At 44.9% G+C, this 43,338-nt stretch carries 41 protein-coding genes and 1 tRNA gene; 5 read left to right on the forward strand and 37 right to left on the reverse strand.

From position 1 onward, the window contains the following. Window positions 1-209: 209 nt before the first annotated feature. The 21 genes from F0220_RS30070 to rpsF all read right to left on the reverse strand — a co-directional run bounded on the left by F0220_RS30070 (window position 210) and on the right by rpsF (window position 22,892). The gene (locus F0220_RS30070; protein ID WP_223199820.1) at window positions 210-1,019 is read right to left on the reverse strand and encodes a class I SAM-dependent methyltransferase; all 810 of its coding nucleotides are present in this window, start codon (window positions 1,017-1,019) and stop codon (window positions 210-212) included. 286 nt (window positions 1,020-1,305) lie between these two features. Further along, the gene (locus F0220_RS30075) at window positions 1,306-2,073 is read right to left on the reverse strand and encodes a hypothetical protein (protein ID WP_149846878.1); all 768 of its coding nucleotides are present in this window, start codon (window positions 2,071-2,073) and stop codon (window positions 1,306-1,308) included. 221 nt (window positions 2,074-2,294) lie between these two features. Next, window positions 2,295-3,581 carry an adenylosuccinate synthase gene (locus tag F0220_RS30080; RefSeq protein WP_091012210.1) on the reverse strand — a complete coding sequence of 429 codons (1,287 nt, stop codon included), beginning with the start codon at window positions 3,579-3,581 and terminating at the stop codon, window positions 2,295-2,297. A 445-nt stretch (window positions 3,582-4,026) separates the two neighbouring features. After that, entirely contained in the window at window positions 4,027-5,388 is a 1,362-nt protein-coding gene (gene dnaB / locus F0220_RS30085) for a replicative DNA helicase (protein ID WP_036611922.1), read from the reverse strand. 1 nt (window position 5,389) lies between these two features. Next, window positions 5,390-5,833, reverse strand: a complete 444-nt coding sequence (gene rplI, locus F0220_RS30090) for a 50S ribosomal protein L9 (protein WP_105600625.1) — start codon at window positions 5,831-5,833, stop codon at window positions 5,390-5,392. Next, the gene (locus F0220_RS30095; protein ID WP_105600627.1) at window positions 5,830-7,821 is read right to left on the reverse strand and encodes a DHH family phosphoesterase; all 1,992 of its coding nucleotides are present in this window, start codon (window positions 7,819-7,821) and stop codon (window positions 5,830-5,832) included. Before F0220_RS30095 ends, rplI begins: the two co-directional genes overlap by 4 nt. Before the next feature lie 11 nt (window positions 7,822-7,832). Further along, on the reverse strand, window positions 7,833-8,744 hold the full coding sequence (locus F0220_RS30100) for a DUF2232 domain-containing protein (protein ID WP_091013184.1): 912 nt from the start codon (window positions 8,742-8,744) through the stop codon (window positions 7,833-7,835). A 5-nt stretch (window positions 8,745-8,749) separates the two neighbouring features. Continuing rightward, the gene (locus F0220_RS30105; RefSeq protein ID WP_017691445.1) at window positions 8,750-9,052 is read right to left on the reverse strand and encodes a MazG-like family protein; all 303 of its coding nucleotides are present in this window, start codon (window positions 9,050-9,052) and stop codon (window positions 8,750-8,752) included. A gap of 265 nt (window positions 9,053-9,317) precedes the next feature. After that, window positions 9,318-9,743 carry a CBS domain-containing protein gene (locus tag F0220_RS30110; RefSeq protein WP_017691444.1) on the reverse strand — a complete coding sequence of 142 codons (426 nt, stop codon included), beginning with the start codon at window positions 9,741-9,743 and terminating at the stop codon, window positions 9,318-9,320. 184 nt (window positions 9,744-9,927) lie between these two features. Continuing rightward, window positions 9,928-10,959 carry an LCP family protein gene (locus F0220_RS30115; protein ID WP_091012208.1) on the reverse strand — a complete coding sequence of 344 codons (1,032 nt, stop codon included), beginning with the start codon at window positions 10,957-10,959 and terminating at the stop codon, window positions 9,928-9,930. 473 nt (window positions 10,960-11,432) lie between these two features. Then, the gene (locus F0220_RS30120; RefSeq protein WP_105600629.1) at window positions 11,433-13,022 is read right to left on the reverse strand and encodes an MFS transporter; all 1,590 of its coding nucleotides are present in this window, start codon (window positions 13,020-13,022) and stop codon (window positions 11,433-11,435) included. 337 nt (window positions 13,023-13,359) lie between these two features. Then, window positions 13,360-14,250, reverse strand: a complete 891-nt coding sequence (locus tag F0220_RS30125) for a D-alanyl-D-alanine carboxypeptidase family protein (protein ID WP_074092891.1) — start codon at window positions 14,248-14,250, stop codon at window positions 13,360-13,362. Between the two features lie 253 nt (window positions 14,251-14,503). Further along, window positions 14,504-16,330: an oligopeptide ABC transporter substrate-binding protein gene (locus tag F0220_RS30130; protein WP_091012205.1), complete on the reverse strand. Its 1,827-nt coding sequence runs from the start codon at window positions 16,328-16,330 to the stop codon at window positions 14,504-14,506. A gap of 19 nt (window positions 16,331-16,349) precedes the next feature. Further along, on the reverse strand, window positions 16,350-17,255 hold the full coding sequence (locus F0220_RS30135; RefSeq protein ID WP_091012204.1) for an ABC transporter permease: 906 nt from the start codon (window positions 17,253-17,255) through the stop codon (window positions 16,350-16,352). Between the two features lie 29 nt (window positions 17,256-17,284). Continuing rightward, window positions 17,285-18,247 carry an oligopeptide ABC transporter permease gene (gene opp4B, locus F0220_RS30140; protein WP_036611942.1) on the reverse strand — a complete coding sequence of 321 codons (963 nt, stop codon included), beginning with the start codon at window positions 18,245-18,247 and terminating at the stop codon, window positions 17,285-17,287. Between the two features lie 7 nt (window positions 18,248-18,254). Next, window positions 18,255-19,187, reverse strand: coding sequence for an ABC transporter ATP-binding protein (locus F0220_RS30145; RefSeq protein WP_017691436.1), 933 nt, complete (start codon window positions 19,185-19,187; stop codon window positions 18,255-18,257). Window positions 19,188-19,201: 14 nt separating this feature from the next. Further along, the gene (locus F0220_RS30150; RefSeq protein WP_091013183.1) at window positions 19,202-20,191 is read right to left on the reverse strand and encodes an ABC transporter ATP-binding protein; all 990 of its coding nucleotides are present in this window, start codon (window positions 20,189-20,191) and stop codon (window positions 19,202-19,204) included. A 729-nt stretch (window positions 20,192-20,920) separates the two neighbouring features. Further along, the gene (locus F0220_RS30155) at window positions 20,921-21,508 is read right to left on the reverse strand and encodes a M15 family metallopeptidase (protein WP_105600631.1); all 588 of its coding nucleotides are present in this window, start codon (window positions 21,506-21,508) and stop codon (window positions 20,921-20,923) included. A 227-nt stretch (window positions 21,509-21,735) separates the two neighbouring features. Beyond that, window positions 21,736-22,008 (reverse strand): 30S ribosomal protein S18, encoded by a 273-nt coding sequence (gene rpsR, locus F0220_RS30160; protein ID WP_017691433.1) that lies wholly within the window; start codon window positions 22,006-22,008, stop codon window positions 21,736-21,738. 56 nt (window positions 22,009-22,064) lie between these two features. After that, complete coding sequence (gene ssb / locus F0220_RS30165) at window positions 22,065-22,550, reverse strand: single-stranded DNA-binding protein (RefSeq protein ID WP_017691432.1); 486 nt, start codon at window positions 22,548-22,550, stop codon at window positions 22,065-22,067. 48 nt (window positions 22,551-22,598) lie between these two features. After that, the gene (gene rpsF, locus F0220_RS30170) at window positions 22,599-22,892 is read right to left on the reverse strand and encodes a 30S ribosomal protein S6 (protein ID WP_036611944.1); all 294 of its coding nucleotides are present in this window, start codon (window positions 22,890-22,892) and stop codon (window positions 22,599-22,601) included. A gap of 202 nt (window positions 22,893-23,094) precedes the next feature. Here rpsF and F0220_RS30175 point away from each other — a divergent pair, with 202 nt between their 5' ends. Continuing rightward, entirely contained in the window at window positions 23,095-23,289 is a 195-nt protein-coding gene (locus F0220_RS30175) for a YjzC family protein (protein WP_149846879.1), read from the forward strand. Window positions 23,290-23,726: 437 nt separating this feature from the next. Here F0220_RS30175 and F0220_RS30180 read toward each other — a convergent pair. The 4 genes from F0220_RS30180 to F0220_RS30195 form a co-directional block, all read right to left on the reverse strand. Then, window positions 23,727-23,817, reverse strand: a tRNA-Ser gene (locus F0220_RS30180). Window positions 23,818-23,920: 103 nt separating this feature from the next. After that, window positions 23,921-24,130: a DUF951 domain-containing protein gene (locus tag F0220_RS30185; RefSeq protein WP_105600632.1), complete on the reverse strand. Its 210-nt coding sequence runs from the start codon at window positions 24,128-24,130 to the stop codon at window positions 23,921-23,923. Further along, complete coding sequence (locus tag F0220_RS30190; RefSeq protein WP_105600634.1) at window positions 24,120-25,061, reverse strand: mechanosensitive ion channel family protein; 942 nt, start codon at window positions 25,059-25,061, stop codon at window positions 24,120-24,122. Before F0220_RS30190 ends, F0220_RS30185 begins: the two co-directional genes overlap by 11 nt. A 14-nt stretch (window positions 25,062-25,075) precedes the next feature. Further along, on the reverse strand, window positions 25,076-25,339 hold the full coding sequence (locus F0220_RS30195; RefSeq protein ID WP_017691427.1) for a putative Se/S carrier protein: 264 nt from the start codon (window positions 25,337-25,339) through the stop codon (window positions 25,076-25,078). Window positions 25,340-25,456: 117 nt separating this feature from the next. Between F0220_RS30195 and yyaC the strand changes: the two genes are divergently transcribed. After that, a complete protein-coding gene (gene yyaC, locus F0220_RS30200; RefSeq protein WP_091012199.1) occupies window positions 25,457-26,062 on the forward strand; it encodes a spore protease YyaC in 606 nt (201 codons plus the stop codon). Here yyaC and F0220_RS30205 read toward each other — a convergent pair. The 12 genes from F0220_RS30205 to rpmH all read right to left on the reverse strand — a co-directional run bounded on the left by F0220_RS30205 (window position 26,037) and on the right by rpmH (window position 38,033). Further along, on the reverse strand, window positions 26,037-26,537 hold the full coding sequence (locus F0220_RS30205) for a DUF4446 family protein (protein ID WP_036671879.1): 501 nt from the start codon (window positions 26,535-26,537) through the stop codon (window positions 26,037-26,039). The genes yyaC and F0220_RS30205 overlap by 26 nt on opposite strands. A 140-nt stretch (window positions 26,538-26,677) precedes the next feature. Beyond that, window positions 26,678-27,832 carry an aminotransferase class V-fold PLP-dependent enzyme gene (locus F0220_RS30210; protein ID WP_105600636.1) on the reverse strand — a complete coding sequence of 385 codons (1,155 nt, stop codon included), beginning with the start codon at window positions 27,830-27,832 and terminating at the stop codon, window positions 26,678-26,680. A gap of 161 nt (window positions 27,833-27,993) precedes the next feature. Next, window positions 27,994-28,839: a ParB/RepB/Spo0J family partition protein gene (locus tag F0220_RS30215; protein ID WP_017691423.1), complete on the reverse strand. Its 846-nt coding sequence runs from the start codon at window positions 28,837-28,839 to the stop codon at window positions 27,994-27,996. Beyond that, a complete protein-coding gene (locus F0220_RS30220) occupies window positions 28,832-29,593 on the reverse strand; it encodes a ParA family protein (protein ID WP_024629525.1) in 762 nt (253 codons plus the stop codon). The genes F0220_RS30215 and F0220_RS30220 overlap by 8 nt, the downstream gene beginning before the upstream one ends. 189 nt (window positions 29,594-29,782) lie before the next feature. Then, on the reverse strand, window positions 29,783-30,601 hold the full coding sequence (noc, locus tag F0220_RS30225) for a nucleoid occlusion protein (RefSeq protein ID WP_091012196.1): 819 nt from the start codon (window positions 30,599-30,601) through the stop codon (window positions 29,783-29,785). A gap of 515 nt (window positions 30,602-31,116) precedes the next feature. Beyond that, the gene (gene rsmG, locus F0220_RS30230) at window positions 31,117-31,839 is read right to left on the reverse strand and encodes a 16S rRNA (guanine(527)-N(7))-methyltransferase RsmG (protein WP_074092898.1); all 723 of its coding nucleotides are present in this window, start codon (window positions 31,837-31,839) and stop codon (window positions 31,117-31,119) included. Further along, entirely contained in the window at window positions 31,839-33,728 is a 1,890-nt protein-coding gene (gene mnmG / locus F0220_RS30235) for a tRNA uridine-5-carboxymethylaminomethyl(34) synthesis enzyme MnmG (protein ID WP_091012194.1), read from the reverse strand. The genes rsmG and mnmG overlap by 1 nt, the downstream gene beginning before the upstream one ends. A gap of 221 nt (window positions 33,729-33,949) precedes the next feature. Beyond that, entirely contained in the window at window positions 33,950-35,326 is a 1,377-nt protein-coding gene (gene mnmE / locus F0220_RS30240) for a tRNA uridine-5-carboxymethylaminomethyl(34) synthesis GTPase MnmE (protein WP_105600637.1), read from the reverse strand. 211 nt (window positions 35,327-35,537) lie between these two features. Further along, window positions 35,538-36,239 carry an RNA-binding cell elongation regulator Jag/EloR gene (jag, locus tag F0220_RS30245; protein ID WP_036611977.1) on the reverse strand — a complete coding sequence of 234 codons (702 nt, stop codon included), beginning with the start codon at window positions 36,237-36,239 and terminating at the stop codon, window positions 35,538-35,540. Then, window positions 36,236-37,114: a YidC/Oxa1 family membrane protein insertase gene (locus tag F0220_RS30250; protein ID WP_036671883.1), complete on the reverse strand. Its 879-nt coding sequence runs from the start codon at window positions 37,112-37,114 to the stop codon at window positions 36,236-36,238. Before F0220_RS30250 ends, jag begins: the two co-directional genes overlap by 4 nt. Window positions 37,115-37,189: 75 nt before the next feature. Beyond that, entirely contained in the window at window positions 37,190-37,540 is a 351-nt protein-coding gene (gene rnpA, locus F0220_RS30255) for a ribonuclease P protein component (RefSeq protein ID WP_091012193.1), read from the reverse strand. 358 nt (window positions 37,541-37,898) lie between these two features. Continuing rightward, entirely contained in the window at window positions 37,899-38,033 is a 135-nt protein-coding gene (gene rpmH / locus F0220_RS30260; RefSeq protein WP_017691413.1) for a 50S ribosomal protein L34, read from the reverse strand. 578 nt (window positions 38,034-38,611) lie between these two features. On the opposite strand from rpmH, the gene F0220_RS30265 reads away from it, so the two are divergent. The 3 genes from F0220_RS30265 (at window position 38,612) to gntK (ending at window position 42,471) form a co-directional block, all read left to right on the forward strand. Then, window positions 38,612-39,286: a GntR family transcriptional regulator gene (locus F0220_RS30265; RefSeq protein ID WP_017691412.1), complete on the forward strand. Its 675-nt coding sequence runs from the start codon at window positions 38,612-38,614 to the stop codon at window positions 39,284-39,286. Between the two features lie 209 nt (window positions 39,287-39,495). Beyond that, a complete protein-coding gene (locus tag F0220_RS30270; protein ID WP_105600639.1) occupies window positions 39,496-40,857 on the forward strand; it encodes a GntT/GntP/DsdX family permease in 1,362 nt (453 codons plus the stop codon). 66 nt (window positions 40,858-40,923) lie between these two features. Continuing rightward, on the forward strand, window positions 40,924-42,471 hold the full coding sequence (gene gntK / locus F0220_RS30275; RefSeq protein WP_105600640.1) for a gluconokinase: 1,548 nt from the start codon (window positions 40,924-40,926) through the stop codon (window positions 42,469-42,471). Window positions 42,472-43,338 lie beyond the last annotated feature (867 nt).

A 43,338-nucleotide genomic window follows, 5' to 3' on the forward strand; every position in this document is an offset into this window, starting at 1 on the left:
TGCCTCAACATCCGCTGTACTATGTACTTTTACTCACAATTTAAGACTAGGTTCTAAGACCCAGTGAAATATGCTTTATTTTTCATAAAAATACAAATAAAATCCCTCACCAGATCAACTCTGATAAGGGATTACGTAAACAACTTGATTGTGGTTTATCTTAAACTGGATTTCATCTCATGCCACAATAGAAATTAACTTTTATGTCTCTATTCTTTGAATGCAAGAATTACAAATCGCTTCTGCTGTACTTCCCAGAATCCATTTTGCTCCATCTCCGTATAAATATCCATTAATGGCTGACGGAACCGTTCCACTTTGAAATCAGGTACTTGCCACGGGATGGTCTTTAGATAATATACCAGTGCGCCTATATCATAGAAACGTTGTGCAGGGGTTGCTTCACGTTGCTCCAGAATCCGGAATCCACACTGCTCCAGCTGAAGAACAGCACGATCCAGTTCCCATCCAGCGTAATCCGCTGGCATAGGAATGCCGAGCCGATCATTGATCTCCCTGCAATCTGACCAACCAACCTGTTGAGTCAGAAACAGTCCTCCTGCGGATAGAATCCTCCTAACTTCCTGCTCATCATACGACTCATGCCGATTAAGAATCAGATCAAATTCTCCGTCTGTGAAAGGAAGTTGCGAATCATCAGTCACCGGAAGTACCTTCACACCTAACGGCTGTAAACGTTCCTCTGCAATCGGTATATTCGGGAGATAGCCTTCGGTCGCACATGTGTATGGAGGAAGTGGAAGGAGTCTGGAAAGCATTTCTCCTCCACCAGTCCCCATGTCGAGCATTCGTTCTGTCTGATTCAACAATCGGCGCGCCATCGTTCCAAAGGACCAAGGCAACATTCCACTCTGAAGTCGCTCACTCCCTGTTACATAGCTAAAATCCCAACCAATAAACGGCTGATTCGCCTCTTGCAACCCTTGCTCGAATCGATCACTCGTCGCCTCGGTGGACTTTTTTACTGACAGTTCTGAATTAGTATGATAAAAGTTCATGTTTAATAAAACCTCCAATTCGTGTATTCATAAACACAAGTCCATCGGTTCTCTTGAATGCACATATGAACGGAGGTCCACGAATTGGACTGGAGGTTTCTGCAATATTGCCTGAACGTTTTTATATGTTGTGTTCTTTACCTTTATATTTCATACACTGTTCCCTCCTACAGGCATTTTCCAGTATTTATTTAAATCGATTATATTCAATCATCCTCGACAAGTCCATTACATTATGAATCAGGCGATACGTCTATAAGTACGCCTGTCTTCCCTGCCTATCATCCTATTCCGTTTGCAGTACTTCCATCAGGTTGTCGTACTCTTCACTGGTCAGGTACTTCGAGATCACCTGTTCAATCTCACGTAGTTCCTGTTCCGTTAGGCCACCTTCCATGGCACCTGAGATCTGCTGCATTTCTTTCTGTGGCAGCTTGTTCATGAGCAGGCTGAAGATTTTTTCCTTCTCCTCTGCTGGCAGCTTGTCTTTCGCTCCTGTAATGTCATCCGGTGATACAACAATGGCATCATTGCCTGAAGAAGCACCGCCGCTGGCCGCTCCGGTTCCATTGCCTGAAGCTGAACCACTACCCTGATCTGTTCCTGAGTCATTACCCATGCCCGTATCCGTCCCATTGCCTGCACTTGTGCCTGAGTTTGATCCTGCGGTCGTATCTGTACCTGAACCTTCCTCTGTGCCCTCGTTTGAGCCGCTCCCTTGGGACGCATTATTGCCCGCATCTACACCAGATTGACCGCTCTCTGTCCCATTCCCCATAACTGAAACAGCATCTTCCGGAACCTGCTCTTCGTCCGCTCCTGTCGGCTGATCTGTCGTCCCATTTCCTGATTTGTTCCCCTCGCTGGTTTTACCGCCCAAGGCACCTTGGAACATGGCGGTTAACCCCATGGGTTGACCTTCCCACTGAATATTGAAACTCGCGAGTAGCGACTTCGCATATGACTGTACAATTAATCCGGTCGTGAGCAGTGTCAGTGAACTGACCAGCAATACGGTTAGCACGATTTTGACAAACCACACAAGCAACTTCATTCCGTTCTCTCCCTCCAATTATCCCACCCGTCTAACATGCACATGTCCGGGTCTGTGACTCTACTGTTAACCAGTATTGACGGAAATCTCGGGATTATATCCGAAAAACATACAAAAAACCTCCAGTCATCGCTATAAAAGCAACAACTGGAGGCTCTACTGCCCGAATCGGCAAAGTATTCTATTTTATAATTCAAGAAACAATCTCTCTATTTCTTCGATTACTCGTAGATTGGAAGAACTTGATTTGTTTGCTCACGGTTACGACCAACGGAGAAGATGGCAATTGGAATGCCTGTCAGTTCGGAAACACGTTTTACATAATTCTGTGTGTTCACTGGCAGGTCTTCGAGTTTCTTCGCTCCAGTGATATCTTCGCTCCAGCCTGGCATCTCTTCGTATACCGCTTCACATTCTGCCAGCATTTTGAGGCTTGCCGGATAGTGTGTGATGACTTCGCCGCGGAATTTGTATCCTGTGCAGATTTTTACGGTCTCCAGACCTGTCATTACGTCCAGAGAGTTCAGGGACAGACCAGTGATTCCACTGACACGACGCGCGTGGCGAACAACAACACTATCAAACCAACCTACACGGCGTGGACGTCCAGTTACCGTACCGTACTCATGTCCAGTCTCACGGATTTGGTCACCGATTGCATCATGCAATTCCGTAGGGAATGGGCCATCTCCTACACGGGTTGTATAAGCTTTCGCTACCCCAATGACTTGCTGAATACGAGCCGGGCCTACGCCAGAACCGATACATACGCCACCTGCGGACGGATTGGATGATGTAACAAATGGATAAGTTCCTTGATCAAGGTCCAACATAACGCCTTGTGCGCCTTCAAACAATACTTTTTTGTCCTCATCAATATATTCGTTCAGAACAACGGATGTATCACGTACGTAAGGACGAAGAATTTCAGCATATCCGAGGTAATCTTGCAGAATCTCCTCAACATCAACAGGCTGGCCGCCGTAGACTTGCTCGATGACACGGTTCTTTTCTTTGACCAGATGACGCAGTTTCAGTTCGAAATCTTCAGCATCCATCAGGTCAACCATCCGAATACCAATACGAGCTGATTTGTCCATGTAACATGGGCCAATTCCTTTGCCAGTCGTACCAATTTTGTTCGGACCTTTGCTCTCTTCTTCCAGTGCATCCAATACCATGTGATATGGCAGGATGATATGTGCACGCTCACTGATGGACAGGTTCTTCGTTGTGAAATCATTGTCATGAATATAGTTAATTTCTTCGATGAGTGCCTTCGGGTTGATAACCATTCCGTTACCAATGACACACGCTTTATCCGTGTAGAAAATCCCTGATGGAATCATCGTCAGTTTATATTTTTTGTTATCAATCAGAATTGTATGACCCGCATTGTTACCACCTTGGTAACGAGCCACCACATCAGCGCTCTCCGCCAAATAATCCGTGATTTTACCTTTTCCTTCGTCTCCCCATTGCGTTCCCACTACAACTACCGTTGACATAGTTAACATTCCTCCGTGGGTGCCTTGCGCACCTTTGTATTGGTCTGTCCGTCCTCTATCCCGGCAGGCATGTTACGCAATAAACCGACTGAGAAGCGTGCTAACGGACAGTAAAAATGTCCTTCCGTTACATTCAAGGGAAGGTTTGTGCTGCTTTAACGCAGCAGTATTAGTGTACCAGTACCCTTTTTCAAAGTCAAATCAAATGGCGAACAATTAGATATAGTACAACCCTAATGTTCGGAATTTACCCGTTATTTCAACACAAAAAACCGGAGACTTCAGTCCAAGCTTGCTTGACTGCTATCACCGGTTCAAGGATACCCATTTCAATGTCAATCTATATCTGGTATTTATAACACATGTTTGAGTTCAGTTGCTCTAATGGTTGATCTTCGGGACAGACGATTTTGGCTTCTTGATCGAAGCCGTCAGCACCTGCCCATTACATCGCGAAGGCATCATTGTGTGCCCTCTCGTAATTGACGAATTTATTAAAGTTTTTCAGGAAGACCAGTTCTACCGTACCTACCGGACCGTTACGCTGTTTAGCGATAATGATCTCAATAATATTTTTCTTCTCGGTCTCCTGGTTATAGTAGTCATCCCGGTACAGGAACGCTACGATGTCGGCATCTTGCTCGATCGAACCCGATTCCCGCAAGTCACTCATCATCGGACGTTTGTCCTGACGTTGCTCTACACCCCGGCTCAGCTGGGACAAGGCAATAACCGGAACTTCCAGTTCCCGGCCAATCTGTTTCAGTGTACGTGAGATCTCGGATACCTCTTGTTGACGGTTCTCCCCTGCTTTACCACGTCCACTAATCAGTTGAAGATAGTCGATCAGGATCATGCCAAGGCCTTTCTCTTTCTTCAGACGACGGCATTTGGCACGAATATCCGCTACGGTAATCCCTGGCGTATCATCTATGAAGATGTTGGCTTCTGACAAAGCTGCAATACCCATCGTCAGCTTCTGCCAATCTTCATCGCCCTTGAAGTCACCCATACGCATCACGCTGGCATCCAGATTGGCTTCCGCACAGATCATACGTTGCACCAGCTGGGCCGCTGACATCTCCAGACTGAAGATGGCTACCGTCTCCTGTGCCCGAATGGCCACGTTCTGAGCGATATTCAGGGCAAAGGCCGTCTTACCTACGGAAGGACGGGCCGCTACAATGATTAAGTCACTGCGCTGGAATCCGGCAGTCATTTTGTCCAAATCGATGAACCCGGACGGAATACCTGTCGTTGTACCCTTATTCTGATGAAGTGTTTCCACACGATCGAATACTTCCATCAGTACGTCCTGAATGGCTATAAAACCACTACTGGAGCGACGGTTGGAGATCTCCAGAATGCGACGTTCAGCTTCTCCAAGCATCGCTGCAACATCTTCGCCACCTGTATATCCTTCGCTCACGATCTGTGTTGCCGTACGAATCAGGCGACGCAGCATCGATTTCTCTTCGATAATCTGAGCATAATAGTCTACGTTTGCGGCTGTAGGTACACCATGGGCTAGCTTAGCCAGATAACTAACGCCCCCGATGTCCTCCAACTCACCTTTATCCTTCAGAAGCGAAGTCAGTGTCACGAGGTCAATCGGTTGATTTCCCTCACCAAGCTGGATCATCGCTTCAAAGATTAATTGATGGGGTTTATCATAGAAATCCTCGGTTTGCACCCGTTCCATCGCTGTAATCAGGGCCTCGCCCTGCAACAGGATTGCACCCAGCACGGCCTGTTCGGCTTCCAGGTTCTGCGGGGGAATCCGGTCGAATAACATTTCTCCGCCCATCTTACTCTTCCGTTACCTGTACCTTCAAGGTTGCCTTCACTTCAGGGTGAACCTTGACAGTTACTTGTGTTACGCCGAGTGTACGAATAGGCTCGTCCAGCTCAATTTTACGTTTGTCTACTTTCAGACCTTTTTTAGACAAAGCTTCTGCGATCTGTTTGCTGGTAATGGCGCCGAACAGACGACCGCCTTCGCCGGACTTCGCATTCAGTTCAGTCACTTCTGCTTCCAGCTTTTTCGCAAGTGCTTCCGCTTCCGCTTTCTCTTCCTGTTTGAGTCTTTCTTCAGCCGCCTTCTGGTTGTCCAGTGTCTTCATGTTGCCGTCTGTTGCCAGACGTGCGATTCCCCGTGGCAATAGGAAGTTCTGTGCGTAACCCTCAGATACTTCTTTCACTTGCCCTTTCTTGCCTTGACCCTTCATATCTTTTATAAAAATGACTTTCATTCGAACAGCCCCTCTTCCTTTTCGATTTCAGCCAGTACGTTCGTCAGCCGTTTTTCTGCCTCTCCAAGCGTTCCTTCAAGCTGTACGGCAGCATTCGTCAAATGACCGCCACCGCCCAGTCGTTCCATGACAACCTGAACATTCATGCGCCCCAGCGATCTCGCGCTGATGCCAATCAGTCCATCCGGACGCTCACTAATTACAAATGAAGCGACCACGTCAGTCATGTTCAGCAATGTGTCCGCCACTTGGGCGATCATCATCTGTGAAATCTTGCTGCCAGGGTCTGTGACCGCCAGCGCAATGTTTCCATATACCATTTTAGCATGCTTTATGATTTCTGCCTTAGCAATATATTCTGACAGATCCTCTTTCATCAACCGCTGGATCATAATGGTGTCCGCACCGCTACGGCGCAAGAAGCCTGCCGCTTCAAACGTTCTGGACCCCGTGTGCAGTGCAAAATGCTTCGTATCTACCGTAATCCCGGCAAGTAGAGCCGTAGCTTCTAGCGGAGTGAATTGTACCTTGTCATGAATGTATTGCAAGAGTTCGGTTACCAATTCGGCAGCAGAAGACGCATAAGGTTCCAGATAGATCAACACTGCGTCATTGATGAACTCTTCACCCCTGCGATGGTGATCCACAACTACGACACGGGTAGCAGACTGTACCAGTTTCGGCTCCATGGTCATGGAGGCCTTATGCGTATCCACCACCACCAGCAACGTGTGCTCGGTCATCATCTGGGTTGCCTGTTCCGGTGATACAAATGCCTTGGACAACTTCTCGTCCTTGTTTACTTGCTCCATCATGCGTTCAATCGATGGATTAATTACATCCAGAACAATCCGTGCTTCCACATTGTACAGACTGGCCGCTTTCCACACTCCGATGGATGCGCCGATCGCGTCCATATCCGGAATTTTGTGCCCCATGATGAGCACCCGATCGCTCTCCTGCATCAGATCACGCAGCGCGTGCGCAATAACGCGGGCTCTTACCCGTGTCCGTTTCTCCACTGCGTTAGACTTACCGCCGTAGAAGGACAGGCGTTGTCCGGACTTCACAGCAGCCTGATCACCACCACGTCCAAGTGCCATGTCCAGACTGGACTGTGCCAGTTCTCCCATCTCGCTGATGCTATCCGATCCAAACGCCAGTCCGACACTGAGTGTCATTGGCACTTTGAGGTCAGCAGTCATCTCCCGAACCTCATCCAAAATGACAAATCGGCTCTGCTCCAGTTCCTGCAAAGACTTATGATTCAGCATCAACAGATAACGATCAGAAGACAAACGGCGCAGGTACACTTCGTACCGCTTGGCCCATGACGTAATTTCGCTAGTCACACGGGCAATCAGCGCTGTACGCTGCTGATCGTCCATACCTTGGGCAGCCTCATCCAGATTATCCAGAACGAGAATCCCCAAGGCAAGGCGTTCATTTTCATATTTATCACGAAGAATGGCTAACTCCGTAATCTCGTATACATATACATACCGCTCCTGCGGGTTATGAATAACTCCATAATGCCGATCATCCAACTGGAATTCGTCATGGAACTCCTTGGATGAATGTTCCTTCGTCCCATCCTTCTTCTCTTTAGGCTGAGGAAGTTTGGGAAACAAATTAAGTAGCGGATTACCCACCATTGTCTTCTCCTGGAACATCTCCGCGACAAAGCGGTTATGCCACTCTACCGTACGATCTTCGCTGTACAGCACAATTCCGAATGGAAGCATGCTGACCGCTTCCCCCTCCATCCGTTTGATCCGAATAGATAGGCCATTAATGTAGTCGTTAAGCTCACGGCGGAACGCGAGCTCCGCCTTAATCATGACGATTCCCAGCGCCGAAGCCAGTATCAGACTAATCAAACCAAGCGTCCAGTTATAAATGGTAACGAACATAACGAGCAACAGCAGCAGTATGAACGCCCATACGGTATAGTAGCCGTGCCAGCGTTTCTTCAGAAATTTAGGCATGACTCATCACCCTATCGTTTTGATTTCGATATTGCCTCACGAAGCGGGAACGCCAGATCGATAATTCCGATAATCCGAAGCGGACCAATGAAGAAGACCGCAGCCGCCAGGAAATATGGTATAACCGGATTCCATTTCTTTGTATGTGAGAGAAAGAAGAAGAAACCGATCGCTTGAATCATGAAGCCCAGATTAATTAACGGGGACAGGTTCATGGCAATCATGGTCCAGTATGTTCCATCACTTTGTCTGGAGATCACTTCGATCAACAATGCGAGGAAATAATACCAGATCAACGCACGCGGCATACGCCATTCTCTCGCTGGTGGAAGTTTCGATACCACCACACCCATCACGTTCAGAATCGGACGAGCAATGGCGTGCGTAATAAAGGCCATTACCATCGACGTGACAACGAGAGCAAACGGAATCATAAGCTGTGTTTGTTTGGCAACATCCTCGGTCATCTCAGGTGTCCATGCAAAACCGTTAATCATCTGATTCGATGTATTGGTTAACGGTTCAATGGTCAATTTGACCACATCTTCAATATAACTGGACAGGTCGAATTGGAAAATGACACTGCCGACCAAGAGCAATAACAAGTATTCTGCCAACATCATGCCACTTCCCGCCATCAGCGCGAACAGGGCTGATTTGCGTGTTTTATACGCGTGACCCATAACGATCGCAGGCAGGGTAAAGACGAGCAATAGTAACAGATAGATGGGGTGGAATACGACCAAAATAACGGCTACGGGCACGAGATGCCATATAAATGATTTTAAAGATAATGAAGCATACAAAATAACTCCCGGAATCATCATAAAAAATATGGCAAGTACCGATAAAGGAGTTAACAGCGAAAGTAGCAAGAGCAGATAGACTGCGCTCCAAACAGCTGATTTAAAGCTAAATTTCAACAAATTCACCTCTTACGCATATGATCTTCTAGCGCGGAAATATCTTGGTACCAGTCTTCAAGCTGGTGACCTTCCTGTTTATGCTTTTTCAACTTCTCAACTAGCAGTGCATCCAGATCCTTGAAAGGAATACCGAGCCTGCGGCCCAATATGTAACTACTCATAATCAAACTGGCAAGACTGTCCCCGATTCGAGTTGTACTGCCTTCCCATAACGCCTTGAATAATCGGGATACCTGATCAAGCACTTCGGTTTTCAGCCATTCAATCACTTTAGCGCGTTTGGCTACATCCAGTTCTTTAGGCATATTGGCGAAAGTCACTCTCCCCCGAAAAAGCTTTATTCTCGATTATAGCATAAAAAGAGGGCCCGCAAAATTACCCCAAAAAACGGAGAAGTTCTCCGAAACTGATGTCAGGTACTTATGCGGAGTCCTCCGTACATCCTATCGACCTATATATTTGTAAAAAACTTCGAATGCGCCCTTGGTTCAGGACTTCTTAAGTTTAACATGATACCGGACGGCTGTGATTATCCATCATGACACAATAATGTTTAAATTCGGTACAGCCTTACTTAGCCTTGATCGATTCTTTGGCTACAATGCCCTCGCAGTACTCAATTATCTGACTCCGTCTGACAATACCAATGAACCGATCCATATCATCGACCACAGGAACAAAGTTCTGAACTTTAGCCAGATTAATCAGGTCCTCCATGTTGGCATTAATGGATACGGGTTTAATATCCAAGCGAAGTGGAACGTCCTTGAGCAAAAACTTTGAAGCGTTTTCAAATGAAATTTTTCCCTCGGCATTCTTCATATACCACAGTAAGTCGCCTTCGGTAACCGTACCAATATATTTGCCCTCTTTATTCAAAATGGGTACCGCCGTAAAACGATGATATTCCATCCGTTCCAACGTTTGCCGCAGCGTAGAATCCGACGTCACGCACGTAACCTCTTGTTTGGGTAGCAAAAAAAATGCGATGTTCATACCCTTGTGTATCCTCCTTGTGAATTTCTTCGTTCAACTTATCTCGCTCAACTTATATTATACGGATCAGAACGCAGGATGTTCCAAAAGGATAATAGTTCTCAATACAAAGAAAAAAAACAGCAGCCCGCGAATAAACGTACTGCTGATTGTGGTCTACAACACATCATTGGTATGGAATTGGTTATTCAATCTTTTGCCGGTCAGGGATCATTACTTCACCGGCTGGGGTCGATTGATCCATCCAGTTGTTAATCAGCTCTTTGGCATATTGGACATCTTTCTCGTCAGCCTGACCATAATAGATACCGTCTTTTTTCATTCCCTCACCCAGGATGGTGAAGCTTGAAATCTGCGGTTTCTCCTGAGTAAGCACTTGTTTGGCCAGATCAATAATGAAAGATGCTCGCATATCCGTCTGGAAACTGTCTCCCATGATCTGAATCAATTCCGGAATTTTGGCGATTTGATTCAAATTCAGCATCTCATTCGCCATCGCGTTCAGGAAAATCTGCTGCCGCTTGGTACGATTAAAATCGCTATCCTCACGGTATCTTACATAATACAGTGCTTCCTGCCCGTCATAGATCGGCTTACCACCTTCAATCGTGAATTGCACATGATCCGGATTCTTGTTCACAATGTCCTCATCAATTGGCAGTTTTACACCACCAAGTGCATCAACCACTTTTTTGATTCCGTCGAAGTTGATCGTTGCATAATAACCCACATCAGCATCAAGAAATTTCTCCACGGTATTGATGGACATATTCTCCCCACCAAAAGCATAGGCATGCGCCAGCTTATCATAATCATCTTCGCCGTCCTTGTTGGCATCCCGTCCTACAATCTGCACATACGTATCACGTGGAATGGATACCAGAAGCACACGGGATTCCTTGGGACGTACTACAGCATAGATGACGGTATCGGAACGTCCACGCGTTTTCTCATAGGCGCGTTTGTCCGAACCGAGCAGTAATACGGAGAAAGGTTCCTTACGGTATACCGTTGGATCAGGCGTGTTGTTGCCTTCTTGCGGTACATAAGAACGGGATAACTGATCTTCTACCGAACCAGCGAGAAACAGGTCAAATGCCGCTACAGCCAGCTGCTGACGGAACAAATAACCTCCGATTAACAAAACAACAAGTGAAACGAGCGTTATATATAGGCCTTTTCTTCTTTTCTTCTTATCTTTAGTTCTGCTTTTCATCCATTGATTCCTTCTTCACTATCAAAATGATACTGCCTGATATATAAGTTTCATCTAATATTTACACTAAAAACGGAGAGGTCAGAAAAAACCTGAAGAAGCGTAGCTAAAAGCTTTCTGAAAGAAAGCTGCATCGAAAGCATACGCTTCGCCTTTATCACCGGATTTTTACCTTTGGAATAAGGAAATCAAAAAAATCTGGGGATAACAGCGATCGGAAGGTTATTCTGAACTCGCAGTGATGAAGTGTAACGATTCGTTCAACTTATATAATACCAATTAAACGTCTGGGATGCCTTGTGACTCGGTGTTCACTGAAGTTTTCTCTCTCTTGAATCAAGACACCGCTTACGCTCGTTCTATTGTAATCATTGCAGGAGCAAGAAAAGTTACAATCCGGTTAAATTGAAAAGAACAGCGCCTCCTTTTTAGTTTCAAAAGGTACACTGTTCTCTTCATTTTTGCATGCGATCCTATCCGTTCGTGGATACACTTTCCACATGTTGGCTCTTCTCTTTTTGACGCAGACGTCCCGTTATAAGCGCAGCTACCAGCGTAAGCACACTGAATACCACCGCAGACCAGAAAAGGCCATTGTAACCCTGCCCTGTCGTTTGATGCACTGCCTGGAGCAACACATCGCGGATACCTTCATCAGGAATCTGGGACAGGCCCTCTGTCAGACTGGAGACATCACTCCCTGATGCCCCTCCCGAGGCATATTGTTGTAGCATCTCGGGCGGCACCTGAATTCCTTTGTCAGCGAATCCTGCCTGAATGTTGGACCCCAGATTAATGAAAGAACGTGCCAGGAATCCGGCAAAAATGGTAGGTGCAATAGCCATCGCCATCTGGCGAAATAACGAGCTGGTCGCTACCGCGATGCCTTTGTTGTTCTCCCCCGCCTGTTCTGTGACAAGTACGTTAACTGGCGCACCAAGCATCATACCGAAGCCAATACCTACGAGCGTACTCGCGATGACAAATTGCCAGATATGCTCCACCCATAGCGGGAACAGCAGGAATCCAATGGCAGATAGCAGTCCAGCAACCGATAACGTCCAGATTGGACCTTTGCGGTCAACGAGGTATCCACCTCCACCTGCCCCGATGCCGGATGCCAGCGCAAGCGGAGTAAACCAGTACCCGGAAGCCGTATTGGATACGCCGAGATATTGTTCAACAAATCCGGGAATAAAGATCACCGAGGCCAGAATGGCTCCCGAGAAAAAGGCAATCAACAGCGTCCAGCGAAAGGACGCAATGCCCAGAAGCTGTGTCGATACAACAGGTTCACGTTCAGATCCTTCCAGCCTTTTTTCCATAAAGTAAAAGAGCACCAGAAGGATTACACCTGCCAAGAAAAAGCCGTAGAACATCGGAGATCCCAGGCTTTGAAGCATGTTCACACCGTCCAGATTGCTGAAGCTATACATTAAACTGAGTACACCCAACGTTAGGACAGCAATGCCGCTCCAGTCCACTGCTGCACGATTAAGCTCCTGCTCTTCCTGAATAAATCGAATACCTGCTATGAATAACAGAATGGCGATAGGTACATTGATCAGGAATAACCAATGCCAGTTGCCCGTAAGGTCCAGTATAAAAGCACCGACATTGGGTCCCAATATAGCGGCAACACCATTCATCCCTCCAAGCAGACCCAGAGCTGTACCCTGACGCTCCGCCGGGAACTTGCTTAATACGTATGAGCTGGCAATGATAAAAATCCCACCACCGCCCAAAGCTTGAATGACACGAGCAATCAGGAAAAAGGTGAATGATGTGCTCAGCGCAACGAGCAGGGACCCGATCCCAAACAACGCCACTTCAATCAAAAATAGCTTCTTGCGACCATAACGGTCCGACAGTTTGCCCGCAATAGGTACACTCACCGCAAGCCCAAGCGTGTAAAGCGTAATCGTCCATGCTCCCCATGTTGGCGACACACCAAATGATGCATTTAAGGTGGTCAGTGAAGAGGTGATGATCCCGTTATCCAGCGCAGCCATAAATACCCCTATGGCAAACAGGACTAGGGGCCATTTCATTTGTTTTTGCATCACATGTTACCTCCCGATCAGATCGTAAATTCAGTATCGTACAGTTGGTTTGGTACATATATATTAAACCGAGTTGAATAACAATGACTCACTGGTCATTTTAAAACAAAAGAAAACCATATGTCAATTTAATAATATGGTTATATGGATCAATTTACCCCCGATTCGATAAAATAGAGCTACCACATGTTCAGTCGAACCTGCGGACAGCCCTCATATCTTATCAAACGTACTAACGCTTGCGTAATGCTTCAATAATCTGGTCTGACTCAGTTTATTTGACAGGTGGATCATTGGCGTCCTGAAGGTCTCTTTGATGATGCCTATGTACGCCCTCTCATTTTGAGCCCGAAAACCCATAGTTGAATAACTTCCGAGTCTCCACAAAACGCCCTTCACGAGTATCTGTTCCAAATACAACTGATATCAGTCTTTTTCCATCACGTTCGGCTGTCCCCACAAAATGATATCCGGAATCCTCATCATACCCGGTCTTTAATCCGTCATTCCCATCGTAAGCATACGGCCCACCAATGGAGGACAACATCCAGTTCGTGTTGCTCATGTACATCCCTTTTTGATGCATTGATACTTGCATTTGACTGGAAATTCTCAAAATCTCGGGATGGTTATTCAGCAGATATCGCGCAAGCTTGCATGCATCTATAGCCGTCATTAAGGTCTGCCCTTGTATATCCATCGGACGGTTAGGACCAAGCAGCTTTTCACTGAGGCCCGTTGAATTCGTGAATTGTGTATCCTCAGACAGTCCAATCTGAGTTGCTTTCTGATTCATCTGTTGCACGAACTTCTGCTCTGTACCACTGATATGTTCAGCAAGAGCAACCGCTGCATCATTGGCTGAATAGACAGCTACGATCTCGAACAACTCCTGAACGGTGAACTGCTCTCCCTGTTTCAGGGTCAGTTGACTGCCCCCCACGGAGCTGGCATACAGACTCACATTAACAAGATCATTCCAGCCTATATCACCATTAATCACGGCCTCCATCACTAACAGTTCTGTCATCAACTTACTGACGCCTGCCGGAGCAATCTCTTCGGAGCCGTTAAAATCCATTAAGATCTGTTCAGAGTTCATATCCATTAATACCGCAGATTCAGCTTTAATCCCCGGTTTGCCTACTAGCATGTCCGGTTTCACACCCAAATATATAATAAGCAAGAGAGCCAGCAGCATACCTGCCCGTTTCCACCATTTTTTCATAAGATGATCACCTCTTACCTATATAGACGAAGTAAAGAGGCATTTTGTCTGCACTTTTTTGAAAAAAAGTTAAATTTTTTTTATTTTTTGGTTACAAAAAAAACATGAACTCGATACACCCATGCCAGAGTGTACAGAATCCATGTTTTTAAAGACACTTTTTATTCATTTTCCCAGGAGAATTCTTCATCATAATCTAGCAACCGACTTCTTAAAGGACCCCAATCCTTACAGTTGCTACTGGAAGAAAGGATTACTCAGCTACAACTGCTTTGTCTGCATTCACTTGCAAGTCGCTCAGGTAAACACCTGTTCCATCACCAATCGCATAGTTCATTACACGTTTGTTAACTGGTGCTACAACTGCGCGATACAGTGTAGGGAATACAGGAACTTCATCTACCATGTATTGCTGCCATTGATTGTAGATCTCTTTACGCTTGTCTACATCGAATGCTTCAGCAGAGATACCTTGTGCCAGCAATTTGTCATTCTCTTCGCTGGAGAATCTGGAGAAGTTGTAGAGTGCATCGCGGCCATACAGACCCGATGGATCTACGTCAATACCAACGCCCCATGCTGCTTGATACACATCAATGTTTGGATCATCTTTACCTGTGTTACCTACACGGTCATAGAAGCTGTTGAACTCAACCATTTCCAGGTTTACTTTCAAACCAATAGCTGCCCATGATTGAACATAATAACGAGCCAATGGTTCAGCTGTGTCTCCACCAGTCATGGATACAAAGTTGATTTCGAGCGGTGTTCCATCTGGATTCGTACGGAATTCACCATCCAGTTTGTAACCAGCTTCGTCGAGCAATGCTTTCGCTGCTTCTGGATCATATGCTACACCCGGATTGTTGGAATCATGGAATTCTGGGTGTGATGGTGGAATCAGGGTTGTTGCATTCCAACGCAGGCCATTATAGAAACGTTTACCAACCTGATCGTTATCTACAGCCATCCACATCGCTTTACGCAAGTTTTTGTCGCCCATTTTTGCTTCAGCATTGCTTTTAACTTTTCCGTTCTCTTCATCCCACGTACCCAGTTTGAAACCGATGTACGTATAAGCACGATCGATGGCGCCAAGGAATTCTACGTTGGACAGGTTTGCATTTTCTTTATATTGATCTGTCGGGAATGCATCCACGAGGTCTACCCCGCCAGATTTCAGTTCTTGAACAACCGTTGTCGGGTTGATAACTTTCAGAGTCACTTTGTCCAGTTTCGGAGCCCCGCGCCAGTAGTCTTCGTTTTTAACATAAGTTACAGACTCACCCGGAGTGATGACATCCACTTTAAATGGACCAAAACCAATTGGTTTTTCACGTACTTCTTTAGAAGAAGACATTTTTGCTACATCCATATCTCCGAAGATATGTTTAGCCAATGGATACGTCCATACGCCACCTGTCAGCAGGGACGGAGTAGATTCTTTATACGTAATGCTGATTTGTTTGTCGCCCAGCACTTTAATACCAGAGATTGTTTTTGCTTTTCCAGCATGATACTCGTCCATACCTACTACACTAGTGAAGTTGGAGTCGTAACGTGGACCATCATACGCTTTGTTACCGATTACTTCATAAGCAAATTGCAGATCTTCAGCCGTTACCGGCTTGCCATCATGCCAGTTCACATTGTCACGAATGGTCAGTGTGAACGTTTTTCCATCTTCAGATGTCTCATACGTTGCTGCACCATCGTTGGTATATACATAGTCTTTATCCCAAGTCAGCAAGCCTTCATCGAACCATTGAAGAACTTGTACATCCGGGTTACCGGAATAGAAATTGTAGTTCAGTGTACCTTCAAAAGCAGTATCCGACACAAGTCCAAATGTAATCGATCCACCTTCGATCGCAGTACCCTCATTTGTTTTAACATTGTTGAAGTCATCAATGGAGTAAACGCCCTCTTCATTAGCAGGTTTTTCCTCCGTTTTTCCCTCTTCTGTGTTGGAAGCTGGAGCTGGAGTAGCCGCTTCCTTCTCAGAGCACGCTGCGAGCACCAATACAAAGACCAACATCATCGTGAAAAATAGTCCCCGTGAAAATAATCCCTTTTTCATGAACCTTTCCTCCCTTTTTTTAACCTCTTCTTTGTCTTGCATCAGTCGCACGCTTTAGGGCTTGACCGACATTATTTATACTCAACATCAATACCAGGATCAGCACCGATGCGGGTAGCCATATCCACCATCTGGATTCCAGGGTTTGCGGATTACGTGCATAACTTACGAGTGTTCCAAGACTAGGCGTACTTTCGGGAAAACCAAATCCCAGGAAAGACAGCCCGGATTCGAGGCCAATGTTGGCAGCGAGATTCAATGTCATCGTTACGATGATAATGGAACTCAGATTCGGAAGAACCTGTGAGAGCATAATCTTCAGATGAGAAGAGCCCAATGTTTTTGAAGCTTTTACATAATCCAGTTCCCGTTCCTGTAATGCTTTGGAACGAATCAATCTGGCAATACCCATCCAGAGAAATGCCGTCATGATTAGAGAAAACGAGATGATATTGTATTTCGGAACTGCCGTAACAAACGCGATAACAATCATCAACATCGGAAGGATCATGAAGAAGTCAACAACACGCATAAACAGGTTGTCTATCATTCCACCGAAATAACCGGATAAAAGGCCAATTAAGATACCTATGAAACCAGTCATTAACGTTACGATAATTCCAATGGTCAGGGAGTTACGTGTACCGATGACCAGTTGGCCAAATACATCACGACCTCCATAGTCCGTTCCAAGCCAATATTGAGCGGATGGTGGTTCATATAAGGCAAACAGATCCACGCGTACGATATCATCCTGATTCAGAATGAGAGACGTGCCATATACCAGCAACATGATCAAGCCCAAGAAAATGAGCGAGATTAGTGCCACCTTATCTCTGACAAGCTCCCTCCATAAAATACTCAAGCTGGAGGGGCTTTTATCAACCTTTTGTGAAGTTACAACTACTTCGTTGGCCTTGCTCATCTTGTTTTCACCCCGAAATCTTCAAGTTCTTACTTGATCCGTATACGTGGATCTACAATTCCTAGAATTATGTCAGACAGCAATGCCCCGAGAATGGAAGCTACGCCATATAACAATACAAGTGCAGTTACAACGCTGAAGTCACGCAATGAGATGGAACTCAGGAACAACTGCCCCATACCTGGATAACTGAATATACTTTCGATAAATACCGTACCACCGATAAGCCCCGTAATCTCATATCCGAAGAATGCGGCGATAGGTAATAGCGAGTTTCTCAAAATATGTCTGTTATAGATCCGGGATTCTGAAGCGCCTTTGGCTCTCGCAGTAATAACGAATTCCTTATGTTTGATATCAATGATTTCACTACGCAAATATTGAACGGTAGATACCGTTGTAATCAGTGCCATGGATAATGCCGGCAATAATAGATGATAGAACTTACTCATCACGTAGCTGAATGTGCCCGGTGTAAGTCCTGGCGCAACACTTCCCCCCGTCGGGAACCAGCCGAAGTGGAATCCGAAGATCCATACCATCACCAGTGCGAAGATGAACAATGGTGCGGCAAAGCCCAGGTAGGTGTATCCCGTGATCAACCGATCAGACCAGGTATCGTTGTAACGACCACTGATGATACCCAGTGGAATAGCGATCAGGTAAGTCAGTACAAGCGTCGCCAGTGCGAGCCAGAATGTATTTGCTACACGCTGACCGATCAGGTCGGTAACCGGCATTTTGAAACGGAAGGATTGTCCAAAATCACCTTGGATGGCGTTTTTGATCCAGTCCCAATATTGCACGTACCAAGGATTATTCAATCCCAGTCTCTCTCGCTGGGCTTCCAATGCTTTTGGATCAACGCTTGGATCAAGCAATCCGGTTAACGCATCGCCCGGCATGGCCTTAGCCATCAGAAAGACCAAAAGACTAAGTAAAAATATCTGAGGGATCATTATGATAATTCTGCGTACTATCGTTTTCCACATATGGCCTTCAACCTTTCTGAGGTAGAGCTACTCGGTGAGTATCGGAAATGGATTTGAGCGAGTATGCAAGCCCTTCCTCATCAAAGAAATTTCGGTATGAATGTTCATACTCGGATTTGACCTGTTGACGGAAGGCTACCATTTCCTCTCGTTTGGTTGGGTCCATATCCGGAATGGCTGCAATAAGACGTTTGGTATAGATGTGTTGCGGATTCTCGAAAATATCATTTGTTGTGCCCTGTTCCACATATCGACCTTTATACATAATTCCTATCTCGTCACACATATGGCGGATGATGCCCAGATCGTGACTGATGAACAGATACGTCAAATTTAATTCTTTTTGAATCTCCTGCATGAAATTAAGTACCTGAGCCTGGACCGAGACATCGAGTGCAGATACAGGTTCATCCGCGATAATTAGCTTCGGCTTCAGTGCAATAGCCCGTGCAATGCCAATCCGTTGACGCTGCCCCCCTGAGAATTCATGCGGATATTTGTAGATTGATTCCGGACTCAGGCCAACCTTCTCAAGTAATTCTCTTACTTGTCTTTTCTCCTCGGTAGCTGTCAGACGCTCATAGTTACGAAACGGCTCAGCGATAATATCGATAACCCGCTTCTTAGGATTCAGTGATGAATATGGATCTTGAAAAATCATTTGTACATCCCGCTGGAGCTGCCTGTTCTTACGTCGCTCCGTAGCCAAGTTTTTCCCGTTAAATAGAATCTTTCCGTCAGTGACATGGTTTAGCCCAATAATGGCTCTGCCTGTTGTTGTCTTACCTGAACCTGATTCGCCAACCAGACCATAGGTCTGTCCTTCTTCAATGGAGAAGCTAACATCATCAACAGCCTTTACACTGCCAATCTCCCGTTTTAGCAATCCACCGCGAATCGGAAAGTGTATCTTGAGCCCTTCTACTTCGAGTAATGCCATTATGTTATTCCTCCTCAGCTTTGGTCAGGGAAATGAAAGTGCTGGTAACAGGTACAACGTACAAAGTGACCTGGTGCAATTTCATGCATCTGTGGGTTCTCTTCATGAGCCGATTCACTAATCCATGGAATTCGGGCTTTGAATCTGCACCCTTTGCGAGGAAGATTTTTGAGTGATGGTACGATGCCTTGGATGACATGCAATTTGGATCTTTCTTCAGACAGTGTGGGAATAGAGTTCAAGAGTGAGCGGGTATATGGATGCTTCGCATTGTTCATCAATGTGAAGATATCTGCGATTTCAACAATTTCGCCTGCATACATAACTGCAACGCGATCAGCCATCTCAGCTACGACACCCAGATCATGTGTAATCAGAATAATGCCTGCGTTAATTTCATTCTTCAGATCACGGATCAGCTCCAGAATCTGTAGTTGAATCGTAACGTCAAGCGCCGTCGTTGGTTCATCAGCTATGAGTAATTCCGGTTTGTTCGCAATCGCAATGGCAATAACAATTCTCTGTCTCATACCACCAGATAGTTCGTGGGGATACTGCTTGTATATTTGTTCGGGACGTGGAATCCCTACTTGATTCAATAAGTGAATGACCTTTTCTCTCTTCTCTCTGGAAGACAGCTTGGACTGATGAAGTGTGAGAATCTCTTCAATCTGTTCACCAATAATCATTAGAGGATTTAGTGCGGACAATGGGTCCTGAAAAATCATGCCCATTTCTTTGCCGCGTAGCTTGTTTAATTTGCTTGGGGAGATGTTGGCAATATCTTGTCCTTTATAGAGGATCTGGCCTTCGATCTTTGCTTTGTTATGCAAACCCATAAGAGAGAATGCAAAAGCACTTTTACCTGACCCGGATTCACCTACAATCGCCAACACTTCATTTTTCTTCACCGTAAGGTTAACGTGATCCACTGCTGCATAATAGTCATCTTCAATTCTGAATGATGTTGTTAGATTTCTGACTTCCAATAGCTCTGTATTCAAATCAATCACCCTAACCCCATAATTTCCGTAGATTGTATTCGTGTGTAGAGGAATGCATCTACTGTATATTTCCAAGTTCTTGAAGATAACGAACAATAGCTTATACAAAATACCAAATTGTTAGGAGAAACAAGTTTCAGAGACTTATATTTAGACCATTGGTCAATTAATGTTGATAATTCCTAGTGGAATTATACAGCAAAATAATTAATGTAATCATACGTGTAATTTTAGCTAACGTCAATGCTTATTTTGAGATTTTTGGTATAAATGTTTTTTATACTACAGATTTGGATATTAGTAATACTATAAAGGCATATAGTAGGGATTTTGAGAGGTGTTATCTTGTTTTTAGCTGTGAGGTGTACATAAGTAATTAGTGAAAATAACATGTACATAACATATCAGTTACATGTAGTGTAGGTATATACTTTAATTTAAGTAGACATTCTTAATTCTGCGTGAGGTAAATGTTATATATATGGGTGATGATTATATCTCGGTTTATAGCTGAATTTTATTCAATCGGAGCCGTTATGCTTACAATTAAAATAGTATGTGCGATCAGAGTAAAAAATCTAGTTAATCTAGTATAGTTTTATTTATTTGCTAATGTAAAGACCAAATTGTCATCTTTTATCATTTATTTTACAAAAGAAAGAAAAAAGCCCTGCAAAATGCAGAGCTTATCTAATATTTATTCATTTAATTGTATATATAACGCCTTTACTAAGAATCAGGAGGTCTTTTACCACGTTTTAACTCATTAATACTCAAGCCAAAATCCATCTGCAAGTGAGGATAGTCCGGAAAGTTTGCCCAGTCTCCACCCCAAGTGAAACCTAACTCTTTGGCGAGATCCACAACTTCCATCCAGTCTGCCTTGCCATTGCCGTTATCATCCCGTTCCATATCCCACACCACATCACCCTCAGGCATCCTCAATGCAAAATCAATTGCTAATCCGTAGTTATGATAAGACTCACCACCACGTGCATTAGTAACGATATTTCCTGCATTTGAGCGTCCTTGGTTGAATAGTGCATCTTGCTCCTCAGAACTTCGGTAGCCGTGGGTGATCACAATCTCTATTCCACGTCTGGCTGCCTTACGTACCAATAACTTCTCATTCTCTGCTACCACAGGATGTAAGCCGATAATTGGCACAGCTTCTTGGATTGTTGTCCCGGGCCACATGTTATCTATATCGCCTTTTTGCTGTAACCACACATATATAATGGAAAGTAAAAGAGTAGCTATAATCCAGTTTTTCAGACTCTTTTTTCTCTGTTTGCCTTTACGTTTTGATGTATTCATATCCACTCCTGGTGTTTATTCTGAAATAAACAGCTATTCCTGCTGCCTGAACCTTTTCAGTAGATTAGACTCTATTATAATTCATTTGAGCCTTGAATGCTTCTATCACCACAGTATTGAATTCTTCCATTTGTTAGAGTGGATCGTTATTTCTAATACTTCTATTGATATATACAAAAAAGCAGCCGGCTATAAGCCGACTGCTTCGTATGCAAGCTGAGTAAAGACTACTCAGTTGTGTATGGCAATAATGCGATTTGACGGGAGCGTTTGATTGCAATCGTCAGCATGCGTTGGTATTTAGCGCTAGTACCTGTTACACGGCGTGGCAAAATTTTTCCACGTTCGCTGATAAATTTACGAAGCAAGTCCGTATCTTTATAATCGATGTGAGTAATTTTGTTAGCTGTGAAGAAGCACACTTTACGACGTTTATTACGGCCGCCACGACGTGCCGGTCTTTTATCGTTGTCTCCGCCTTCTCTTTGCTTGAAGCCCATGCTTTTCAGTCCTTTCCTATCATGTAACCCATATCTCCTAAGAGTATCAGCTCATGTTAAAATGGCAAATCATCATCCGATATATCAATCGGTTTTCCGTCATCGGAAAAAGGATCCTGATTGTTGCTACGCGAATTATTGTTATTGTTCGCGCGTCCGCCGCCTCCATAAGAAGGCTCTTCACGCATTGGTTGCCCACCGCCGCCACCGCTGTTATCACGGTTAGCTGACTCCAAGAAACGGACATTATCGGCAATAACTTCGGTCACGTATACACGTTTTCCTTCGTTATTCTCGTAGTTCCGTACTTGAATGCGTCCTTCGACTGCAGCCAGGCGTCCTTTGCGCAAGTAGTTCGCACAAGTCTCGGCAAGCTGTCTCCAGGTTACGACCGGAATGAAATCGGCTTCCTTTTCTCCCCCTTGGCTTGTAAACGGTCTGTCCACTGCCAAAGTAAATTGCGTAACTGCTACTCCTGCTGGAGTGTAACGCAACTCAGGATCCCGGGTTAACCGTCCGATCAGAATGACACGGTTCAACAATGTAATCCCCTCCTTCAGAGCGTATTGGTGCGTTAATCACGAGTTGTCTTAAGCAGACTTAACGTCATTGGTAATGAGATAACGAATTACTTCGTCAGAAATCTTCATGAGACGCTCAAGTTCAGTTACAACTGCTGGTTCAGCAGTGAAATGTACCAGAACATAAAAACCATCACGGAATTTCTTGATCTCATACGCAAGACGGCGTTTACCCATAACGTCGTGAGCTGTAACTTCACCACCGCCGTTGGAGATGATGCCTTGGAATTTATCGACTGTAGCTTGAACAACTTCTTGCTCAATGTCAGGACGAATAATGTACATCACTTCATATTTGCGCATAATTTTCACCTCCTTATGGACTCTGGCCCTCAATCTAGGTTGAGAGCAAGGAACGAGCACAAACTCGAACTATATTAATATAACAAATACCGAGTCAAAGTGCAAGCAAACGTTCCCTGTACATATTGGCACATGATCAGCCCGGCTATGGAGCACACTACAGAAGTAACAATGCAACATAATTTGCAAAGGAGGTTTTATCATGGGTGAAAAAACCGAGTTTGAACCAGGAGACAAAGCCCCAAACGATGGAGAGTACACGGAAGTTGGGGAAAAAAGCTTTGTCACGGAAATTCAAAACCCGAAGCGGGTAACGCTGCAAAAAAGTGAAGCTTTTCCCGAAACAAGCAATCATAATCGCAAGTGGAAGAAGCTGACCAAAGCCCGCGTCCATTAATCGCAATACTTTTTTACGATTCATGTATATAAAACGGAATAAAGCACATAATACAATCAGGCGGTGCACGAGAGAGGTGTGGTTCCGTTGGACAACGAAGCCGATCATTCGCTGTTGGAGATTCATCACGTAATTTAAGAAGCAAGTGGTTATGTGTAGTAAGGCCCTTCGTCTGAAGCACGCGTATTGCTTCGTGCAGTACACCAAGTGTCTGATTGTTACGACCGATTGTTTCCTAACAAACAAATGCACCGCCGGATAAAGAGCCCTTCGGGGCTCTTTATTTTTCGTTCGAGTCATTAATGATGAATCTGATATGGATACATGTTCAATACATGTTCAATAAAACGTTATACAAAGAAGACTTTCCTAATGGAAAGTCTTCTTATCGATCTTTTTATTAAACTCAATGTGTATTGAGTAAGTTACAATTGAAGTGGCGGAAAGGGTGGGATTCGAACCCACGCACGCTGTGACACGCCTAACTGATTTCGAGTCAGCCCCCTTGGGCCTCTTGGGTACCTTTCCGCAGCATTATTGATTATAGCATGATCATTTACAGAACGCAACACTCATACGAAGCCTGCATGTAAACGTTATTACGCACACTGCATACCGAATTGTTGCAAGCTCAGGATTCAGTGAAATCTTCGGCTGAACGCAGTACCTTCTTCATGTTTTTCTCAAATTTCGCTCTTGGAATCAACACACTGTGTTTACATCCGACACACTTGATCCGAATGTCCATACCCATACGAATGATCTCCATCTCGTTGCTGCCACAGGGATGCTGCTTCTTCATCTGCACGATATCCCCAAGCTGGAAACTTTTACGCTCCACCTGTGCCATCCCCCTCATCTTTCTCCAAAGCTACTGCCTGTTCCAATACGGCTTGATTGCTCATCTCATGATACTCCAGCGTTTTTTTCACATCGCCCTGAATCTGACGTTCCACCGAAGCACGAGAGTTAGGCATACATTCAGCCACAATTCGCACCACATACTCAGATGTAGACATCGACTGTATACCGAGCACATCCGGCACCTTCACAATATTTAGATCACGCTCTTCAATCCCAACCAAAGACTTTTTCACCAAATGTACCGACTCATCGAGACTTAAGTCCGCCTTCATCGGAATATCCACTACCGCCAGCGAATTCGACATGGAGTAGTTCGTTACACTTGCAATCGCCCCGTTTGGGATAATGTGTACCTCACCTTGCCAGCTGACCAGTTTTGTTGTTCTAAGTCCGATCACTTCAACCGTTCCCTTGTAGGTTCCCGTCTGAATAACATCCCCCACAGCGAACTGATCCTCCAATATAATGAAGAAACCGGTAATAACATCCTTGACCAGACCCTGTGCACCAAAACCAATGGCAAGCCCGAGCACACCAGCACTCGCGAGTAGTGGTCCAACTTGGATATTGATCTCAGATAACAGTAGCAGAATCATAATAAAATTACATGTTATGGAGGTCGCATTTTTCAACAGTTCCCCTACGGTTACGAACCTGCGCGGATTCACGCGAATCTTGCCTTCCTGCTTGCGTTCCATGGAACGATCTATGATTCGATAGACCACCTTAATGACAATACGGGTGATGATAAAAATAATGATGATCCGGATTGAGCTGAACATAATGTTAAGCCACATGTCTGGATCTGCAATTTTGTTCCATACTTTATCCGTCCATCGAAGGGCTTCACCGACGGCCGCTACCGCACCGCCGCCATCATTCCCTTGAGCAAACTGAAATGACAACATTCATCATTCCTCCTCTACATCGGTATGTTATCATAGCTGTCTTCTGTTTTGAAATAGAGGCCTCGGATCTCTACGAACTCGTTACGAATGATCTTTTGCACTCGCTCCAGATCCTCCTTTGGAAACTGAATACATAACGCACACCCTGCTGTAATTTCTTTTGGTGTAGGGAACAAATCAATCTCTATCTCAGCAAACTCCAGCAGCATTTCAGCACGCAGTGCCTGCTGGGTTGAATCAAACGCAATCAGCATCCAATCGTTAATCCATTCGTCCATGTTCGGCTCCTTTCGCCATACGTCCAACCCTAGAGAAAAAGCTTGTCCTCGTGAAGTATAAAACGCTCTACCTTTCCATATACTGTTACTACTATTCCAAGGGAAAGGATAGATCCTATGAATCCTACTTCGCGTTCCTTTTCATCACAAGACATGACCAGTTTGAAAATCCCCCATACCGATCCAGGTATTCACTCGGCCATTACCCATCGTTTAATGTTCCATCTCTATAAAGCCCATTCTCTGCAAAATGTAGTGATTGTCTGCATCGGCACAGATCGCTCAACAGGCGACTGCCTTGGTCCTCTGGTCGGATCAGCCCTTTCCAAGTGGGACAGCCCTTTATTCCATCTATATGGTACCTTGGATGAACCAGTCCATGCGATGAACCTGCAAGATACACTCCACAACATACAGAAAACACACCAAAACCCTTATGTGATTGGCATTGACGCCTGTCTCGGACAATCATCCAGTGTGGGATGCATTCAAGTTGTGAATGGTCCACTCAAGCCGGGTGCGGGGGTAAATAAAGAATTACCGCCGGTCGGCGATATCCATCTGACAGGTATCGTTAACGTCGGCGGCTTTATGGAATACTTTGTTTTACAGAACACACGGCTCAGTCTTGTTATGCGCATGTCCGAGATTATTTCCAGCAGTCTATACTCGGCCATTCGGGAATGGCATACACGTTCTACTCTGCTTGCTGTGCCAGAGTAATAGCTTCCTTTTCCTCTGGGGACAGAGTATACGTGGACTCTCCCCCTTTAAGAGGTTTGGCATATACATAAGAACCGTCGCGGTTATATATCCCCGTAAGAATCATGCCATCCTGGCTATCGTTAATCATGGCCATGGAGAAGCTCAGATCACTGCCACGCTCTCCATATGCATTGTACCTTTTCACGCCAACTTTACCTTGAATGCGGGTCAGCTTTTGCATGACAACTTGCAGCTGATTCGTTTGCAGTTTGTGTTCATCCTCAATGCTGTCCATCTGAATTTTCAGATTAATCAGCAACGATTCCAGGTCCTCTACTCCACTGCCAGCCATCATGGCTTCATATTTACGTTTAAACTTTCGTAACTTCGCCCCTTGAACAATACTCACAATCAGCAAGATCACCGTAAGTAATGCCATTCCGCCAATAATCCATAACAGCTGTTCCAGAATCAGCTCGTTTAATTCAGCCATGTAATTGCAACTACCCCTCTATATTTTTGATCAGATTAACGTCTGTCCTGTAATATTATCATTCATTATAAATCAACCCGATATCCATAAGCTTAATCAAGCAGCCCTGTATCCAATGAGTTCATCATTTCAACTCTAATCTAGTCTGCCCCAGTCAATTCCAGCACTGCCTTAACGAGTGCATCCACATGTTCTCTAGTTGAATTGTATCCCACACTGGCCCTTACTGCTCCGGTAGCAGTTGTACCAGCAGATTCATGTGCAAGCGGTGTGCAATGAAAACCGGAGCGAACCGCAATCCCATAATTCCGATCTAATCGGAAAGCGAGTTGTGCCGAATCATACCCATCTACAGTAAAAGATACTAATCCGGTGCGTGGCTGTCCAATCTCTGGACCAAGCATTCGAATGCCCTTAACGGATGACAGCCCATCCATCATATGTTGGGTCAGTTCCCACTCATGTTGGTAGATGACCGCTGGTGTCATCTCAAGTACATGCTTCACACCCGCATTCAGCCCTGCGATCCCGACTGTATTCGGCGTCCCCGCTTCATACCGATCAGGACGCACCTTTGGCTGCTCCAGAGCTTCTGACTGACTTCCTGTTCCTCCATGAAGTAAAGGCTCTATATCGAGCTCTGGCGCAATGTACAAGCCCCCTGTACCCTGAGGACCAAGCAGTCCTTTGTGCCCTGGAAAAGCCAACATATCAATGCACAATTGTTGTACATTCACAGGCATAACTCCAGCACTCTGAGCCGCATCTACCAATAAGATCGCCTGATGTTTACGACATAGGAGCGAAATTTCTCCAATTGGAAGAATACTGCCAAGTAGATTGGAACTATGTGTACATACCACCAATCTGGTATTGGAACGAAACATACGTTCCATTTGCATCAGATCAATGGCTCCCGCAGCATTAACAGGTACATAATCAATCTCCACATTTCGGAGTCTTCGCATGTACTCCAGTGGTCGTCTGACTGAGTTATGTTCAGCCATGGTGGCAATCACATGGTCGCCCTCTCTGAGCGAGCCTTGAATCGCCAGATTCAGTGCTTCTGTCGTATTTGATCCGAATGCAATATCATTTGCATTTTTGATTCCAAAGATATTGGATATGGAATTTCTCGTCTCGAACAATACACGACTTGCCTGAACAGCCATCCGGTGACTTCCTCTGCCAGGATTGGCTCCGGCAATCTCCAATGCACTCAACATCGCATCACCGACAGCAGGTGGTTTGGGCCAAGATGTTGCTGCATGATCTAGATAGATAACTCCCTCCACCTCACAACCACCTCTGTCCCATAAATTAATAATTCCCCTGCACGTAGTGCACATATAACCCTATAAACAAAGAATGACATATCGTTTCTCCATGGTACAGAGGCGATATGTCATGACATGAGTAAGCCCCGCATGTTGTTAATGAATCATAGAACCGACTGTTATTGTAACAATTCCAATAGCCGTTCCAGATCCTGTTGACTGTAGTAGTTGAGCTCAATTTTACCTTTATCTTTATTGTGCTTAATTTTCACTGTTGTTTTGAAACGTTCACGCAGAGATTCTTCCAGTGTATCAATGAATGGATCTTTCTTTTTCAACTTCGATTTGGCTTTAGCCTCACCTGTTTTGGAGCGATCCAATTGTTGAACAGCTTCCTCCAACTCACGTACACTCCATTGCTGATCAATGGTTTGTTTGGCAAGTTGCTTCACCACAACCTCGTCTTTCACACCAACGATCGCACGTGCATGTCCCATAGATAATGTTCCACGTGAAACATGGTCTTTTACTTCTTCCGGCAACGATAACAGACGCAAGAAGTTAGCAATGTGAGAACGTGATTTACCTACTTTTACAGACAACTCTTCCTGAGTCAACGCGAATTGATCCATTAACCCCTGATAAGCAACTGCAACTTCCATGGCGTTCAGATTCTCCCGTTGCAGGTTCTCGATCAACGCAATCTCCATTACCTGCTGATCACTGAAGTTGCGGACTACAGCCGGTACCGTGGCATTACCACAATATTGCGAAGCTCTGAACCGTCGTTCTCCGGCAATAATCTCATAACCTCGCAATACAGGACGAACAATAATGGGTTGTATGACACCATGCTGACGAATGGACTCAGCCAGTTCATGTATTGCGCCCTCATCAAATACTTTACGTGGTTGATAGGGGTTAGCCCGCAGTTGACTAATCGGGATTTCTACGACTTTATCATCGTCATTAATTGAAAGCGAAGGAATGAGGGCATCAAGACCTTTTCCAAGCCGCTTACTCATAAGAAATCACTTCCTTTGCGAGCTCTAAATACACTTCCGCCCCTCTTGAACGAGGGTCATACGTAATAATGGATTGACCATGAGATGGTGCTTCACTAAGCCGTACGTTACGCGGAATAATTGTTTGATATACTTTTTGTTGAAAATACTTTTTCACTTCTTCAATAACCTGAATTCCCAGATTGGTCCGTGCATCAAACATCGTCAGCAATACCCCTTCAATCTGCAAGGATGTATTCAGATGTTTCTGTACCAGACGAACCGTATTGAGCAACTGACTTAATCCTTCAAGTGCATAATACTCACACTGAATCGGAATGATCACCGAATCGGAAGCAGTCAACGAATTGATCGTTAACATACCAAGAGATGGTGGACAATCGATCAGTATGTAATCATAGTTTTTTTTCACCATGGCGAGTGATTTTTTCAGGCGAACTTCCCGTGATATCGTGGACACCAATTCGATCTCGGCTCCGGCAAGCTGAATCGTTGCAGGTATGATATGAAGGCCTTCAATCTGAGTCTCCACAATCGCTTCTTGAGGAGGAACCTCATTAATAATGACATCATATATACAATTAGCCACATCTGCTTTATTGATTCCGACTCCGCTGGTTGTATTCCCCTGAGGGTCAATATCGACAAGCAATACTCTTTTCCCGAGTGAAGCCAGTCCTGCACCCAAGTTAACAGATGTCGTCGTTTTCCCCACACCGCCCTTTTGATTTGCTACGGCCATAATCTTAGACAATTACTTCACCTCAAATAAAATAGGAGTCTTTTCTGTAGGTTGTGAGATATTGTTAACAAAAAGCAGGCGGCTATCGTCCACACAAACAACAACTACCGTTCCATCAATATACCGACCGTTCTTTATAAATGTCAGACCTAACTTGCTTTATAGACATAAAAAGCGGCCCATTGCCGCCATAAGCTTCAATTATTTGCGTTTTGGAATATGGATAACGATCTCATAATGATCCTCATGGTCTGCTTCTTTGGTTTTGATGTCCAGACCAGAACCAGTTACCATATCAATGGATTGGCGAATTGTATTAAGTGCAAGCCTAACATCCTTGGTAAAGGAAACACGTCTAGATTTTTTAATCTTAGAAGATTCCTTGTAGAAGGCAACACGTGCCTCTGTCTGTTTCACATTCAATTCTTTTTCGATAATCTCACCGAGCAACTTCATCTGTAGTTCTTCCGTATCCAGAGAAAGTAATGCTCTTGCATGCCGTTCAGAAATTTTGCGTTCCATCAATGCGGCTTTAATGCCCTCCGGAAGCTGTAACAACCGAATTTTGTTTGCGATGGTTGACTGGCTTTTGCCGAGTCGTTGTGCCAGACTTTCCTGTGTCAATTGATGCAAGTCGATCAGCTTCTGATAAGCGACAGCTTCCTCAATTGAAGTCAATCCTTCACGCTGCAAGTTCTCAATCAGTGCAATGGATGCGGCCTGAGAGTCGTTGAATTCACGCACAATAGCCGGAATCGTATCCAAACCCAATTTTCGAACTGCACGCCAGCGACGTTCCCCGGCAATAATCTCATATGATCCATTTCGCACGCGAACGACAATAGGCTGAATTACACCATGTGTTTTGATCGTCTGCAACAACTCATCAATTTTATCATCATCAAAAATAGTACGGGGTTGATATGGGCTGCTCACAATTTCATTAACCGGAATCTGTTTGATCTCATCTCCGTTATTGCGCTCCGCCAAACCAAACAACTTCGAAAATTGTTCTTTCATTCCGCAGATTACCACCTAGTTTCGTAATAGCTCCCACAGTCTTTGCAGGTGCTTCTTATTCAATAAGCGACCTTTCACATGCATCGTTCTTAGAATAAGTTTTGCCTTTCATAACGCTTTCTGTCATGCAACATCGAACGCATATCCATCTATCTATACATATAATCTATGATCGCTGTGACCCAGGATCGGATACTTCTATTCTATCATCTTTTCTATCATAATCCTATGCTTACCTATTCTTTAAACTCTGCTAATTTTCCTGCTTTTTCTTTGCGAATATTGGAAATATGACGACTTGCACACATTCAATTAATGAAATTGTTCATGAGTTACTGTGCGTGAAATTCATCATTACAGGTTATTTAAGGGATATGTAATACGAAGTATCTGTAATGTTGATCCAGTCCTCCATTTCAGAAAACAAAAAAAAGAGAATGTTTCACGTGAAACATCCTCTTTATCTATGTCTATAATTCTATTTCGTTTTGACTCACTTCAAAACCATCACGCAACTATATCAGCGGAGTCTTCATTGGAGTGCCTGGTTTACGCGGATACTTATATGGTGTCTTATCAAATTTCTGAATCAGAATGATGTGACGCTCTGATTCTTCAACCGGCAGCTGGAAAGGATGAACGGCCTTAACCCGTCCTTTCAGCTGATTGAAGCTGAACTCCGCTTCCTTCATTTCTTCACGCGGATCTCCGCCCTTCATGGCAGCGAATATTCCACTTTTACGAACAAAAGGAAGACAGAATTCATTTAGCACAGCCAGCTTGGCTACTGCACGCGCCGTAACAAGATCGTAGCTGTCACGATACCCTTCTTTGCGTGCAATCTCTTCAGCACGTCCATGGACCAATTCCACATCAGTCAGGCCAAGGATATCTACCACATGCTGCAGAAAGCCAATACGTTTATTTAATGAATCAATGATCGTCAGCTTAATATGCGGGAAACAGATTTTCAGTGGCAATCCCGGAAAACCTGCTCCTGATCCAATATCAGCAAGCTTATTCACTTTGGTCATGTCTGTATAAAAGGCCAACGATACCGAATCATAGAAATGTTTTGTATACACTTGCTCCCGATCCGTTATGCCCGTCAGATTCATCTTTTCATTCCAGGATACCAGTTCCTGATAATACAGTTCGAATTGCTCCAACTGGAGTTCGCCCAGCTCTAATCCATGTTTCTTTAAGCGCCGCTGCAGTTGCTGTTGAATATCGTCCATTATTGTCCCCTTGCTGCGGTTACACGGTTATAATGCTCCAGGTAGACCAGCAGAATGGAGATGTCGGCAGGAGTAACTCCAGCAATACGAGAAGCCTGACCAATCGAGATTGGACGAATCATAGTGAGCTTCTGTTTGGCTTCCATAGCAAGACCATGAATCTCATCATATACGATAGTGTCCGGAATTTTCTTTTTCTCCATCTTTTGCAAACGTTCCACGTGGATCAACTGTTTCTCAATATAACCCGCATATTTAATTTGTATTTCCACTTGTTCTTTCATATCTGCTGTCAGTTCTACCTCAGATGGTGAGAGCTGTTCAATCAGTTCATACCCCAGCTCCGGGCGGCGCAGCAAGGTAAGCAACGTACTACCATCCTGAATAGGTGTAGATCCGTACTCTTCCAGCTTGGCATTCACTTCAACCGGGCGAGCTTTAGCCACTTTCAGACGTGCAACTTCCTGCTCGACTTTCGCCTTTTTATCCAGGAATTTCGCATAACGCTCTTCAGGGATCAGGCCAATGTCATGTCCAATTTCCGTCAAACGCATATCTGCATTATCATGGCGAAGCAACAGACGATACTCAGCGCGTGAAGTCAACAGACGATACGGTTCATTTGTACCCTTTGTCACCAGATCATCAATCAGCACGCCAATATAACCTTGGGAACGATCCAGTATTACCGGCTCTTTCCCCTGTACTTTGAGTGCAGCGTTGATTCCAGCCATAACACCTTGTCCTGCTGCTTCTTCATAGCCGGAGGTACCATTAATCTGACCCGCCGTAAACAGACCTGGTAGACGTTTAGTTTCCAGTGATGGCCACAATTGTGTAGGCACCATCGCATCGTATTCAATCGCATAACCGTTACGCATCATTTCCACTTTTTCCATACCTGGAATTGAACGCAGCATAGCCAGTTGGACGTCTTCTGGCATACTCGTAGACAACCCCTGTACGTAATACTCGGATGTGTTCTTACCTTCCGGCTCAAGGAATATCTGATGTTTCGGCTTGTCGCTGAAACGAACAATTTTATCTTCAATGGAAGGGCAATAACGTGGTCCGGTTCCTTCAATAAGCCCCGAGAACATCGGAGCACGATGCAGATTATCATTAATAATCTGATGTGTATCCACAGATGTATACGTCAACCAGCAAGGCAACTGCTCATTATCGGAAGATTCTGTTTCATAGGAAAAGAACTTCGGCTTGTCATCACCAGGCTGAATTTCGGTTTTGCTAAAGTCAATTGTATCCTTATGCACACGTGGCGGTGTACCCGTTTTGAAACGAACCAGGTCAAAGCCCAGTTCACGCAGATTCTCTGACAATTTAAGAGAGGGTTGTTGATTGTTCGGTCCACTCTCATACATCAACTCACCCATGATCACTTTACCTCGCAAGTATGTGCCTGTTGTCAGAACGACTGCTTTGGCCCGATACTCTGTTCCGGTCTGAGTCACAACGCCTACACATTTTCCATCTTCAACAATCAGTCGATCAACCATACCCTGACGCATTGTCAGATTACGTTCATTCTCCATCGTTTCCTTCATTTTATGCTGGTAGGAGAATTTATCTGCCTGAGCACGAAGCGCGTGAACAGCAGGCCCTTTGCCCGTGTTAAGCATTCGCATCTGAATAAAGGTTTTATCGATATTCCGTCCCATTTCTCCACCAAGTGCATCAATCTCGCGTACAACATGTCCTTTGGCCGGTCCCCCAATAGATGGGTTACAAGGCATAAAGGCCACCATGTCCAGATTGATCGTAATCATTAGTGTTTTGGACCCCATACGAGCTGCGGCCAGCGCGGATTCCACACCAGCATGTCCTGCACCAACGACGATTACATCATAACTGCCGCCATCAAAAGCCATTCCCGTTTACCTCCTTATTCCGCTGCATTTGGTGTAACTCACACAGACGGATCATGTTCTACAATAATGAGACTACTTCTAACCGTTCATCGGAACTTGCATTCCTATCTATATGAAACCAACACGTAATGGCTACAATATCATTCTATCCTTTGACAACAGGCAGAAATTGTACCTTTCTATCATACACCACGATTTAAGTCAATCGGCAGTATATTTTTTTACTTTCCTAGACAGAACTGGGAGAAAATCTGATCAATTAATGCATCATGTGCTGTATCCCCAACAATCTCGCCCAAATGCTCCCACGCCAAACGAACATCAATCTGTATCATATCGATTGGAATGAACTGCTCTGCTGCTTCATAGGCATCAACCAGGGACTGCTTCGCTTTCTTGAGCAAAGCAATATGACGCACATTACTGACATAGGTCAGGTCTGCGGACTCCAGTTTACCACTGAAGAATAGCGTAGAGATGGCATCTTCCAGTCGATCCACACCCAGATCATCTTTCACCGACATCGGTACAAGCCGTTCTTCCGGAATGTAACGAAGCAGCACGTCACGTTCCACCTGTGGCGTTAAGTCCATTTTATTCATAATGATTATCGATTGTCTACCGCGGATTTGTTCCAATAATTCAATCTCATCGGGATGAAGTGGCTCCGCAGCATTCACAACCATTAAGATCAGATCGGCTTCACTTACCGCAGAGCGAGAGCGTTCTACCCCGATCTTCTCTACAACGTCCATTGTTTCCCGGATTCCTGCCGTATCCAGCAACTTCAGTGGGATATTATTGATCGTAATGAATTCCTCGATCACATCACGAGTTGTTCCTGGAATGTCCGTGACGATAGCCCGATTATCTTGAGCGAGTGTGTTCATTAATGAGGATTTACCTACGTTAGGTCGTCCAACGATAGCCGTCGTGATACCTTCTCGCAGGATCTTTCCTTGCTCTGCTGTAGTCAGCAATTTATCAATTTCAGTCATAACGTGACTGGACTTTTCTTTAATAAAATCAGACGTTAACGACTCCACATCATGCTCGGGATAATCGATATTCACTTCAATATGAGCCAGTGTTTCCACCAGTGTATATCGTAGATCACGCAATTTGGAGGATAGTTTGCCTTCAACCTGTTTCAATGCAACCGAGAAAGCTCTGTCCGATTTGGAACGAATAAGATCCATGACACCTTCAGCCTGAGACAGGTCAATCCGCCCATTAAGGAAAGCACGCTTTGTGAATTCACCGGGTTCAGCCAGACGAATATCAAGCTGCAACAACAGGTCCATGACCCGTTTTACAGACACTACACCGCCATGCGCACTGATCTCCACGACATCTTCTGTTGTGAACGAGCGTGGTGCTCGCATGACCGTAACCAATACTTCCTCAATCTTTTCCCCATTAACGGAATCTATGATATGACCATAATGAACCGTGTGAGATGCTGCCTGAGTTAAAGGGGTTTTGCTGCGAAAAATCTTTTCCGTCTCCGACACTGCTTCCGGGCCGCTGACCCGGATCACGGCGATACCCGCCTCTCCGACAGCCGTTGATATCGCTGTGATCGTATCACTGATCATGGTTATCTCTCCTTGCTCTATTTTAAAATTGCCGTCCCTTTAGGGACGCCATATCCATTTTCAAATCTATTGATGATATATCATATGACATGCTGCTTATCGTATTAAGTTCACTCTTTACTTGTTCTACGCACCTTATCAAATTGCTTCTGTACGAAAAAAGCAATGGCTTCTGCACCGGGCAGGAAGCCATTGCGTCTTCAATTTCGTGTTATTTCGTCGTAATAACCACACGCCGATTAGGCTCCTCGCCCTTACTTAACGTCTTAATCTGCGGGTGATTTTGCAGTTTTGCATGGATGACTTTTCGTTCGAGCGGTGGCATTGGCTCCAGTACAACTTCCTTACCGGTACGGATTGCTTGCCCAGCCAACCGTTCAGCCAGATCCTCCAGTGTCTTCCGCCGACGTTGACGGAAATTCTCCGCGTCGAGCACAATTCGAACGAAGCTTTCCGAATATCGGTTCGCTACAATGTTCGTTAGATACTGAAGCGCATCCAGCGTCTGTCCACGTCTGCCAATAATCATGCCCAGATCTTCGCCGGCAATATTGAAGATATGTCCATCCCGCTGTTTTTTGATATGCACTTCAACATCCAGTCCCATACCTGCTGCGACCTCTTTCAAGAAAGCAGCCGCTTCTTCATAGGGATTTTTAGCTGCAACATCCTCAAGTAATGCATCTACCTCAGATTTGTATGCAGCTGGCTTGATCGGCTGTGGAACAACTTCCGGTACAGGCAACAATTTCACTTCAACTTTGGCCGCCCTCACCCCGAACAAACCCAGGAATCCTTTTGACGGCTGCTCTAACACTTGTATCTCGACCTTGTCCCGACTTACGCCAAGCTCGGTCAATCCTTGGTTTACAGCATCTTCAACGGTTTTTCCTGACGTAATGACTTTGGTCATTTCGATTTTTTGGCCCCTTTCGACCCTTTTCCAGAGACGGTCGCTTTGCCACCGTTTTTGCGTTTAGCTCCATTTTTGGAAGAGCTATTCTGCTTCACGTTGACCTCAGCCACGATTTTATCATTATTCCGGTAAAGGAAATAGTTTTGTACGATCGTGTAGATGTTACTGTAGAACCAGTACAGCGGAAGTGCTGACGGGAACTGATAAGACATCACGAAGATCAAAATCGGGTATACCCACAGCATAAACTGCATCGGACCCACTTGCTGTGCAGGGTTCATACGCATCATCATCCATGTTTGAATGAATGTTGTGATGGCAGCCAGCACTGGCAAAATAAACAGGTGATCGGGTGATCCGAGCTGGAGCCACAAGAAATCATGCGTTCTCAGACTGGAGTTTCCGTAAATTGAGTTATAAAGTGCGATGTAAATCGGCATCTGAATGATAAGCGGCAGACAACCGGCCATCGGATTAACTTTGTTCTCCTGGAACAACTTCATTGTTTCTTGCTGAACTTTCTCAGGTGTATCTTTAAACTTCGCTTGAATCTCCTTCAGCTGCGGCTGAATCGCCTGCATAGCTTTGGAGCTACGGACTTGTTTCATTGTTAATGGTAAAATCAATGTCCGTACAATAAGCACCATCACGAGGACGGCCAGTCCATATTCACCGTTGAACCAGTTGGCGAAAGTATCGAGCGCTAGTGAAAACCAATATACAACATTACTTTGCCAGAATGAGCCACTGTTCTTTAGATCTTCCGTAGTAACCCCGGCTCCTTGTGGAGTACATCCGGCGAGTACGGTGACCATTGCAATGACTGCAATGAGGAGAATCCACTTCCCCTTTGATGTCTTCAATCGCGACACTTCATAACCCCTCTCTTAACCAATCCATTCCATCGTAAAATCATACCATAATTAGGAGGACAAATAAACCGAAGCTTACCGCTTGCCCGACTTCAAAAGAGAGCCCTTACGCAGCGCATGCAGCAGGCTTTTTTCCATTTCCTTATAGGGCATGTCCAGTGCACCTTTTCTGACGATAAAAATCAGATCCATCTGCGTGACGATCTCATGCTCATGATGACGAATAATTTCCTTAATCATGCGTCTCATCCGGTTGCGTACGACAGCGTTTCCGATTTTCTTGCTGCATGATACGCCGACCCGAAATTGTTCCGTATCTTTACGGCGACAACCATACACCACGAATTGATGATTGGCAAACGATTTCCCATACCGGTATACGCGGCTAAAGTCCGCCCGGTTTCGTAGACGCAGTCTTTTATACACGGCGCTTCTCCTTGCTGTTCTCCACCAATGTTATTGACGGAGGCCTCATTACTGATTTAGTATAGGCTTTCTTGAATGACGGTAAACCGTCTTGGCGACAACTTCATTTGGGATGATGGTTGAACGGCCATATGAGCCACACAAGCATTCATCCGGGATGATAGTAGATCGGACATTTAACCGAACCAACATTCATCTCTATATAAGGTAAGTTTTCGAAAATGGAAAACTCACTCAACATACATAGATGTATATTCAGAGCTTTTTCGCAGACCATTCAGACCTGATCTGTACCAGCATCTAGTCTGAAATGATCCAAATTAAGAAAAAAAAGACCACCTCGGTGGTCTTCAATGCATTAAGCACTCAGGTTTTTACGGCCTTTAAGGCGACGTGCGGCCAAAATTTTACGGCCGTTGCTCGTGCTCATTCTTTTCCGGAAACCATGAACTTTTTTACGTTTGCTAACGTTCGGTTTGAATGTAGGTCTCAATGTATTGCACCTCCTCACAAGGAAATACTTATGTGATGAATCACTTTCATCTTCACAGAAAACACCTTTATATATTTAACCATGATCACCTGGAAAAGTCAACTGCATGGCGCAAGGCTTCTCCCTCTTTTATATACACTCTCCATCCCACCCAAAGCAATGACCACAGTCCGTTCACTTCAATACCATTATCAAGCCCCGAAGACAGTCCTGAAAGTTATCCCCAGACCCTGATAAAGATCACCATTTTTCAGCATTTATAGTTATCCACACCCTCCAATACCTGTTATCTCATTTATGACATCCTGTTTGAAGTTATTCACATGTGGATAATGATTATAGGCTATAAATATCGTCGAATTCTAATCCGGTTGTATCCGCTTCAATTAAGGTTTACAAGCTTTTGAGAAAGGTGTAGGATAAAAATCACATCTTGTATACAAGTAGTCCTTTGAAAAAAACAATTAGCCGTTAGCTTGTAGCTACAGACTATGGATTGAACTGAATGTCCAGTCCGCAAAATAGTTATGCTATGATCAGTAATGAACTGATTACTTATTAATAGGAGCGTTAGCCATATGTTATTTCCTTCTTCCTGGCTTCAAGGGGCTTCCCGTGGTGAAGCCATTGCCTGCGAATTAAGGCTGCGGATCATCAGCGGTACCCTTCGACCTGGAGAGATTTTGTCGGAAAACCGAATTGCGGCTGATTTTGACAGCAGTCGTTCACCTGTCCGTGAAGCATTACGAACTTTGTCTAATGAAGGACTGATTCGACTTGAACGTATGGGTGTCGTTGTCATCGGACTACGAATCAAGGATGTCGAAGAATTGTATGATGTCCGTTTCCTGATTGAAAGTTTTGTGCAGCAGCGACTTGCTGGTGATGTCCCAGAATCATTAATCACCCAGCTACGTAACGTGATCGACAAAATGCAACTTGCTGGACGGCATCAGGACGCCGTCGAATTTGCCTATCAGGATCTCGTTTTCCACGAGACCATCATTGAAGCTGCTCAGCATTCCCGTATTTCACATCTATGGAAGAGCATTCGATATGTTGTGATGACCGTGATGCTGCTCACAACGCGCAGAGTTTTTGTTCAAGGCGAGCAGAAAGTAAGCGCTGTAATTGAAAAGCATCGTTTGCTCGTTGAAGCACTTGAATCAGGTGACAAGATGCTCATTCAGGCTGGCGTCCGCACGTATTTTCAAGATTCTGGAAAAACCCTGCACGAAAGCTTTGATTCTTAATCGATGCAAGGCGTTTGCAATCATATCCGTCGTGAATGATTGCGGCTTAACTTGTCGACAAGTATACAAAATACGATTTTGTTTCAAATTCGGGCATGATAAAACTACATTTTTCGCCAACACCTTCTGCGGTACTGGTACACATTTATTTGTTGACGATAATTTCACTTGTAAGCGTTCTATATCAGAAATAAAGGAGCACACACATCATGAGCACTCTTTTTGGACTATCCCACAATGCAACATTATTGGTTTGGACGTTAATTGCGATCATTTTTCTGATCGTTTTGATTTCCAAGTATAAATGGAATCCCTTTATCACCCTGCTGTTGTCCGCATTAATGCTCGGTTTGCTTACAGGCATGAAACCTGCCGACGTGATCTCTTCCATTACCGGGGGACTTGGAGGCACACTTGGAACCATCGCAATTGTTATTGCTCTCGGTACAATGCTTGGTAAGATGATGGCCGAATCAGGCGGTGCCGAGCGCATTGCAACTACATTGGTTGATCGGTTTGGTGTGAAACGTGTGCACTGGGCCATGATGATTGTTGGATTTATCGTGGGTATTCCTGTTTTCTTCGAAGTCGGCGTGATTTTGATGATCCCCATCATTTTCACTGTTGCACGTAAAACCAACATGTCTTTGCTGCAGATTGGTATTCCCATTTTGGCGGGTCTGTCGACTGTACACGGTTTGGTTCCACCCCATCCAGCGCCAATGATTGCAATTGAGGCCTTCAGCGCAGATCTGGGTAAAACCATTTTGTACTCCCTTATTGTTGGTATTCCTACAGCGATTATTGCAGGTCCCTTGTTTGGTAAATTTATTGGTAAAAGAATACACACCGAACCGCCAGCTGACCTGGCTGAACAATTCGCAACCAAAACAAACAGCAACATGCCTGGGTTTGGTATTACCCTGTTTACCATATTGCTGCCGGTTATTTTGATGCTGATTGGTTCCATAGCAAGCATCATTGACCCAAATGCTACGAGCGGTTTCACCGTTTTCAGTGAATTTATCGGTCATGAGATCATTGCTTTGCTCATTTCAGTTGTATTTGCCCTCTTTTCACTCGGCTTTGCACGTGGATTCACCAAACACGATATTTCCCGCTTCACCAGTGAATGTCTGGCGCCTACGGCGACCATCATTCTCATTATTGGCGGAGGCGGTGCTTTCAAACAGGTATTGATTAACAGTGGTGTAGGTAACGCCATTGCTGAAGTGGCCACCCATGCCAACATTAATGTAATCTTCTTCGCTTGGCTTGTCGCTGCACTTATTCGTGTAGCTACCGGTTCAGCAACCGTAGCCATGACCACAGCTGCTGGCATCGTCGCTCCGGTGCTTGCACTCACACCAGGGGCCAATATTGAGCTGGTTGTACTCGCCACAGGTGCAGGGTCACTCATCTTGTCCCATGTGAACGATGCCGGATTCTGGATGATCAAAGAATTCTTTAATATGAGCGTTGCCCAAACATTGAAAACGTGGACCGTTATGGAAACACTATTATCCGTGGTCGGACTGATCTTTATTTTGCTCCTGAGTACAGTCGTATAAAGGGACTCTCTATAGTAGAAAGAAATTAAAATCTCATCGCTTTCTGAAGAAAGAAGGATTAAATATATGAACAACTACATGATTGGGATCGATATTGGTACCACCAGTACCAAATCCGTATTATTTACCGAGCAAGGCTCCGTCATCAGCACCTCAACACAGGAATACCCTTTGTATACCCCTGCACCCGATGTTGCCGAACAGGACCCTGAAGAGATTGTACAAGCGGCCCTCCGCTCTGTCCGTGGAGTCATGGATCAGAGCGGTGTTGCTGCCGAGCAGATCCTGTTTGTATCCTGCAGCTCAGCTATGCATAGTGTCATTGCCATGGGACAGGATAACACACCCTTAACCCGTTGCATCACCTGGGCGGATAATCGAAGTGCAGCTTGGTCTGCCCAGCTGCAAGAGAATGGATTGGGCCATCGCATCTACCTGCGCACAGGTACACCGATCCATCCCATGTCACCGCTGACCAAATTAATGTGGCTACGCCACGATGAAACTGAACTTTTTGGGCGTACCGCAAAATTTATTTCGATTAAAGAATATCTGTTCTTCCGTCTATTCGGACAATATGTCGTCGACCATTCCATCGCTTCCTGCACAGGCTTGCTCAATCTGGAACAACTGGACTGGGACGCAGAGGCCCTTGAGATTGCAGGCATTACACCCGACCATCTCTCGAAGCTCGTGCCTACAACATATATATTAGAAGGAATGAATCACGAATCGGCTGAAAAAATGGCTCTCTCCCCCTCCACGCCCTTTGTTATTGGCGCAAGTGATGGGGTTTTATCCAATCTCGGCGTAAACGCCATTGAACCTGGTGTTGTCGCAGCAACCATCGGAACCAGCGGGGCCATTCGCACTGTCGTGGACCGTCCAGTTACCGATCCCAAAGGTCGAACCTTCTGTTATGCCCTCACAGAGAATCTTTGGGTCATTGGTGGACCTTTGAATAACGGTGGCATGTTGTTTCGTTGGGTACGGGATGAATTCGCCGCGTCTGAAGTGGAGACAGCGAAGCGACTTGGCATCAATTCCTATGATGTGCTGACCAAAATTGCCGAACGTGTCCGGCCGGGATCGGAAGGGCTTCTGTTCCATCCGTACCTTTCGGGCGAACGTGCCCCTTTATGGAATCCGGATGCCCGTGGTTCCTTTTTTGGCTTAACACTCCATCACCAGAAAGAGCATATGATCCGAGCTGTCCTGGAAGGGGTTATTTTCAACCTATATACGGTACTGCTCGCCATGGAAGAACAGATTGGACAACCTACCTCCATTCAAGCTACCGGTGGGTTTGCACGCTCTCCTCTCTGGCGCCAGATGATGTCTGATATCTTCAATCAGGAAGTGATTGTACCCGAGAGCTTCGAAAGTTCCTGTCTGGGTGCCGTCGTGCTTGGTTTGTACGCTACAGGGCGGATCCAATCGCTTCATGCCGTTTCTTCCATGGTGGGTACAACGCATCGGCATACCCCTGTCAAAGAGAATGCTGTACTCTACCAGGAGCTGCTGCCCATCTTTATTCGGATCTCTCGCAAACTGGAAGAGGAATACGCAGATATCGCTGAATTTCAGCGTAAGATGTCCCTTCCCCGTCTCTAAATCATCAATCCATACTTCGTCTCTGTACGAAAAAAGAGGGTGTCCCCTAAAACCAAAATCGGTTTTAGGGGACACCCTCTTTTAAGATAAATTCATAAAATGTCGTTCGGATCCATATTATATAGTCATACACTTCTACCTCAATATTTTAGTTTCTGCTTACCTCTTATTCCGGGTAATTCATATTCCACTTGTCTTAAAATCAATTCCTCTTTGTTAATTTTCCATCTATATATCGATGCCTACAGATCGCCATCTCCTCAGAAACCAGATCAGGTTTCTTGTTTAATGATACGTCAATTTGGATTTTTTCTCGCCTTCCAGTCTTACGCTGAATTCATGGATTTTATCATCTGGCCTTCGCATTAAAGTACGAGGGGTAGAGATCACTCTTTTTCCGATCTTGATCATGCCTCATTTTCACTTCACGGTTATCCACAGATAGGTTATTCACAAACGAAGAATACTTTTACACACAATTTGGCATCATTTGACGGATAACCTGTGTATAAAACATTTTTGGTTTTTGGGTCATTCTGTCGAAAATTAAACAGTTTATAAACAATATATTGTGTTGTGACTAAAAATTATACACAAGTTATTGAATTTGTGGATAAAATCACGCGATACGTTGAAATGCGGGGTTTCTTTTGCTATGATTGTATTACTTTTGGATGTGAATATGTGATTTGACCCATAATATTATCAACAGCCTGTGGATAAAGTTGTGAACAATTTTCCGTTGTTCATACTTTTTTTGTTTTCGACCTGCGGGGGTTTGGGGATAAATTCAACAATATATCTCGTATTTCGACACTGCATCATGGCTTAAGCCACACTTGGAACATGTAAAAGGAGTGACAGTCT

The organism is Paenibacillus sp. 37 (assembly GCF_008386395.1).
Lineage (GTDB): Bacteria > Bacillota > Bacilli > Paenibacillales > Paenibacillaceae > Paenibacillus > Paenibacillus amylolyticus_B.

Excerpts from the sequence above, each read along its gene's own strand:
- F0220_RS30070 (WP_223199820.1), bottom strand. The coding sequence starts at position 1,019 with ATGAACTTTTATCATACTAATTCAGAACTGTCAGTAAAAAAGTCCACC.
- F0220_RS30075 (WP_149846878.1), bottom strand. The coding sequence starts at position 2,073 with ATGAAGTTGCTTGTGTGGTTTGTCAAAATCGTGCTAACCGTATTGCTG.
- F0220_RS30080 (WP_091012210.1), bottom strand. The coding sequence starts at position 3,581 with ATGTCAACGGTAGTTGTAGTGGGAACGCAATGGGGAGACGAAGGAAAA.
- dnaB (WP_036611922.1), bottom strand. The coding sequence starts at position 5,388 with ATGGGCGGAGAAATGTTATTCGACCGGATTCCCCCGCAGAACCTGGAA.
- rplI (WP_105600625.1), bottom strand. The coding sequence starts at position 5,833 with ATGAAAGTCATTTTTATAAAAGATATGAAGGGTCAAGGCAAGAAAGGG.
- F0220_RS30095 (WP_105600627.1), bottom strand. The coding sequence starts at position 7,821 with ATGCCTAAATTTCTGAAGAAACGCTGGCACGGCTACTATACCGTATGG.
- F0220_RS30105 (WP_017691445.1), bottom strand. The coding sequence starts at position 9,052 with ATGCCTAAAGAACTGGATGTAGCCAAACGCGCTAAAGTGATTGAATGG.
- F0220_RS30110 (WP_017691444.1), bottom strand. The coding sequence starts at position 9,743 with ATGAACATCGCATTTTTTTTGCTACCCAAACAAGAGGTTACGTGCGTG.
- F0220_RS30115 (WP_091012208.1), bottom strand. The coding sequence starts at position 10,959 with ATGAAAAGCAGAACTAAAGATAAGAAGAAAAGAAGAAAAGGCCTATAT.
- F0220_RS30120 (WP_105600629.1), bottom strand. The coding sequence starts at position 13,022 with ATGCAAAAACAAATGAAATGGCCCCTAGTCCTGTTTGCCATAGGGGTA.
- F0220_RS30125 (WP_074092891.1), bottom strand. The coding sequence starts at position 14,250 with ATGAAAAAATGGTGGAAACGGGCAGGTATGCTGCTGGCTCTCTTGCTT.
- F0220_RS30130 (WP_091012205.1), bottom strand. The coding sequence starts at position 16,330 with ATGAAAAAGGGATTATTTTCACGGGGACTATTTTTCACGATGATGTTG.
- F0220_RS30135 (WP_091012204.1), bottom strand. The coding sequence starts at position 17,255 with ATGAGCAAGGCCAACGAAGTAGTTGTAACTTCACAAAAGGTTGATAAA.
- opp4B (WP_036611942.1), bottom strand. The coding sequence starts at position 18,247 with ATGTGGAAAACGATAGTACGCAGAATTATCATAATGATCCCTCAGATA.
- F0220_RS30145 (WP_017691436.1), bottom strand. The coding sequence starts at position 19,187 with ATGGCATTACTCGAAGTAGAAGGGCTCAAGATACACTTTCCGATTCGC.
- F0220_RS30155 (WP_105600631.1), bottom strand. The coding sequence starts at position 21,508 with ATGAATACATCAAAACGTAAAGGCAAACAGAGAAAAAAGAGTCTGAAA.
- rpsR (WP_017691433.1), bottom strand. The coding sequence starts at position 22,008 with ATGGGCTTCAAGCAAAGAGAAGGCGGAGACAACGATAAAAGACCGGCA.
- rpsF (WP_036611944.1), bottom strand. The coding sequence starts at position 22,892 with ATGCGCAAATATGAAGTGATGTACATTATTCGTCCTGACATTGAGCAA.
- F0220_RS30175 (WP_149846879.1), top strand. The coding sequence starts at position 23,095 with ATGGGTGAAAAAACCGAGTTTGAACCAGGAGACAAAGCCCCAAACGAT.
- F0220_RS30190 (WP_105600634.1), bottom strand. The coding sequence starts at position 25,061 with ATGTTGTCATTTCAGTTTGCTCAAGGGAATGATGGCGGCGGTGCGGTA.
- F0220_RS30195 (WP_017691427.1), bottom strand. The coding sequence starts at position 25,339 with ATGGACGAATGGATTAACGATTGGATGCTGATTGCGTTTGATTCAACC.
- yyaC (WP_091012199.1), top strand. The coding sequence starts at position 25,457 with ATGAATCCTACTTCGCGTTCCTTTTCATCACAAGACATGACCAGTTTG.
- F0220_RS30205 (WP_036671879.1), bottom strand. The coding sequence starts at position 26,537 with ATGGCTGAATTAAACGAGCTGATTCTGGAACAGCTGTTATGGATTATT.
- F0220_RS30215 (WP_017691423.1), bottom strand. The coding sequence starts at position 28,839 with ATGAGTAAGCGGCTTGGAAAAGGTCTTGATGCCCTCATTCCTTCGCTT.
- noc (WP_091012196.1), bottom strand. The coding sequence starts at position 30,601 with ATGAAAGAACAATTTTCGAAGTTGTTTGGTTTGGCGGAGCGCAATAAC.
- rsmG (WP_074092898.1), bottom strand. The coding sequence starts at position 31,839 with ATGGACGATATTCAACAGCAACTGCAGCGGCGCTTAAAGAAACATGGA.
- mnmG (WP_091012194.1), bottom strand. The coding sequence starts at position 33,728 with ATGGCTTTTGATGGCGGCAGTTATGATGTAATCGTCGTTGGTGCAGGA.
- mnmE (WP_105600637.1), bottom strand. The coding sequence starts at position 35,326 with ATGATCAGTGATACGATCACAGCGATATCAACGGCTGTCGGAGAGGCG.
- jag (WP_036611977.1), bottom strand. The coding sequence starts at position 36,239 with ATGACCAAAGTCATTACGTCAGGAAAAACCGTTGAAGATGCTGTAAAC.
- F0220_RS30265 (WP_017691412.1), top strand. The coding sequence starts at position 38,612 with ATGTTATTTCCTTCTTCCTGGCTTCAAGGGGCTTCCCGTGGTGAAGCC.
- F0220_RS30270 (WP_105600639.1), top strand. The coding sequence starts at position 39,496 with ATGAGCACTCTTTTTGGACTATCCCACAATGCAACATTATTGGTTTGG.
- gntK (WP_105600640.1), top strand. The coding sequence starts at position 40,924 with ATGAACAACTACATGATTGGGATCGATATTGGTACCACCAGTACCAAA.